Source organism: Bradyrhizobium commune, from assembly GCF_015624505.1.
Taxonomy (GTDB): Bacteria; Pseudomonadota; Alphaproteobacteria; order Rhizobiales; family Xanthobacteraceae; genus Bradyrhizobium; species Bradyrhizobium commune.
Map to the genome: position 1 here is coordinate 7,287,931 of NZ_CP061379.1, position 55,288 is coordinate 7,343,218.

Here is a 55,288-nt window from a genome sequence, read left to right on the forward strand (position 1 = left end):
GAAACCGAGCGGCCGGGCGCGGGCGCGCTCCAGCCGTCGCGTCAAGAGCATGCCGAGCGTCTGGTGCGCGAGGCGACCCTCGAAGGGATAGCAGATCAGGTAATGCTTGCTGCCGCGTGGAAAGGTCTCCACCAGCAGCTCGCGCACGCCGGGCACGCGCGAGACGTCCTTTTGCTGCGACAGCCAGTCGCGCACCTGCTCGGGCAGGCCATTCCAGGCGCGCTTGTCATCAAGGATGCGGCGCACGCGTTCGGCCAGATAAGTCGAGAGCGGAAACTTGCCGCCCATATAGGACGGCACCTTCGGGTCCTTGTCGTTGGCGCGGGAGACGTAGACTTGGTCCTCGGCCAAGGCTTCGTAGCGCACCACCTCGCCGCCGAACACAAAGGTGTCGCCGGCGGTCAGGCCCTCGATGAAATATTCCTCGATCTCGCCGAGGATGCGGCCGCCGCGCGCGATGGCGCCGGTCGAGCCTCCACCGATTCCTTGGCCGGTGGAACGTCCCCGCACCAGCCGCACCTTCAGCATCGGCTCCTCGACGATGGTGCCGACGTTGAGGCGATAGCTCTGGCGTACCTTTGGATTGGCGACGCGCCAGCGACCCTGCTTGTCCTGCTTGATGCGGGCGAAGCGCTCGTAGGTTTTCAATGCGTAACCGCCGGTGGCGACGAAATCGACGACGTCGTCGAAATCCTGCCGCGCGAGATCAGCGTATGGCGCCGCCGTGAGCACCTCGTCGTAGAGATCATCGCTCAGGAACGGCTCGCCGCAGGCGCGGCCGAGCACGTGCTGGGCCAGCACGTCGAGGGCGCCGGTGCGCAAGGGCGGCGTGTCCTGCGCATTCTCCGCAATCGCATCGATCGCGGCGCGGCACTCCAGCACCTCGAAACGATTGGCCGGCACCAGCACCGCGCGCGAGGCCTCGTCGAGGCGGTGGTTGGCGCGGCCGATGCGCTGCATCAGTCGCGACGACCCCTTGGGCGCGCCGATATTGACGACGAGATCGACATCGCCCCAGTCGATGCCGAGGTCGAGCGAGGAGGTGCAGACCACGCCGCGCAGCTTGCCGGCCGACATGGCCTCCTCGACCTTGCGGCGCTGGGCGACGTCGAGCGAGCCGTGATGCAGCGCGATCGCAAGATTGTCGTCGTTCATGCGCCAGAGATCCTGGAACAGCATCTCGGCCTGGCTGCGGGTGTTGACGAAGACGAGCGTGGTCTTGTTCTGCTTGATCAGGTCGTAGACTTCGGCGAGCGCGTGGCGCGCGCCGTGGCCGGCCCAGGGCAGACGCTCACGCGTATCCAGCATCTCGACCTGCGGCGCTGCGGCGCCGCCGGCGACGACGATCTCGGCGGCCGCTTCCTGGCCGCCGGGCTGCGGCACCAGGAAGCGGGCGAGCTGGTCGGGCTCGGCCACGGTCGCCGACAGGCCGATCGCGCGCATCTGCGGGGCGAGACGCCAGAGTCGCGCCAGGCCCAGCGAGAGCAGATCGCCGCGCTTGGACGTCACCAAAGCGTGGAGCTCGTCGAGCACGATGCGCTTGAGCGAGGAGAACAGGAACGGCGCGTCGTCGGAGGAGAGCAGGAGCGCAAGCTGCTCCGGCGTGGTCAACAAGATGTCCGGCGGATAGCGCCGCTGCCGCTGCCGCCGCGACACCGGCGTATCGCCGGTGCGGGTCTCGACCTTGATCGGCAGCGCCATCTCCGCGATGGGACGCTCGAGGTTGCGCGCGATGTCGACGGCGAGCGCCTTGAGCGGCGAGATATAGAGGGTGTGGAGGCCGGCGGAGCGTTGCACGCTGCGGCCGGTGGAGACCACCGATTTCGCCGGCGCCGCAGAGCTCAGCTCCACCAGCGTCGGCAAAAACCCCGCCAGCGTCTTGCCGGCGCCGGTCGGCGCGATCAGCAGTGCGCTGGCGTCCTCGCGCGCCTTCTCCAGCAGCGCGAGCTGATGCTCACGCGGCGACCAGCCGCGCGCCGCAAACCATTGCTGGAAGCGGTCGGGCAGCGGCGCGGCCGGCTCGGCCGATAGTTTGAGGATACGGGGCGGCACGGCATGACAGGTAAGCCGTGCGGACGGGTTCGTCGAGGGGGTGGCTTCTTCTTCGCCTCTCCCCGCCTGCGGGGAGTCTCGTAGGGTGGGCAAAGCGAAGCGTGCCCACCATTTCTACCGGGACACTCAGAGAGATGGTGGGCACGGCGCTACGCGCCTTTGCCCAGCCTACGGCACCTCGATCGCGGCCCCTTACTCCGACATCGGCGTGTCGGAGATGTCCCAGTCCTTGCCGCTGAAGATCGAGATGTAGAGTGTCTTCATCGGCGTGTAGTCGTCCGGCGTGTAGCTGTAGGTGACGCCGTCGAGGAAATAGGGCGAGTGGAAGCCGTTGAGGTTCGAGGCCTGCTTCAGCACGTTGGCGCGGGTGAGGTCGTCGCCGCAGCGGCGCAGGATCTCGCCCATGGTGACGGCCTGGCCGTAGCCGGCAAAGGCGATGGTGTTGTCAGGGTCAATGGTCGGGATGTATTTCTTGCGCAGCTCCTCGAACGCCATGACGTCCGGGTCCTTCTCCCATTTGGGCAGGCCGACCTCCTTGTTGTAGCGGATGGCGACGATGCCGGCGGCGTTCTCGAGCCCTGCAGCATTGAGGATCGAGCGGCCCGTTGAGCCCGCCGACAGCAATTGCAACGGCTTCCAGCCGAGCTCGGCGACCTTCCGGATCGACTGGGACGTCGCCTTGCCGGTGGTGATGTTGTAGAAGACGTCCGCGCCGGATTTCGAGAGATTGATGAGCTGGGAATCGACCGTGGGATCGCTGAGATCGTAGGTCTGCTCCATGATGACAGATGCGGTGCCGCCGGCATCGGCCAGCACCTTCTTGAACGGGCCGAGGAAGTCGCGGCCGAAATCGTCGTTCTGGTAGAGGATGCCGATCCTGGCGTTCGGTTTCACGGCAACGACGTGGCGCGCCAGGATGCGCGCCTCGGTCGGATAGAGCGGCAGGCCCGCCATCGTCCATTTGAACTCTTTCGGGTTATTCCACTTCGACGCGCCGGTGTTGAGGAGGAGTTGCGGCACACCCTTCGCGTTCAGATATTTGTGCACGGAGGTCTGCGGCGCGGTGCCGAGCGAGCCGTAGAGCGCCAGCACCTCCTCCTGCTCGACCAGACGCCGCGTCGCCTCGACGCATTTCGGCGCGCTGTAGGCGTCATCCATGGTGAGGAATTTGATCTTGCGTCCGTTGATGCCGCCCTTCTCGTTCAGCATCTGAAAATAGGCTTCGCCTATGCGCCCGAGCACGCCGTAGAGCGAGCCGGGGCCGGAATGCGGCACGGTCTGGCCGATCTTGATCTCGGTGTCGCTGGCGCCGGCATCGTATTTCTTCTCCGCAGCCCAGACGTAAGGCGCGGGCAGCACGGATGCGGCGATGGTGGCGAGCGCGGCGGCGCTGACATCGCGCCGCGATGGATTTGTCGTCATTGTTATTTCTCTCCCTGGTGCGCGCATTGTGCTGGGAACGCAGCGCCGCTCGCAAGTGGGAAGTCATCGCTTTGCGACGGAATGACGCTCAGATCGCAAGGAGCTAGCGCCTAGACTCAAGTTTTCTCGGCCACGACGACGAGGCCGCGCACCGGCTCGTTGTTCTCGTTGCGCGGCGAGCAGGGCTCCAGCGTGAGCAGCTTGAGCCCGGCCTTCGCGATCGCGCCGCGCGCATATTCCGCCGAATGGGCATAGCGCAGGCCTTCGCCGAGCACGATGCCATCGCCCGCATGCGTTTCCAGCGTGAAGGCGAGCACGCCGCCCGATGCGAGCACGCGCCTGGCTTCGCTCAGCACCGGCGCGAGATCGGAGAGATAGACGAAGGCGTCCGCGGCAACGACGAGGTTGGCGCTCGCGTCAGCCTTGCCGTGCAGGCCTTCGATCATGTCGGCGACCTCGAGCTCGGCATAGAGCCCGGTGGCGCGCGCCTCCTTGATCATGCCGGGCGACAGATCGATGCCGATGAAATGGTCGACCTGCTTTGCGAAGGCCGCCGCCGCAAGCCCGGTGCCGCAGCCGAGATCGATGGTGCGCTTGAAAAAGGCGGGCTTCTTCGCGGCGACGCGCGCGGCGAGCACCGCCTTGAAGATCAGCGACGGCGCGCGATAGCCGAGATCGTTGATCAGGGCGTGCTCGAAGCGCGGCGCGTATTGGTCGAACAGCGCCTGCACATAGGCCTTGGGCATTTCGGCGAGCTGCGCATCGCCGAGCCGGATCAGATGCAGGCCGGCACCGTGCTGGTCCTCGGGATCGGAGTCGCGGGCTTTGCGAAACGCCGCGATCGCCTTGTCGCGCTCGCCGAGCTGGAGGCGGATTTCGCCGAGCGTGAACCAGGCCGAGGTGAAGGTCGGCGCAAGCTCGATGGCCTGCTCCAGCAGGTCGGCGGCGGCGGACAGGTCGCCCTTGAGCTGGAGGTCGCGCGCGAACTCGAAACGGCGGTCGGCCATGAGATCGCCGGAGGTCAGGAACAGGCGGAGCGGCATTTTGAAACCAGGGAACGACTCGAAGAAGGCGCGGCGCAGCCTATATGACAAACATGCGTCCGCAAGACATCCTGCTGCCATCTGCTGCCGGCCTGTGCTGCAAGCCCGGCGGCTTCCACATCGATCCGGTCCGCACCGTGGAGCGGGCCGTGATCACGCATGGCCATTCCGACCATGCCCGCGCCGGCCATGGCGCCGTGCTGGCGACGCAGGAGACGCTCGACATGATGCGGCTGCGCTATGGCGAGAATTTCGCCGGCTCGACGCAAGCGATTCGCTATGGCGAGGAGATCCGGCTCGGCGACGTCAGTGTGAAATTCCATCCGGCCGGCCATGTGCTGGGATCGGCGCAGATCGCGGTGACAGCCAAGGACACCTGCATCGTCGCCTCCGGCGACTACAAGGACGCGCCTGACCCGACCTGCACGCCGTTCGAGCTCGTGCCCTGCGACGTCTTCATCACCGAGGCCACGTTTGGCCTGCCGGTGTTCCGGCATGGCGATGCGGCCGATGAGCTGAAGAAGCTGCTGGCCTCGGTCGCGCTGTTTCCGGAGCGCGCGCATCTGGTCGGCGCCTATTCGCTCGGCAAGGCGCAGCGCGTGATCGCGCTATTGCGCCAGGCCGGCTACGACGCGCCGATCTATCTGCATGGCGCGATGGAGAAGATCACACACTACTACCAGAGCCGCGGCATCGCACTCGGCGAGCTCAGGCCTGTGGCCGGCATGAAGAAGGCGGCGCTCGCCGGGACCATCACGCTGGCGCCGCCGTCTGCGACAGCCGACATCTGGACACGGCGCTTTCTGGACCCCGTCACCGCATTTGCGTCGGGATGGATGCGCGTGCGCGCGCGGGCGCGGCAGGGCGGCGTCGAATTGCCGCTGGTGATTTCCGACCACGCCGATTGGGATGGCCTCACCGCGACGATCGCGGCGACCGGCGCCGGCGAGATCTGGGTCACCCACGGTCAGGAAGACGCGCTGGTGCATTGGTGCAAATCACAAGGCTTGCGCGCCCAACCGCTCGATCTGGTTGGCTATGGCGACGAGGACGAGAACGAGACGCCGGTCGCGGCGAAGGGCGAGGCATGAACCGCTTCGCCGAACTCCTGGACCGCCTCGCCTACGAGCCCGGCCGCAACAACAAGCTGCGGCTGATCACCAGCTATTTCCGCGAGGTTGGCGATCCAGACCGCGGCTATGCGCTGGCGGCGCTCACCGGCGCGCTCAGCTTCAAGCATGCCAAGCCGGCCCTGATCCGCGATCTGATTGCGGCGCGCACGGATGAGGTGCTGTTCGGGCTGTCGTATGACTACGTCGGCGACCTCTCGGAGACGGTCGCGCTGATGTGGCCGAAGGCGGCGATGGCGGCCCACAACAACCCACCTCCTCCCACCCTGACCGACGTCGTCACCACGCTGCGCACGCTCGGCAAGACCGAGCTGCCAAAGCAGCTCGAGCGCTGGCTCGACGAGCTCGACGAGACCGGCCGCTGGGCGTTGTTGAAGCTCGTCACCGGGGCGCTGCGCATCGGCATCTCCGCACGCCTGGCGAAGACCGCGGCGGCCGCGCTCGGCGACAAGGACCCGCACGAGGTCGAGCTGATCTGGCCGGGTCTTTCGCCACCCTATCTCGATTTGTTTGCCTGGCTGGAAGGCCGCGCGGAAAAGCCCGTCAATCGCGATCCCGCACCGTTCCGCCCGGTGATGCTGGCGCATGCGATCGAGGATACCGATTTCGCCGCACTAGATCCCGCCGACTACGTCGCCGAATGGAAATGGGACGGCATCCGCGTGCAGGCGGTCGCAGGCGGCGACGATCGCGGCCACATCACGGCGCGGCTCTATTCACGCACCGGCGAGGACATCACCGGCAGCTTTCCGGACCTCGTGCCGTCACTGCGCCTGCCGGGCGCAATCGATGGCGAGCTTCTGATCCTGCGCGAGGGCCGCGTGCAAAGCTTCAACGTTCTCCAGCAGCGCCTCAATCGCAAGATCGTCTCGGCAAAGCTGATCAAGGAATTCCCGATCCACCTGCGCGCCTACGATCTGCTCGGCGATGACGAGAATGATCTGCGCGAGCTGCCGTTCGCGGAGCGGCGCGAACGGCTGGAAAAGTTCGTCAAGACGCTCGACGATCCCCGCATCGATCTCTCGCCGACCGTTCCCTTCGCCAGCTGGGGCGCGCTCACGGCCGCGCGCGCCGATCCGGCGAGCGCCGGCGCGGGCGAAGACGCCGACGCCGTCGAGGGCGTGATGCTGAAGCGGCGTGATGCGCCCTATTTGCCGGGGCGACCAAAAGGCCAATGGTGGAAGTGGAAGCGCGATCCGCACATCATCGACGCTGTGCTCATGTACGCGCAGCGCGGTCACGGCAAGCGGTCGTCCTATTATTCCGACTATACATTTGGCGTCTGGACCGAGAGTGAAAGCGGCGACGAGCTGGTACCTGTCGGCAAAGCCTATTTCGGCTTCACCGACGAGGAATTGCTCCAGATCGACCGCTTCGTCCGCCGCAACACCACGGAAAAATTCGGTCCCGTCCGCCACGTCGTGCACGAGGCGGACAAGGGGCTGGTGCTTGAGGTCGCCTTCGAAGGCCTGCAACGCTCGCCCCGGCACAAATCCGGCGTCGCGATGCGCTTCCCCCGCATCAGCCGGCTGCGCTGGGACAAGCCGCCGCGGGAGGCGGACCGGCTGGAAACGCTCGAAAAGATGTTGAAAGCTGAGGGGGCGGAGGTTGAAGCTTGAAGTGCTGCCGAAACGGCAGTGCGCGCTCCCTCTCCCGCTTGCGGGAGAGGGGTGGGGAGAGGGTGTCTCCGCATTGGGATGCCCCCAGAGGAGAGAGCCCTCACCCGGCGCTCCGCGCCGACCTCTCCCGCAAGCGGGAGAGGTCGCAGCCAGCCCGCGGCGCGTGCTTGCCCGAATTAAAACGCGGTAAGATGATTGACGGTCGGGCCGGGGTTCCCCATGTCCCCCGCCGTGACTTATAATCGGGGCGAATCCGCCCGAGGAGTTTGAGATGGTCCAAGACGTCAGAGATTTGCCGGCCGGCCACAGCGATGGCCTGCACCGCTTTCTCGGCGGCTCGCCGCTGGCGGTCGCGTTTCGCCTGGTCCTGCTCTCGATCCTGGTCGGCGTCGTGCTGGCCGCGATCGGCTTCGACCCCTGGAATATCCTCATCAGCATTCGCCTGCTGTTCCAGCGGCTGTGGGATCTCGGCTTCGATGCCGTCAACTGGCTGTGGCGCTACTTCCTGCTCGGTGCAGTCATCGTGATCCCGATCTGGCTGCTCTCGCGCGTCTTCGGCACGCCGCGCAGCCGCTAACGCCCTCTGAAACACGCGGCTGGCGCAAGCACGCCATGCCAGCCGCGATGGTGCATTCGGCGCAGGGGTCGGATACACGCAGCTGACATGCACGCCCCCGTTCATCCCAAAGTCGGCTCTAGCCAGGTGTTCGCCATCGCAGGTCCTGCGATGGTCGCGAACCTGACCACGCCGCTGATCGGCGTGGTCTCGACCACCGCGATCGGGCGGCTCGACGATGCCGCCCTGCTCGGCGGCGTCGCGATGGCGTCCGTCATCTTCGACTGCCTGTTCTGGCTGTTCGGCTTCCTGCGCATGAGCACGCTCGCCTTCACCGCCCAGGCGCTCGGCGCCGGCGAGACGCGCGAGCAGACCGTGATCCTGGTGCGCGGCTTCATCGTCGCAGGGCTGATCGGACTGGCGCTGATCGCGCTGCAACTGCCGCTCGCCGCCGTGCTGTTCGATTTGATGGGCGGCAGCGCGGGCGTGACGGACGCCGCCAAGACCTACTTCATGATCCGGATCTGGTCGTCGCCGTTCGCCTTTGCGAACTACGTCATTCTCGGCTGGCTGGTCGGACAGGCCCGCGCCAATCCGGCGCTGCTGCTCCAGGTCGTCATCAACCTCATCAACATGGCCGCGACGATTTTGCTGGTGCTGGTCTACGACACCGGCATCGCTGGCGCGGCGATCGCGGCGCTGCTGTCCGAGGGCATCGGCTTCGCCCTCGGCGTGATCGTCTGCCGGCGCTATGCTCACGGCGGCTTTGCCGTTCCCCGCGCAATGCTGTTCAACCGCGAAAAACTGATGCGGATGCTTGCGGTGAACACCGACATCCTGATCCGCACGGCTGCGCTGATCACCGTCTTCCTGTTCTTCACCGCCAAGGGCGCGCGCGCCGGCGACGTCACACTGGCCGCGAACTCCGTGCTCAACAACTTTCTTCTCGTCAGCGCCTTCTTCCTCGACGGGCTCGCCAACGCGGCCCAGCAGCTCTGCGGCCGCACTTTTGGCGCGCGCGATGCAAAAGGATTTGCCGACTCGACCCGCCTGGTGCTGCTGTGGGGTCTTGGCTTCGCAATGGTCGTCGCGGTGCTGTTCGCGCTGTTTGGGCCGAACCTGATCAACTTCATGACCACGAGCGACGATGTCCGCCGCGCCGCGCGCGACTTCCTGCCGTTCATCGTGCTGGCGCCGGTGCCCGGCGTGTTCGCCTTCGGCTTCGACGGCATCTATGTCGGCGCCACCTGGGCGCGCGAGATGCGCAATCTGATGCTGGCTTCCCTCGCGATCTTCTTGGGGGTCTGGTGGTCGCTGCAATCGTTCGGCAATACCGGCCTGTGGTGCGCGCTGATCGCGTTCTACGTCGCGCGTGGCGGATTGCAGGGGGCTAAGTATCCGGCGCTGTATCGGGCGACGTTTCCGAAACCGTAGCCCGGATGGAGCGCAGCGTAATCCGGGGTCTTCGTGTGCGCGGTTAGAATCCCGGATTGCGCTTCGCTCCATCCGGGCTACGGGACTCACATCCCCGGCCAGTCTTCCGCGGTGAGCGTCGCGGCATCGGCACCGACGATTTCGGACAGCGCATCCCGGCCCGTGCGCAGCAAAGTTGACGTCAGGTCGCGCTTGATCTCGTCGACGAGGCCGAGGCCCTTATAGACCAGCGACGAATAAAGCTGGATCAGGCTTGCGCCGGCGCGGATCTTGGTCAGCGCGGCACCGCCGGAATCGACGCCGCCGACGCCGATCAGCGGGAACGCGCCCTCAACGCGGACATAGGTCTCCGCGACCATGCGCGTCGACAGGCGGAACAGCGGCCGGCCGGACAGGCCGCCCTGCTCCTTGGCGCGCATCTCCTCGCGCAGCGTGCTCGGCCGCGCGATCGTCGTGTTCGACACGATCATGCCATCGACCCGGCGCGAGCGTGCGACCTGCACGACGTCGTCGAGCTGGGCGAGGCTCAGGTCCGGCGCGATCTTCAAGAGCACCGGCGTGTCGCCGGCGCTCTCACGCACCCGCTCGCGCGCGTCGATCACGCGTCCGAGCAGATCGTCGAGCAGCGCGCCTTCCTGAAGGTTGCGCAGGCCCGGCGTGTTCGGCGACGACACGTTGACGGTGAAATAGCTCGCGACCGGTGCAAAGGTCTCGATCAGCTTGACGTAATCGGCGACACGGTCGGGCGAATCCTTGTTGGCACCAACATTGACGCCGACGATGCCGCCATGCTCCGCGCGCGCGGCGAGCCGCCGAAGTGCGGCTTCCGCGCCATCATTGTTGAAGCCCATGCGGTTGATGACGGCCTCGTCGCGCTCGAGCCGAAACAACCGCGGCCGCGGATTGCCAGCTTGAGGCTTCGGCGTGACCGAGCCGATCTCGACGAAGCCGAAGCCGAGCCGCAGCAGCGCGTCAGGCACCTCGGCGTTCTTGTCAAAACCCGCGGCCATGCCGATCGGGTTCGGAAAGTTGAGCCCGAACGCGCGCACCGCGAGTTTTGGATCTTCGGGTCGCGGCTTGACCGGCGGCAGGAAGCGCAAGCCCTGGATCGCGAGGCGATGCGCGTCCTCCGGATCGAGCCAGCGCAGCACCGGCAGCGAAAAGGCGTCGAAGGCGCGGATCACGGGGCAAGCTCCGGAACGTCGTGGCCGCCGTCGGAACGCATGTTGAGGTTCATCACCGAGATGACCGCGCCCAGATCGAGCTCGCCATAAAGATGCGGAAACAGCTCCTCATTGCGCGAGCGCTCCCAGCGCAGCTCGGCTCCGAGCGCATCGCCATCGACCTCGACCAGGAACAGCGCGCGCTGGCCGAAATAATGCTTGCGCAGGGTCTCGGGAACCTGGGCGGCAGTGGAGAAATGGATGAAGCCGTCGCGCGAATCGTCCGCGCTGCCACGGTAGACGCCCTGCCGTTCCGCCTCGCGCCAGGCCGAGGCCGGACAGATTTTGTAGATCTTGACCACCGCTTGCCGGAGCCCTGTTTGCCCGTGGAGTCAGCTCTTTGACTCTCTTGGGATTTTTCGTTTCTCGCAGGCCCTTAGAACCCGGAGCGCGACCGTAAAGGCCACACCTCCCGAACTCAAGAGTTAGAGCCTATTCCGTCCCGATGAATCGGGACGGGGCTCTAAATTCTTGTTCTGACGCGTTTTCTTGAACGCGAACCGGTATCCACTTCGCTCGAAAACGCTTTGCCAACCGCCCCTTGCACCGAAAACGGAAAACCGGTTGATTTGAGGATAGTTTTCCTGAGTTGCGACGGGCTGGACCCTTCCATGGTCACGCAGGCCAAAGCGCAGAGGATGCTGACCCACGACCAGATCTGGGGCGCGCTGGATCGGCTGGCCGCGCGCGCCGGGCTGTCGCCATCCGGCCTCGCCAAGCGTGCCGGCCTCGATCCCACCACCTTCAACAAGTCCAAGCGCGTCACCTCTGACGGCCGCGAGCGCTGGCCCTCGACCGAATCGATCGCGAAGGCGCTGGCCGCGGCCGAGTCGTCGATCGACCTTTTTGCCAGGCTGATCGACGACGATTCCGGCGATGGCCGAACCGTGCCGCTGCTCGGCTTCGCGCACGCCAGCGCGACCGGCGCGTTCGACGAGTCCGGCTTTCCGGCTGGCAAAGGCTGGACCGAGATCGCGCTTCCGACCGCGGAGGATCAGCACACGTTTGCGCTGGAGATCTCAGGCGATACGCTGCGGCCAGCCTATCGCGACGGCGACGTCATCCTGGTCTCCCCCGAAACGCCGATCCGCAAAGGCGATCGCGTGCTGTTGAAGACGAAGGCGGGCGACGTGACGGTCGCGACATTGAAGCGCCGCACCGCCAAGGCGCTGGAGTTGCAGCCGCTCGATGCGGCGCAGGCAGAGCGGACGATCGCGGTGGGTGAGGTGGCGTGGATCGCCAGGATCGTCTGGGCGAGCCAGTGAGGAGCGCAAAGCGGCCGTCACACATTCAGTGCCGTCCCGGCGAAGGCCGGGACCCATAACCACAGGGAGATGTTTGGCGACGACTTGTAGTTACAAGTTCTTCGGTACGACCACCGTTACTCCTCGATAGATCACGCGGTATGGGTCCCGGCCTTCGCCGGGACGACGATGTGGAAACACCGCCCTCTCACGCGCTCCTCGCCAGCGCGCCGTCGATCATGTTGACCGCGTTCTGCACGCCATACACCGCGACGAACGAGCCGAAGCGCGGGCCCTTCTCCTGGCCAAGCAGCACCTGATAGAGCATGTTGAACCAGTCGAGCGTGACGCCGGGACGGCCGTCCTTCCCCTTCTTGACCTGGTCGAGGAAGGGATCGCGGCGGCCGATCTCGTAGACGACGTTCTGGATGTCCTCGGCCGAGGATTCCGGCGGCAGCTGCGACAGCGCATCACGCAGATCCTGGAGCGCGGCGCGCTCGGTCTCATTCGGTTCGCGGAACTGCTTCGTCGGCGCGACGAAGTCGCGGTAATAATTGATGGCGTAGCCGACCATCGCATCGAGCTTCGGATGCGTCTGCGGGCTCACGCCGGGACGGTAGCGGCCGATGAAGCCCCACAGCGTCTCGGCATTTTCCGCGTTCGACGACGATACCAGCGTCAGCAGAAGCTGAAACGTCACGGGCATGTCGCCCTGCGGCGGATGGCCGTTGTGGATGTGCCAGACGGGATTGCCAAGCTGCTGCTTGTCATCCTGCTTCGCAAAGCCGTCGATGAACTGCTGGTAGTCGTCGACCTGGCGCGGGATGACGTCGAAGAACAGCCGCTTCGCCGCCTTCGGCTCGCGATACATGAACAGCGACAGCGATTCCGGCGAGGCGTAGCGCAGCCATTCGTCGATGGTGAGACCATTGCCCTTCGACTTCGAGATCTTCTGGCCCTTCTCGTCGAGGAAGAGCTCGTAATTGAAGCCTTCGGGCGGCGTGGCGCCGAGCGCCCTGGCGATCGCGCCGGAGAGTTTTACCGAGTCGATCAGGTCCTTGCCGGCCATCTCGTAGTCGACGCCGAGCGCGACCCAGCGCATCGCCCAATCGGCCTTCCACTGGCATTTGACATTGCCGCCGGTGACTGATGTCTCGACTTCCTCGTTGGTATCAGGGTCGACATAGGTCACCGTGCCGGCCGCGACGTCGCGGCGGATCATCGGCACTTGCAGCACGATTCCGGTGGTCTTGCTGATCGGCAGGAACGGCGAATAGGTCGCGCGACGGTCGGGCCCGAGCGTCGGCAGGATGATCGCCATGATCTGATCGTAGGCGGCCAGCATCTTCAGCAGCGTCGCATCGAAGCGGCCCGACTTATAGTACTCGGTCGAGCTCGCGAATTCGTAATCGAAGCCGAAATGATCCAGAAACGCGCGCAGGCGCGCGTTGTTCGCGGCGCCGAACGAGGGATATTCGTTCGAGAACGGGTCCGGCACCGCGGTGAGCGGGCGTCCGAGATATTGCGCAAGCAGATCCTTGTTCGGCACGTTGTCCGGCACCTTGCGCAGGCCGTCCATGTCGTCGGAGAAGGCGAGCAGGCGCGTCTTGATCTTGTCCTCGGTGAGCACGCGGAAAGCATGCCGCACCATCGAGGTGCGCGCGACCTCGCCGAACGTTCCGATATGCGGCAGGCCCGACGGACCGTAGCCGGTCTCGAACAGCACCTCGTCCTTCGGGCTTTTCTTCAGCCGCGCGACAATGGCCTTCGCCTGCTCGAACGGCCAGGCGTTGGATTGTTCGGCGAGCGCGCGCAGATCGCTCGGGCTCATGTTGGGATCGATAACGGACATCAAGAAAGGCCTCCGGGCCGCGGAAAATAGCGATTTCCGGGCAGAATGCAAAAGTTGCGGAGCAACTATCGCAGAATCGTAGGGGGCAAAGCGAAGCGTGCCCACCACTCCTGAAGACGGTGGGCACGGCGCTGACGCGCCTTTGCCCACCCTACGGCAGCTGGATTGCTTCGTCGCAAGGGCTCCTCGCAATGACGGCCGAGGGAGCGGGGCCCCCGTCAAAACGGGCTCACCGAAAAATAGCGCAGCCACAGATCGGTGTAGCGGCCTTTTTCCCAGACGCGGAACAGCGCCCAATTCAGCGCCTGGCGCAGCACGTCGTTGCCCTTGCGCACGGCAATCCCAATGCCCTCGCCGAAGAAGCGGCTCTCGACGAAAGGGCCGCCGGAGAAGGCGCAGCAATCGCCGGAATCCGTGCCGTTGATCCAGAACGCGAGTGAGATGGCGTCGCCGAAGATAAAGTCGACCTCGCCCTTGCGAAGCGCCGCGCGCATGGCGTCGTCGTTGGGATAGCCATGCAGCTCGGCGTCGGTGAACATCGCCTTGAGATAGGCTTCGTGCGCCGAGCCCGCGATGACGCCGACCTTCTTGCCCTCGAGATATTCCGGGCGGATCTCCGGCATCACCGCATCCTTGCGCGAGGCGAAGCGCGCCGGCACGCGGTAATAGGGATCGGTGAAGTCGACGCGGGCGCGCAGCTGCGGGCTCACTGCCATCGAGGCGATGATGGCGTCGCCCCGGTTCGAGGTAAGCGCATCGACCAGCGTCTCGAAGCGGCGCATCTGCACCGTGCAGGTGACCTTGATCTCTTCACAAAGCGAACGGGCGAGGTCGACGTTGAAGCCGGCCGGATTGCCGTCGGCGCCGGTGTAGTTGAACGGCGGATAGTCGGTCTCGGTCAGGAAGCGGATCACGGTCAGGCGCGACAGGTCCGGCCGCTCCGGGCGACGGCGCGGGTCCCAGAAGCCGGGCACGGCCTGGGGGGCGGCTTGCGGCGAGGCCTGGGGCGCCGCCGGCGGCTGCTTGGCGGGGGTCTGCGCGCTCGCGCCGGGCTGGCCAGCAAGCAGGCAGGTGGCGACGGCCAGCAAGAGGCAGGCGGTTCTGAGCGATTTCGGCTGTCGCAACGGAGCCATCAGCGGAATTAACACGATCTGTGTTGGGGTCGGACGGCCTTATAGACCATCCGGCCGCGAAGGCGAGCAGGGAATGCAGCCACGGTGAAGGTGCGCTCCCTCCCCCGCTTGCGGGGAGGGTCGGGGAGAGGGTTTCGCCGCTCGCGAGGATCCCAGGGCGGAGAGAACCCTCACCCGCGCCTCCGGCGCGACCTCTCCCGCAAGCGGGAGAGGTGAACCTCAAAGATACCGCTTCAGGTCGGTGGCGGCCTCTTCGGGCGTGCGCTTCAGGTTGAACGGCGAGACGAAGCGGCCGTCGCGGTCCATCAGATAGATCAGCGCGGTGTGGTCCATGGTGTAGTCGCCGTCCTTGGTCGGGACCTTCTTGGCGTAGACCCGGTACGACGTAATCACCTTGGCGGTCTCGGCGGGGTCGCCGCTGAGGCCCTCAAGATGCGGGTCGAAGCTCGAGAGATAATCCTTCATCGTCGCGGGCGTATCGCGCTCGGGGTCGACCGAGATGAAGACGGCGTTGACCTTGTCGGCATCCTTGCCCATCGCGCGCAGGACTTCGGACATCTCGAACAGCGAGGTCGGGCAGACGTCGGGGCAATGGGTGTAGCCGAAGAAGATCAGGGTCGGCTTGCCCTTCAGGCTCTGTTCGGTCACGGCCTTGCCGTTCTGGTCGGTGAGTTGGAACGGGCCGCCGATCGCGGCGGCCTGCGTCACCTTGCTCACCCCGCCCATGGCCCAGAACAGCACCAGCAGACCGACGACGAGGCTTGCGGCGAAGGCGGTCGCGATCACCAGCGGACGGGCGGCGGAGCTCATGAGCGGAAAACTTCCTGTCGTGGATCAGAAGCAGGCGGCAAGGCCGGTCCTGATCATTTCGAAGAACACCTGGGTGCCGTAGTGGAACCAGAGCGCGAGCGCGCCGATCACGAGGAGCCCTGCAACGCCAGCGCCGGCCAACAGCAGCACGGACGGCATCCGGCCGGCAGTGGACGAATTGTCCTGTAACGGTTGAGCGGGATGCAGCGGTTGAGCCATGAGAAGTATTGGGGCGAGGGTTCCTGCCCTTGAAATAGGCTCTCGCGCGCGGCCGGGCAAGCGCGGTGGGGGCGGTCAGAGATCACGTGGTGATGAGGTGCTGCATCTTCTCCCTCTCCCCGCAAGCGGGGAGAGGCGAAGAACGCCGATCGAGTGAATGTGAGAGCTTACCTTGACGCCGGCTTGAGCGCCGAGGCCTGCGCGTCGAGGTAGCAGGGCTTGTACATGGCCTGGAGCTGCCTGCCCTTCAGGAACAGCATGTGCGGGGTGAGGCCGCCGCGCTGCGAGATCCAGCGCTTCACCTGCGAAGGATACATCGCATAGAGCATCTGGGTCGCTTCGGGATTGGTCACGGCGCGGCCGTTGGTGCCGAAATCCCAGGCGGCATGGAAGCCGAGCGTTGCATGCGAGGTGACGCAGATCCGGTCGCGCGGGATGGCACCGAGGACGATGGTGCAGGCCGAGGCGCAGAGGCCGTCGATGATGACGGTGTCGCCGGACTGGCGCAAATCCTGGTACTTGTCGACGTAGGTTCCGATCCGGCCGCCGCGGTCATCCGCGATCCGGACCACAGCGTGAGAAGTCCCCATTCCAGCGATCAGCAGCAGAACCGCTGCAAGCAACCCCGTCAGAAACTTCATTGTCCCCCGCCCCAGTCGAATTCGAATCTGCGTGTCAGGTGGTGATGCGCTGGCTAGCGTCTGTCGTAACCAAGGTTTTGTCTAGGCACGCCGGCTCGCTCAAAACAAATTCAAATCCAGTGTTGCGTCCGCGCTGCACTCGGGCCCGACTCCATCCCAAAGTGGAACAAGTTAACGATGTCTTACGCGACAAGCCCTTGATCTCAGTTGCAACCGCTGGCTTCAATCCGGGCAACTACAGGGGGGAACTTAATGGCGGAAGATTGGGCTGAGCAGGCGGACGTCATTGTCGTCGGCGGAGGACTATCTGGACTGGTCGCGGCGACCGAGATCGCAGACGCCGGCAAGCGCGTGATCGTGGTCGACCAGGAGGGCGAGCAGTCGCTCGGCGGCCAGGCGTTCTGGTCGTTCGGCGGATTGTTTCTGGTGAACTCGCCGGAGCAGCGCCGGCTCGGCATCAAGGACTCCTTCGAGCTCGCGATGCAGGACTGGCTTGGCACCGCCGGCTTCGACCGCGACGACGATTTCTGGCCGCGCCAATGGGCCGAGGCCTATGTCGCGTTCGCCGCCGGCGAAAAGCGCGACTGGCTGCGCGCGATGGGTCATCGCATCTTCCCCGTGGTCGGCTGGGCCGAGCGCGGCGGCTATGATGCGATGGGCCACGGCAATTCGGTACCACGCTTTCACGTCACCTGGGGCACCGGCCCCGGCATCGTCGAGCCGTTCGAGCGCCGCGCGCGCGAAGCCGCGAACAGCGGACGGCTGATCTTCAAGTTCCGCCATCGCGTCGACGCGCTCTCCATCACCAACGGCACGGTGGATGGCGTCAGCGGCACGATCCTCGAAGCGACCAGTGTCGAGCGCGGCCAGAGCTCCTCGCGCAATGTGGTCGGCGAGTTCGCGCTGAAGGCGCAGGCCGTGATCGTCGCCTCCGGCGGCATCGGCGGCAATCACGACCTGGTGCGGGCGAATTGGCCGAAGCGGCTCGGTGATCCGCCAAAATTCATGATCTCCGGCGTGCCCGAGCATGTCGACGGCCGCATGATCGGCATCACCGAGAAGGCGGGCGCGCGGCTGATCAACCGCGACCGCATGTGGCATTATGTCGAGGGCATCCAGAACTGGTCGCCGATCTGGCCGCGTCACGGCATCCGCATCCTGCCGGGCCCGTCCTCGATGTGGTTCGATGCCACCGGCACGCGGCTGCCGGCGCCGTTATTCCCCGGCTCCGACACGCTCGGCCAGCTCAACTATATCATGTCGACCGGTTATGATTATTCCTGGTTCATCCTGACGCAGGCCATCATCAAGAAGGAATTTGCGCTGTCGGGATCGGAACAGAACCCCGATCTCACCGGCAAGAGCTGGCGCATGACGCTGCGCCGCGCCACCAACAAGGGCGCGCCGGCGCCGGTGGAAGCGTTCAAGCGCCATGGCGTCGACTTCATCGTGCGCGACAAGATCGAGGATCTCGTTGCCGCAATGAACAAGCTCGCCGGCAACGATTTGCTCAAGCTCGATGAGATCAGGATGCAGATCGAGGCGCGCGACCGCGAGATCGCCAATCCTTACGTCAAGGATGCGCAGGTGATGAACATCCACAATGCACGGCGCTATCTCGGCGACAGACTGATCCGCACCGCCTCCCCACACCGGATCCTCGATCCCGCGCAGGGACCGCTGATCGCGGTCAAGCTCAACATCCTCACCCGCAAGACGCTCGGCGGTTTCGAGACCGATCTCGATTCACGGGTGTTCGGCGAGGAAGGCAGCATCATTCCGGGCCTGTACGCGGTCGGCGAGGCCGCGGGCTTCGGCGGCGGCGGCGTGCACGGCTATCGCTCGCTGGAAGGCACCTTCCTCGGCGGCTGCCTGTTCTCCGGCCGCAATGCCGGCCGCGCCGCGGCGAAGGCGGTGGGATAACGCCATGCTGCGATGGGTCGGCATCTCGATGTTAACGGCCATGCTGCTGGCTGCCCTGCCCGGCCGCGCCGACACGATCAACGTCAATGGCGCGGACCGCAGCTTCATCGTGATGCGATCGCCGAAGAAGCCCGCGCCGCTGGTCGTCGTGCTGCACGGCAAGACGCAGCGCGGCGCTGACATGGTGACGCGGACCGCATGGCCGCTGATCGCCAAGCGTGACGATTTTGCCGTGGTGTTTCCCGACGGCCTCAACCAGGCCTGGGCCGATGCCCGGCCGGACGAGCGGCGCGCCGGCGGCGGACCGCCCGAGGGCACCGACGATGTCGCCTTCATCGCCGCGCTGGTGGACAAGCTCGTCCAGGACGGCACGGCCGACGCAAAGCGCGTCTATGTCAGCGGCATCTCCAATGGCGGCGCCATGGCCATGACCCTGGTCTGCAATCGCGCCGATCTGTTCGCGGCCGGCGCGAGCGTGATCATGAACCTGACCGAGGAATCGGCCGCCGCCTGCCATCCGTCGCGTCCGCTGCCGATGCTGATGATGAACGGCACCGTCGATCCGCTGATCCCCTATGAGGGCGGCCGCGGCACCAGCTATTTCGCGGCCAACGGCTACTGGTCGACGGCGAAGACGCTCGCGTTCTGGCGCAACGTCAACGGCTGCGCGACCGCCGATGCCGGCGTCACCGAGCTCCCCGACAGGAACCCCGACGACCAGTCCACCGTCACGCTGATCTCGTCGCGCTGCCCCGCGGGGCATGATGTCGCGCTCTATCGCGTCAACAATGGCGGCCATCGCATGCCCGGCATGTTTCCGGATGCTCGTTTCCCAAAGATCGCGGCGGCGCTGCTGGGGCCGCAGAACGGCGACATCGACGGCGCCGAGACGATCTGGGCTTTCTTCAGCCGGTTTCCGTGAGCCGACGCATGAATTGGCGGCGACGCATGCGCCGCCGGGGTGGCACAGCGCAGGGCGCTGGGCTAGACAGGGCCGCCATTCCCTAAGGAGATCCCCTAATGAGCATTCAACGTTTTGAAACCGGCCCGCGCATGAGCCAGGTCGTCGTGCACGGCAACACCGTCTATCTCGCCGGTGTCGTCGCCAGCAACGCCGCCGGCGAAAGCGTGACCAAGCAGACCCAGGACATCCTGAAGACCATCGACGGCCATCTCGCCAAGGCCGGCACCGACAAGTCAAAACTGCTCTCGGCCACGATCTACATCACCGACATGAAGACGTTCCAGGAAATGAACGCGGTGTGGGACGGCTGGGTCTCGCCCGGCAACACCCCGGCCCGCGCCACCGTCGAGGCCAAGCTGGCGGCGCCGCAATACACCGTCGAGATCATGGTGACGGCGGCGAAATAATTTTCGCAAATTTGTGCGCGCCGATAACCCCAGAGGTAATCGATCGGCGCGCGCAATCCTTCGATAGTCACGCTCAGCCGAACCAACGGCGCCATCGAAGGAGAAGACCATGACCGATCCCGTCACCACCGCCCGCCGCTACATCGATCTCTGGAACGAGCGCGCAGCCGGTCGCCGGCGCGAGCTGCTCAGCGAGACCTGGACCGCGGATGCAAGCTATGTCGATCCCCTGATGAAGGGTGACGGCCGAGACGGCATCGACGCGCTGATCGCCGGCGTGCAGCAGCGCTTTCCCGATTTCAAGTTCAGGCTGATCGGCGAGCCCAACGGCTATGGCGACCATGTGCGCTTCTCGTGGGGGCTTGGCCCCGACGGTGTCGACAGCCCGATCAAGGGGACGGACTTTGCGGTGTTGAAAGACGGCCGCATCAAGAGCGTCACCGGGTTCCTGGATCAGGTGCCTGCGGGAGCGTGAGGCTTACCTCAGTTGTCGTCCCGGCGAAGCCCGGGACCCATACCGCGTGATCTCTCGGTTTGTGGAGGATAGGCGTACCGAACTCCCAATCTTCGCCAAACTCCTCCCTGTGGCTATGGGTCCCGGCCTTCGCCGGGACGACACCTTTGTTTGGGCACATGCGGGCTAAGCAATTGCCAACCGATACGCCCCCTTCGCATTCACCCCAAACGCCTTCTCGCGCACCTGCGGGCCGAGTTTCGCCAGGCACGCCTCCAGCGCGCCCTTGATCTCAGCATAGCTCCCCGCCAGCAGACATACCGGCCAATCCGAGCCGAAGATCAAACGATCTTCGCCAAAACATGTCGCGACGTGCTCGACGAACGGAAACAGCCGCTCCGCGTCCCAGTCCTTCCAGTTCGCTTCGGTCGCGAGGCCTGAGATCTTGCACCAGACATTGCCGCACGCCGCGAGGGCTGCGATGCGATCGGACCATTCGGCGGCACCGCCGTCGGCGATCGCCGGCTTGGCGGCGTGGTCGAGCACGAAGCGTGCCTGCGGAAAGGCCTGCGCTATTGCGATCGCCGCGGGCAGCTCGCGGGTACGGACCAGCAAGTCGTAAGCGAGATCGCGCGCGACCACGGCGGCGAGACCGCGCTGAACGTCCGCGCGCAGCAGCCAGTCCGGATCGGGCTCGTCGTGGACCTGGTGGCGGATGCCGACCAACTTGTTGCCATCAGGCAAAGCGCGCAGGCGATCGAGCGTGTCGCCGAGCGATGCATCGGTCAGGTCGGCCCAACCGACCACACCAACGACCGAAGGCGTCGCGTGCGCGATGCGCAAAAACTCTTGCGTCTCCTCCAGCGCGGAGCGGCATTGCACCACGATGCTGGCGTCGATGCCGTTCGCTTTCAAGAGCGGCGCGAGATCGGCCGGACCGAAGGCGCGGCGGATCGGCGCCAGCTCAGGCGCGCCCATCCAGGGATAGTCGGCGCGCGCGGGATCCCAAAAGTGCTGGTGAGCGTCGATGATCATGCTTCACGCTCCGCCCGGCAGCGGCGCCCGCGCATCGACGAGGTTTCGCGCGCGCAACTCCTGCCAGAAGGCTTGCGGCACCGCCCACTCCGACATCGCGATGTTGTCGGCAACCTCCGTGGCGTTGCGCGCGCCGAGCACCGCGACCGTCACTGCGGGATGAGCCATGGCGAACTGAAGCGCGGCCGCCTTGAGCTCCGTGTCATGCTTGCGGCAGAGCGCGTCGAGCTCGAGCGCGCGTGCAACCAGCGCCGCATCGGCGTCCTGATAGTTGAACTTGGCGCTGGTGTGCGGATTGGCCAAGATGCCGCTGTTGTAGATGCCGCCGAGCAGGATGCCGATATTCTTCGCCGCACAAATCGGAAACAGCGCATCCAGCGCACCCTGGTCCAGCAGCGTGTAGCGGCCGGCGAGCAGGAAGCAATCGACCGGCACGGTTTCCGCGAAACGCGCTGGCATTTCCGACTGGTTCATGCCGGCGCCGATCGCCTTGACCGTACCCTCGGCGCGCAGACGCTGGAGCGCCCGAAAGGCGCCGGCAACCGCGTCGTCGTAGTGATCGTCCGGATCATGCACGAGCAGGACATCGACACGGTCGAGCCCAAGGCGCGTCAGGCTCTCCTCGACCGAGCGCATCACGCCGTCATGGCTGAAGTCGAATACCGGCCGCTCGCGCAACGCGCCTTTGTAGTGGTCGTCCTCGGCAGCCGCGCCAGCAGGCGCGCGCAACAGGCGGCCAACCTTGGTCGAGATGGCATAGGAATCGCGCGGCACTTGCCGCAAGAACGCGCCGAGCCGACGTTCGGCGAGACCAAAGCCATAGAGCGGCGCGGTGTCGAAGAAGCGGATGCCGGCCGACCAGGCGGATTCCATCGTCGCTTGCGCATCGGCATCGCTGACCGGTGCAAACAACCCGCCGAGCGGGGCGGAGCCGAGACCGATCGAGGTGACGTCGAGGGAACCGAGCCGCGACCGCTTCATTCGAAATCCTTCCAACAGTCCAATTCATCTCTCCCGCTTGCGGAAGCCGCAAGCGGGAGAGGCACGCAGGAGCGCGGGGCTGGCGGCGCTCCTACTTCAACATCTGCGCGACGTTGTCCTTCGTGACGAGATCGAGGCCGGTATAGACGATCTCCGGCACCTTCTCGCCCTTCTTGATGGCGAGCAGCGTGTCCATCGCCTTCTCGCCCATCTCGAACGGACGCTGGCCGACCAGCGCGTTGGCATAGCCGTCGCGCAGCAGCTCGAGCTGCATCTTCAGCGTATCGGCGACGACGAGCGTGAACTTGCCGCTGTCGATGTCCTTCTTGGACCTGGAGGCAAAGGCCTTGAAGCCTTCGGGCGCGAACATCGGCCAGCCGCCGACGGGAACGATCGCGGCAAGATCGGGCGTCGCGGTGCGCACGTCGGTCATCTGCTGGACCGCGAGCGCGGGATCGTCGTTGCAGAAGGTCGGAGAGCCCGCGACCTCGGTCCATTTCGAGCCCTTCAGCGCCTCGCGCACGCCATCGACGCGCTCGGCGAGATTCTTCGCGCCGGGGCCGCCGGAGACCATGGCGTATTTTCCACCGTCGGGCCGCAGCTTGAGCAATTGCTTGCCGAGCGCGACGCCGAACTCCTTGTTGTTGGTGCCGATATAGGCGATGCGCTTGGAGCCCGGCGCGTCGGCGTCAAACGTGATGACGGGGATGCCGGCCGCGGTCGCGGCCTCGATCGACTTGGTCATGGCCGCGACGTCGGCAACCGAGATCGCGAGCCCGTCGACCTTCTGGGTGACGAAGTCCTGGATGATCTGCGCCTGTGTCGCCGGCTCGTGCTCGACCGGACCCTTGTAGATGCACTCGATATTGCCGAGCTCCTTGGCGCGCTTCTGGCAGCCGTCGCGCGCAAAGTCGAAGAACGGATTGTTCATCGCCTTGGGCACGATCACGAAGCGGTAGTTCGCCGCGAATGCCGGCGTTGCCATCATCGCCACCGCGATGCCGGCAAGAAGCATTTTCCTCATCGTCTCCTCCACCCTTCTCTGGCGCCTGTCCTCTCGAGATGCGCCCGGGAAGCGGACAGGCGGCGTTTTCGTTTACCTTCCCGAAACGACGTCACATCAACTCATCCGCGAGCGGATACGGTCGACCAGCACGGCCAGGATGATGATCACGCCCACCAGGGTCTGCTGCCAATAGGACGAGACCTGCGCCAGCACGAGGCCGTTGCGGATCACCTCGAGCAGGACGCAGCCGACGATCGCCCCGAGGGGACCACCGATGCCGCCGGCGAGATTGGCACCGCCGATCACGGCGGCCGCGATCACGTTGAGCTCGTAGGAGGTCGCCATGTTGGCCGGCGCCGAGCCAAGCCAGCCGGAGATGATGATGCCCTGAAGGCCTGCCGCAAGCGCGCAAATCACATAGACCTCGATCTTGACGCGCACGACTGGAATGCCGGTCAGCTCGGCCGCCTTCTCGTTGCCGCCGAGCGCGAAGACGTGGCGGCCGAACGAGGTGTGGTGCAGGATCACGGCCATCGCCAGCGCGAGGATCACCAGATAGATGAAGGGCACGGGCACACCGAGCACGTCACCCGACGTCAGCGCATAGAAATAATCGGCATCCGGTCCACCGGGGAAACTGCCACGGCCGTTGGAGACGACATAGCCGAGCCCGCGCACGATCGAGAGCATGCCGAGCGTCGTCACGAAGGGCGACAGGCCGAGCACGGCGATGCAGAAGCCGTTGATGAGTCCCCCGATCAGCGCGACGCCGAGACCCGCAACAACCGATACCAGCAGGATCAGGCCGGGAACATTGGCCAGCACGGTCTTGCCGTCGGCCGCCGTGTGGACGAACAGCGCAGCACCGAACCCGCCGGGCGTCGACAGCTCGGTCATGACCATCGAGGTGATCATGGCCGAGAAGCACATCATCGAACCGACCGAGAGGTCGATGCCGCCGGTGATGATGACGAAGGTGACGCCGAGCGTCGCAATGGCGATGAAGGAAAAATTCTTCGCCACGTTCTGCATGTTGCCTTCGGTGAAGAAATACGGGCTGGCGAAATGCATGATCACCAGCAGCACGGCGAGCGCGAGCAGGACATAGCCGGTCTGGGAGGCAAAGATGCCGCGTTGCCACCACTTGGTCTTGCCGACATTGGTAAAGCTGATCGAACTTTCCATGGGCATGGCCATCACGCCGCCTCCTTCGCACCGGTGATGAGGGCGGTGACTTCCTCTGGACTGGTCGCATGGATCGCCTTGTCGGCCCGCTTCTCGCCGCGGCGCATGACGACGACGCGATCGCAGACCGCGAACACATCGGGCATGCGGTGCGAGATCAGCATCACCGCGACGCCCTGCTCCTTCAACCGGTGAATCAGGCTCAGCACCTGCTCGACCTGGCGGACCGAGATCGCGGCCGTCGGCTCGTCCATCATCACCAGCCTTGCATTGGAGAGCCGTGTCCGCGCGATCGCGACCGCCTGACGTTGGCCGCCCGACATCTGCTTGACGAGATCGTCGGGCCGCGTCTCCGAGCGCAGCTCGCCGAACAGTTCGAGCGCGCGCGATGCCATCGCCTTGTGGTCGAGAAGCGCGATGGGTCCGAACTTGCGCTTGAGCTCGCGACCGAGAAACACGTTGGCGGCCGCGGTCAGATTGTCGGCGAGCGCGAGGTCCTGGTAGACGACCTCAATGCCGACCCCGCGGGCATCGACGGGGCGGCTGAAATGAACTGCATTGCCGGCAAAGCGGATCTCGCCATGGGTAGGGCGGAAATTGCCGGCGATGATCTTCACCAGCGTCGACTTGCCCGCGCCGTTATCACCCATCAGGCCGACCACCTCGCCGGGATTGACATGCATGTCGACGCCATGCAGCGCGCGGATCGCACCGAACTCCTTGCCGATGCCGGAGAGTTCGAGCACGGGTGTTGCGTCAGCACTTGCCATCGGCGACCTCGCTCAGACGTAGCGGTTGACGAGTGATTCCAGATATTCCTGCCGCCCCGAGCGCGGCTGCGGGTCGAAGCCGGGGCCAAGCGCGCGATCGGCGAGATCGGCAAGCGACCGCTGGCCACCGAGAATGGCGCGGCCCTCGGCGCCGGCCCATCCGCCGTAGCGATCGGCGAGCGGCGCGGTGAGCGCGCCGGCATCGAGCATGTCGGCAGCGGCGAGGAACGCACGCGCGCAGGCATCCATCGAGCCGACATGAGCGTGGATCAGATCGTCGGGATCGATCGACTGGCGGCGGATCTTGGCATCGAAATTGAGCCCGCCCGAGGTGAAGCCGCCGCGGTTCAGGATCTCGTGGAAGACCAGCGCCAGCTCGCCCACGTTCATCGCGAACTGATCGGTGTCCCAGCCGAGCAGATCGTCGCCGCGGTTGATGTCGAGCGAGCCAAACACGCCGAGTGCCTCGGCCAGCGCAACCTCGTGGTGGAAGGAGTGGCCGGCGAGGATGGCGTGGTTCTGCTCGATGTTGAGCTTGACGTCCTTCAAGAGATCATAGCGCGCGAGGAAGCCGTAGCAGGTGGCGACGTCGAAATCATATTGATGCTTGGTCGGTTCCTTCGGCTTCGGCTCGATCAGGATCGGGCCCTTGAAGCCGATTCTGTGCTTGTGCTCGACCACCAGCGAGACGAAGCGGCCGAGCTGGTCGAGCTCGCGCTTGAGATCGGTGTTGAGCAGCGTCTCGTAGCCCTCGCGGCCGCCCCACAGCACGTAGTTCTGGCCGCCGAGCCGGTGCGTCACTTCCAGCGCGGCGCGGACCTGGCCGGCGGCATAGGTGAAGATGTCGGGGTCCGGATTGGTCGCAGCGCCCGCCATGTAGCGACGATGCGTGAACAGATTTGCCGTGCCCCAGAGCAGGCGAACCTTTGCCGATTCCATCTTCGCCTCGAAGAGATCCGCGATCGCGTTGAGATTGGCGACGGACTCCGCGAGCGAACTGCCTTCCGGCGCGGCATCGACGTCGTGGAAGGTGAAGAACGGCACGTCGAGCAGGCGGAACAGCTCGAAGGCGACATCGGCCTTGGCGCGCGCCATCGCCATCGGATCGCTGCCGCGGTGCCAGGGCCGCAAAAACGTTTCGCCACCGAAGGGATCGCCACCCGGCCAGCAGAACGAATGCCAGTAGCAGACTGCAAAGCGCAGATGATCTTCGAGCCGCCGGCCATGCACAACACGGTCCTTGTCATACCAGCGGAAGGCGGGGGTGTTTCCAGCATCCTTGCCGGCAAAGGCAACGGGCGCGCTTGTATCAAAGAATTTGGCTGACGCATTCACTTAAGCGATCTCCTTCAACGCAGGATAAAGCTCGCGCCAGCGGCGATAGGCGTCGTCGTAGGCGGAGGTGACCGATGCACGGGGCACGAAACTCGCGAGCCGTCGGGGACGGGTGCAGACTTGCGCCGGATCTTCGCCGGTAGCGGCGAGCCGGCCGAGCCGCGCAGCGCCGAGCGCCGCACCTACCTCGCCTTCCTCGACGCGGTGAACGGGAATGCCGAGCACGTCGGCGCAAATCTGCGCCCAAAGCGACGAGCGCGAACCGCCGCCGACCAGATCGACTTCAGTGATCGGGCCGCTCGCGGCACTCAGCGCAGCCAGATTGTCACGGGCGGCGAAGGCGACGCCTTCGAGCACGGCCTGGACGATCTGGTTGCGCCCGGTCGCGCCACGCAAGCCCACGAAGGCGCCGCTCGCGGCAGCATCGTTATGCGGCGTGCGCTCGCCGTCGAGATAGGGCAAGAACTTGATCGGGCTCGGCCCATCGGCGCGCTCGCCGAGCGGCACCAGCAAGGCGGCGGCCGGCATCTCCATCACGCCCGCGAGCCAGGCGAGCGAGGCCGCAGCCGAGAGCATCACGCCCATCTGGTGCCAGAGGCCCGGCAGCGCGTGGCAGAAGGCATGCACGGCCGAAGCCGGCGCCGGCGCGAAGCGATCGGTGACGCGAAACACCACGCCGGAGGTGCCGAGGGACAGGAAGGCGTCACCGGGTGCGATGGCGCCGAGCCCGATCGCACTCGCCGCATTGTCGCCGGCACCGCCGGCAACGACGACATCCTTCGCCATGCCCCAGCGCTGCGCGTATACCCGTGCAAGCGTCGCGCTGACTTCGCTGCCTTCGACGAGGCGCGGCATGTGGCGGGGATCGAGCCCGGTGGCATTGAGCAGCTCCGCCGACCAGCGGCGCCGACCAACATCGAGCCACAACGTCCCGGCGGCGTCCGACATGTCCTCGACCATCTCGCCGGTGAGGCGATAGCGCACATAGGCTTTCGGCAGCAGCACTTTTGCGACACGCTCGAAGATGCCGGGCTCATGCCGCGCCACCCAAAGCAGCTTTGGCGCGGTGAAGCCGGGCATCGCCAGATTGCCGGCAATGGCGTGCAGCGAGGGGCAGCGCCGCTCCAGCTCGACACATTCGGCGTGCGAGCGGCCATCGTTCCAGAGGATCGCCGGCCGCAGCGGCCGTCCGTCTTCGCCAAGCAACGTCGCGCCATGCATCTGGCCGGACAGCCCGATGCCGCGCACCTGCGCCACCTCGCGTGGATGGCCGCTTGCGAGATCGTCGACCGCACCGGTCGCCGCATCGACCCAGGAATCGGGATCCTGCTCTGACCACAGCGGCGCGGGATGCGACAGCGCGAGCTCGCGCGCCGCCGTCGCAACGATCGCGCCGGCTTCGCTCACGAGCACCGCCTTCACACCGGAGGTGCCGATGTCCAGTCCGAGATACACGCCGTCCTCCCTTGCTGGCCCGGCCGGCGATCTCCGTCGCCTGTCCCGCGGGCCGTCCTCATCCACGCCGTCGCTAAGGCAGATTGTCCCGCATCACGATGTCGATCCTGATCTTCTCCTGTTCGTGCAGGATCGGCTCGCCACGGGCGAGCGCGAGCAGCACGCGCACGGCGGCGCGCGCCTCATGTCCCGGATTCTGCGAGATCGCGGCATCCATCACACCCTGCAACAACAGCCGGCGCGTCAGCACGGTGACGTCGTGCCCGACGAACACCATTTGCTTGTCGCGGCCGGCTTCGCTCAACGCGTTGGCCACGCCCTGTGTGCCGGCGCCGACGTTATAAAGGCCGACAATGTCAGCATGCCTGCCAAACAACCGCGCCAGCAGCTGCTGCGAGCGCGCGTCCTCGTCGCGCCCTTCCAGCACCGGCAGCACGCTGAGACCAGGAAATTCCGAGGCCATCACCTGATTGAAACCGAAAATGCGCTCGGCGTGATCGCGCAGGCCCTGCGATCCCGCGACGATCGCGACCTTGCCGGATTTTTGTCCGACCAGCCGCCCGACCAGCGCTCCGGCGGTACGGCCGGCTGCGATGTTGTCGATGCCGACATAATGGTGGCGCCGCGACGACGGCACGTCCGAGACCAGCGTCACTACCCTGGTGCCGGCATCGACGAGATCGTTGATCGCGGCACGAACGCCGGGATGATCCAGCGCGACGACCGCAACGCCGTCGTAATCGCCCGACAGCGCCTCCAACGAGGCTGCGAGCACCGATGGATCGAACACGTCGGTTGCGACCGTCTCGACATGGAGCCGGCGGGCCGAGAGCCAGGCCGACATCTCGCCAAGATAGGCCTCGATCTGCTGCATGAACGGATTGGGGCCGGACGGCATCACGAAGGCGAAGCGGCGGGCGCGGCCGCGGGCGAGCTCTGCGGCGGCCACATGCGGCTGGAAGGCGTTACGCGCGATCGTCTCCTGAACGCGCCGGACCGTGTCCGGCCGCACGCCCGGACGGTTGTGCAGGACGCGATCGACCGTCGCGAGGCTGACACCCGCCTCGCGGGCGATGTCCTTCAGCGTCAGCGCCGTGGTGAGCGCGTCGGAAAGCGTCTCTTGAACGGTCTCTTGAACGGTCTCTTGGGCCATGCCTGAAGGCTAGCAGAGGTGTTTTGAGGTACGCAACTCATTTTGAGGGGCATGGCGGCATTTTCGAGTCCCGGTTGAACTGCGGCCGCCCGGCCGACGGGCTCAACCACGGCTCAGATCCAGTGTCAGGAACAGGCTGTTGCGATCCTCGACATAGCCCTCGAACGGACTGCACGGCACGAAGCCATGCGCCTCGTAGAGCGCATGCGCCGGCTTGAAATAGTCCCATGAGCCGGTCTCGAGGCTGAGCCGCGTCATGCCGCGCGCACGCGCCTCGGCAATGATGTGGCGGAGCATCTCGCCACCAAAGCCGCGCCGGCGCGTGGTCTGGAGCGTGTGCATCGACTTGACCTCGCCATGATCGACCGAGAGCGTCTTCAGCGCACCGGTCGCGACCAGTGTCTCGCCGTCCCAGCCGGTCCAGAACGCGACGTCGCTGGCGCGAAGGCCTGCGAGATCGAGCGCATGCGCGCTGCCTGGCGCGGTCTGCGCCCGCGCCGCCGCGACGTGATGATCGAGCAGCGCGACCACGCGCGGATCGAAGGTATCGCCGATCCGGATCTGCATCGTCAGGGTCTCACACCACTTGCGATCTGCTTCTGCATGAGGACGAGATCGAGCCAGCGGCCAAACTTGCAGCCGACCTCCGGCATGCGCGCGACTTCGGTGAAACCAAGCGAAGCGTGGAGCCCGATCGAGCCGGTGTTGGAGGCCTCGATGCCCGCGACCATGACATGCTTGTTGAGCGCGGTGGCACGCTCGATCAGCGCGGCAACGAGACTGCGGCCGATCCCTGCCCTGCGATAGCGCTCATCGACATAGACCGAATTCTCCACGGTGTGGCGATAGCCGGGAAAGGAACGGAAATCGCCGAACGAGGCGAAGCCGACGACATCCCTGCCCTTCATCGCGACGAGCACGGGATAGCCCGCCTGCTGACGTGCCGAGAGCCAGTCGCGCCGCGAGGTGAGATCCGCCGGCCCGTCGGTCCACACCGCCGTGGTGTTGATCGCGGCGTGATTGTAGATGGCGAGGATGTCTTCCGCATCCTCCAGCGTGGCATCCCGTACGATCAGCGACATCACATTTTCCCGTATGACGTTCCGCGCCGCGTGATGATGACGTAATGCGCGTCCTGCTTGGTTTCGTTCTCAAAGGTCACCGAGCGCATCACATCGAAGTCGAGGCAGTCGCCTTCACGCAGCCGCACCGCCTTGGCATCGATATGGACGCAGACCGCGCCCTCCAGCATCAATAGCTGCTGGGTGAAGGCGTTGCGGCCCCAGGGGCTGTAGGACACGCGCGCGCCGGCCGGCAGATCGACGACGATGATCTCGATGCCGCTGGCCGCGTCGGCGGGTGAGGCATGACGCCGCCGATAGCCGCTGTCGGGATCGCGCCATTGCGGCTGGTCGGCGAGCCGCGTCAGCCGCTCCGGCGGCTTCTCCGACAGCGCGACCACGTCGCTCAGCGTGACGTCGAGCGCCGCGCAGAGCTTGTTGAGCAGCGCGGCAGTCCCGCTGCTCTGCGCCCGCTCCACCCGCCCGATCATGGCCCGGCTGACGCCGGAGCGGCTAGCGAGTTCGTTCAAGGTCATGCCGGCCTGCGTCCTCAGCGTCTTCAATCGGCGTCCGATCGCCCTGTCGAGTTTCTGCTGGTCCATGGTCTCTGATCCGAACATCGCCCGGCACATGGACCGCATCCGCCGGACGGGAAGAGCTTAGGGCGGACGAGGCGTGAGTGCCGGGATCGAGGGGCTAATATATTAGAAATTTTGCCGAGCCCGTAGCGTCGATTAGAATGCGCGCAACAACGATGACCGGGAGGCGATGACATGAGCGGGCCGACGCAACGGACGATCAAAGCCAACGGAATTACCCTCAACGTCGCGGAGCAGGGCAAGGGGCCGATGGTGCTGCTCTGCCATGGCTTTCCGGAAGGCTGGTACTCCTGGCGCCACCAGCTCGAGGCGCTGGCGGCGGCCGGCTACCACGCGGTTGCGCCCGACATGCGCGGCTATGGCAAGAGCGACCGGCCCGAGGCGATCGACCAGTACACGATCCTGCACATGGTCGGCGATCTCGTCGGCGTGCTCGACGCCTTCGAGGTGAAGGACGCCGTCATCGTCGGCCATGACTGGGGCGCGACGATCGCCTGGCACACGGCACGACTGCGGCCCGACCGTTTCCGCGCCGCCGCCATCCTCAGCGTCCCCTATCGCCCGCGCAGTCCGGTGCCGCCGACCAGCGTCATGCCGCAGACGGCGGATGCGCAATTCTACCAGCTGTATTTCCAGGAGCCGGGCGTAGCCGAGGCGGAGTTCGAGCGCGATCCGCGCGCAACGCTCGGCGCCATGCTGTTTGGCGCTTCCGGCGAAGGGGCAATGGCGATCCGCGCCAATGCCGAGAGCGCCGGCAGGACCGCCGGCGTCGGCATGGTCTCACGCAAGGACGGCATGTTGCCGAAGGTCCCAGTGCCGCTGCCATCCTGGCTGAGCGCGGCCGACCTCGACTATTACGGCGCCGAATTTGCCCGCAGCGGTTTCCGCGGGCCGCTCAACTACTACCGCAACATCGACCGCAGCTGGGAGCTGATGGGGGCCTTCGAGGGCGTCAAGGTTGTCGTGCCCGCGCTCTTCATCGCCGGCGACCACGACCTGGTCATCGCCTTCCCCGGCGCCGCCGAGCACCTCGCCAACATGAAGCAGTTTGTGCCGCAGCTGCGCGAGATCAAGATGCTGCCAGGCTGCGGACACTGGACGCAGCAGGAGCGGCCGGCCGAGGTGAATGAGGCGATCGTGGAGTTTTTGCGGAGCCTGCCTGGCTAGGGACGGCCGGCGGGTTGGAGCGGGCGAAGGGAATCGAACCCTCGTATGCAGCTTGGGAAGCTGCCGTTCTACCATTGAACTACGCCCGCAAATCGCAGCTATTTCAACAACTTAGTTCGATTCGCGATTCTTGATCATGTGGCCATCGTGTGGCCGTCGATCTGCCAACCACCATACCTGCCCGGCCAGCCGGATCAAGCCTACGCAATGAATCGAAGGCTTTTTGCACGACCACTGCTCGATTATTGTCATCTCCGCCTTGGTGCCTATTGCACGGGACGTGGAACTGGGTGGGAAGAGTGATCGATTTCAAAAGTCTTGCCAGATGGCTTCGGCTCCGGCGAGTCTGGCGTACCGCTTTAGGAACAACAGCAGCAGCCACCGCATTCGTCGCAGCGATCGCGGCACTCACCCATCAACTGGACGACATAGCGGGCTTTTGGAAACACACCTTCTCTTCGAAACCCACGAAGATCACGATCAAGGAGGTGACGGCTTCCGAGCCTTACTTCTACGAAGCAGTCCGATACGTTACGTATATTCGATTTATCTACTCGCGAACGGGCAGCGAGAAAACCACTTGTGTCGGCGAACTAGAGCCGGATGGCGTGAGACACACGTCTGATTATGCACTTGAGGAGGACGGGACTCAAAAGGCCGACAAAAGGACCATCGTGCTTGTGAGCGAGGAGGATCGCGACGTTAGAGCGGGCTTCCGCTTTGTAATTTCGACAGCGTATTTTTCTAATGATCCCGTGTTCCGATTGAACTGCAACGGCACCATCACACCCGGTGTTCGGGTGCCAATGAAAAACATTTCGGACGACACAAGGCTCAGATGGGTCAAAATTCCGGATTGAGCGCGCGCATCGCGACTTCTCTCACAGACCGGCAACGTCGATAGAAGGGCTCCCGAGGCATGTCCAGTACGAAACTACTTGGACGCCGGCAGAGCTTCCTTCCCACATCGGCGGCAACCAATATTGCTGTATTTTTCCCGACCGCCAGTCTAGATTGTGGCAAAATGGGGAAGCGGGGCAGGACCTTGGGCGTCGATATCGAGCACCTACGGCGGATCGCGTCCGAACGCGACCGTTACGAAAGCCAACTCGATCGCTTGAAACGAGCGGGGAAGCAGACCACCAGCATTGAAGCTGCCGTTTCGAGCGCGACGGATACCCTAGCGTCAGGCACACGCTCGTTTGTCGTGTACGGTGAACCGCAAAGCGGAAAAACAGAGATGATGATCTGTTTGACCGCAAAACTCCTCGACGACGGGCACCACGTCATAATTCATCTGCTCAATGACAGCGTTCAGCTTCTTCAACAAAACCTAGAACGCTTCCAGCGATCGAACCTTTCACCCTCCGCGAAAAACTTCTCCGATGTAATCGATCCGGACTACTCGCTGAAGACCGGGTTCCATGTGATCTTCTGCAAAAAGAACGCAAGCGACCTAGCTAAACTCAATCAGAAGATGGAAAGGATCGCGAAAAAGGTAATCATCGATGATGAGGCCGATTTTGCGACTCCGAATGCGTTGATCAATAAAGGCGACGTCACCCGCATCAACGCTCTTATACAAAAGCTCATTTCCGACGACGGCATCTACATTGGCGTGACAGCAACGCCGGCCCGCCTCGACCTAAACAACACGTTCGATAACGACAACGAAAAGTGGGTCAATTTTCCGCCGCATGGCGCCTACACCGGGCAAGATGCTTTCTTCCCGCTGGACGGGAACGTAGACTATTCGCTGCGCCTGCTTCCCGACACGGACGACAGTCCAAAATACTTACGCGAAGCGATCTTCCGCTTCCTCGTAAGAGTTGCCGCGCTTAATTTGGGTTCCAGTGCGGACGAAAACTATTCGATGCTTATCCACACCTCGGGAAAAAAGCTCGATCATAAGTCCGATAAGAAGCCCGTTGACGACGTCATGAATGCGCTATCGGACGTCCATTCGAAGAAATTTGAGGATTACGCGCACCAAATTGGCCGGATAGCCTCGTCCCTCTACGGCGATCAACAGGCAGAGCGTATCCTCGGATACATCGTTCGCAACAGCGATCAGACCACGACTATAATAATGAACAGCGAACGCGACAAAAACGTCGACTTCAAGTCAGCAACGTCGCCTGCCGCCATGTTTACGTTCGTGATTGGCGGCAACATCGTCTCTCGCGGAGTGACGTTTGATAGCTTGCTTTCGATGTTTTTCACTCGCGATTCCAAGCACAAGATTCAACAAGACACCTACATTCAACGCGCACGGATGTTCGGCTCACGAAAGAAACATCTTCCCCATTTCGAGCTGACCATTCCGAAGCAGTTATATCTCGATTGGCATCGCTGTTTCGTTTTCCACAAGCTCGCGCTGGAAGCAATTAAGACAAAGAAGGGATCGCCGGTTTGGCTCGCAGACCAGCGCATCGCCGCTGTTGCATCTAGCAGCATCGACAAAGCCAACGTGATGCTTGATCGCGGCGAGATGTCATTTCCCATTTTTGACTATTCCCCTGACATCGAGCTGATTATGCAAGCAAATGACCCGCTCGAAGGGCTCCAGCGGTTGCAGGATAAGATTGGCTCCGACTCTCTGCCGAGCTACCTGATCGAATATGTCCGACGATTCCTCCCGAATGGAGCCGCATCGATTGGCCTGCACGCGTCGAGCACAATCGAAAACATGAAGGATGCGGACAAGGAAAAAATCGAGCGTCGCAAAGGCGTCTTCGGACAGGTTACGCGTGAACATCCCAACGCGATCCACCATTTCAAGATTTTCTTCAACAATCGTGGAAAAGCTCGACTGATCTACAAATTTAGCGGCAACATCACTTTCATGAAGAACGTAAAAAATGCTTGATGAGTATGAATTCTACCAAGGCGCTGTCCTTCGCCAGCTCATTGTAAACGCCAACTACTCCCCGTCCTTCCGACCGTTTTTGCGGGAAGGCAGGACGACGGCGTTCGTGATGAACGGACGCTTTGGGATTTATGTGAAGCACTCCACCAAGCGCATGTCGCCATGGCGGTTCACATTCACGATCGAGCAGGCCGCCGATTTGTTAGACTTGGAAGTGAAGTATCCGGATTCTTTTATGATGTTCGTCTGCGGCGATGATGGCATTGTGACGCTCTCGTTTGCCGAGTTGCACGATATTGTCGACTTTCAGCAGAGCGACAACGCTTGGGTCAGCATCACTAGGCCTCCTCGATCACAGTATGCCGTTGCCGGCAACAAGGGAGAGTTGGATCGAAAGGTCGCACGCGGCGTCGGCTTGATGATCGAAGCCATGCAGACACGCGCGAAAGAAAAATATGCCGCGTCCCGCTAGCCAAACCCTATTCGACGTGCTCGGACGGCATCCCGTCCATCCATTTCCCGCAAGAATGGCACCTGAGATTGTTTGCTCAATTATTCAGCCCGCAGGACGCCGGCCACTAAGAATTCTTGACCCAATGATGGGATCTGGAACTGTGGTTGCCTTAGCCCAATCGCGGCGTCACCATGCCGTGGGGATCGACATAGACCCTCTTGCAACACTGATCAGCCGGGTTTGGACTACTCCGGTGCACAAGAAGGCGGTGAAGTCCAAGGCAATCCGCATCCTCGACCTCGCCGAGCGAATCGCGTTGCAAACGCCGGCTCGCGCTGCCTTTCCGGCGAACGCGGAGGAGGATACGAAAAAGTTCATCCGCTATTGGTTCGATTGCCGGGCGCGTAGACAGCTATTTGCACTTGCCCAGATGATCGGGCGCGTCAGAAATGCGACGACGCGCGACGCTCTGTGGTGCGCATTTTCGCGGCTCATCATCGCGAAGAGCGGTGCATCTCGCGCACTCGATCTCGTTCACAGCAGGCCGCATCGGCATTTCAAACGGGCCCCCGTTCTGCCATTCGACCGCTTTTTGTCCGTTGTTGATCTAGTGCTTTCGAATGCGCCGTCCAAGTACAGTCGCAATGCAGGACCTCGTGCGACGGTCAAGCTCGGTGATGCGCGGAGAACAAGGATCCGCAGCGGCTCTATCGACCTAGTACTCACGTCACCGCCATACCTCAATGCCATTGACTATATGCGGTGCTCTAAGTTCTCCCTAGTTTGGATGGGAATGTCAGTTACCGACGTGCGGGACCTGAGAGCGGCGAGTGTTGGCAGCGAAGTCGGCTCGTCTATTGAGCAGGATCCTGAGATACGTGCTCACTTCAATCGACTGCGATTGCGCCGATTGCCCGAGCGCCAGCGTGGCCTCGTCGCGACCTACATGATAGACATGAGAAAGTCGCTCGCTGAGGTCGCGCGTGTGCTCGCGCCGGGTGGACGAGCGGTCTACGTCATTGGCGAAAACACGGTTCGCGGCGTTTACATCCGCAACGCCAAGATCGTGGAACTATTGGCAGCTCAGGTCGGTTTGCGCGCCGAAAGCTCCTTCAAACGACCTCTTCCGGCCAATCGCAGGTACATGCCTCCGCCATCAGGAGGTGAGATGAGCTTGGACGGACGAATGCGATCCGAGATCATTGTACAGCTGAGGAAACCTCTCACAACTCAGGTGTAGTGTTTCACAAGCTCCGCGAGGATCGTGGGACTGTAAAATCTTTGCTTTGAGCTTTTGTTGTTCCGCGGATCGAGTAGCCGCACGCGACAGAACCGCGGGTCGTCCTCCAGCGGCTTACGCAATCTATGAAACTCCGCGTTCTCCTTAAACTTCGGTGTCTCCTTTAGCGCTTTGCAGAGAGTGCGATAGTCCCAAGGATATCGCTTCAGTATATCCTCCTCGGTGAGCATAATCCGAATGGCATTCGGGTCATTTGGCGAAACCATTACAGGGATGGCTTGCGCATTCGCATTACGGACGAACTTAAGCTCGACCTCGACACCTACATTGAAGGGTTTGGCCGCTTCGAAGGGAAATTTTCGCTCCTGGTCCGCCAACAGCTTTGCGACTTTGCCGGCCGCCCCCTTCGTGTCATCACCGAACACGGTTTGGATGACGCCAGCCGGAGTTTCGAACGCGACAGGCATCAGCGCGAATTGGTACTGCGACAACTCACAATTGAACCATTTCTTCGCAGCGAAGGCGAAGTTTCGCAGAGCGGCTGCGCCGACCTCCTGCACGCGCTTATGCAAGTCGCGGCCGACGTTGTGGAAGTGTATCGCGTTGTCCCTGACCTCCATGAGCAGCGATATATTTTCGATCGCGTAATCGTCGATCGAGTCCTGAGTGTAGCCGCGAACGATGTTGGCTGCCGGGAGTACACCGATAGTCATAGTGTTGCCGGCGCGGTTCTTCTTCGGAGCGAGCCGTTTGCTCTTGCCCGACTTCGTTGCCTTCGGCTCCCAGACTTCAATGGAGCGGAGCTTATTACGATTGGCCTTTAAGACACGAGCCTTTAGCAGAAGCTCCCATGCATTGAGCATCAGGATCGCGAACGTCTCTTCGCGATAAGCAAAGCCGGGTTTGTTGTAGACCTCGATCGCGGCCACCGCGGCTTGAGTGGCCTTATCGACGAGGTATCCATAGCGAGGGCGGCGCATGGTGAGGCGAATCGGTTAGGTTGCACTGGCCCATGGTATCGATTCAGGCGAGCGAAGCCATCACTCTGGGAGTAAAACGATCCGCGTCGATTTGCGCAGCGCCGCAACCTCTAAGGCCCGTTCACACGCCTCTTTAAAAGCCATCTCCTCCGGCATACGCAGCTCGTGATCTCTGGCCGTCGCCAGCGGAGACACGATGCGGAAAACCCAGTAGCCGCGGCCGGATGGCTTGCGGCCGTGCTTCTCGAAATATCGTCCGATGTCGATCCGGGGCTCGTCTGCCATGGCTAGCCCGTGAAGACGATCGGTCCGAGCACCGGGAAAAGCCGTACAGGTTCTGCCTTGACTGCGTCGAGGGCGCGCCGCAGCGCCTCCGGCGTGAAGCTGTCCGTCACGGGATCGTTCACCGGCACATGTTCGGCTGCTGGTGTCAGCGATAGCTCGGCGTTTGCCAATGCGGCTTGGTACGCTCCGCGCCAAAGCCAACTGATGGCTTGCGCGAGGTGCAGGCGCTGCCATCCGTCCGGATTGTTGCCGGCGGAGGCGAGGGCAGCCTCGATCGCAGCCACGGCCTCCGCATTCTCAGCGGCGCGGGCGTCAAGGTGGTCCACGTCATCAATCGACATCGCCGCTCCCGATTTCATCGAGACTCACTGGGGCAGTTTTGGACTTTCTCGGCTCTTCTTTTTTTTTAGAAACGGACTTCAGAACCTAATCGCGAGCACGTCCAAGGGCACATCACCCGCTGGCGCAATCGAGCATTTCTAGGCCCTACCCCGTTGCTGCGGATAATCCGAATACTTACGCATGCCCACCCCAGTCTACCCGCGTCGCGATCCCGCGCGACGCGAGATCGCTGTTCGTTCGTCTCAACGCTTCGTTCACCACGTTACTGCACAAGGCGAGGGCAGCAACGCGTATTTGGTTCCAGTTACGCGCATAAGGACAAATTATGGAATCTATCTGAGGTCGCGCAAGCCGCGTGCCAGCCTGTTTTCTGTGCAAAGGCATGGCCCCGCCAATCCGGCTCAAGCCATGTGCCCAGCGCATTAGGGATTCGTTAACGCTCGCGGCGGTTGCGGTCGTGTGTATACGAACGATCTTGCGTGACTTCGACTAGCCCGAAGTCCGGCGAGTCGTTCGGGTGATCCGAAGCAGTGCTTTTAATTCAAATTGTTCGGAGACCGAGCGGGGCCGTTAACGAAACGACTCAACGTTAACGCGGCCGAGGTGCTATATGTGGCGTCGCGTGGGGGTTAGGCCCCATATATGGTGTCTGAGCGTCGTTAAGACTAATAAAAATGGTTAACGGCCCCGATTTGCGCTCGAAACAGGGTTCGATCACGGATTAAACCCAAACTCAGTCGTCCATTTCATCCGAAAGCCATAGTGCGGCGAGCCCTTGTGACTCCTGTGACACCTGTGACCCCCATTTCCCAGACCCCATACGTATACTCCTACTATATTACCTAATTTCGTTTGAGCCTCTATAGAGATAGGTGTCACAGGCGTCACGGCGTCACGGGCCGGATTAAATCAAAACTCGGTCCCCATGGTGATCCGCTCGACCACGTCGACGACCCCGACTACCTTCGCAGGATGACACGGCGACCCCCTCCACTCCTGTCCGGCGGCGACCGCAAGGCATACGCCAAAGAGCTGGCGAAGGCGGAAGCGATGACTGTGATTTTCGAGATGCGGTCGGCCGAGCTGCGGCAGCAGGGCGAGCGATTGATCCGGGAGGCCGACGATCTCCTCTGCCAGTCTTGGAACGAGCGGCGGTGGTCGAAGCCGGCCGCTCCTATCGATCCTAGCCCGTACATCACGCAGGCGCTCAATGGCGGCTATCCCATGCTGGAGATCGAGTGCTCCAGATGCCACACGGCCCGCACCGTCGATCTTGCCGAGCTGAAGCGGCCCGCCACGACGTTCGTCCACGACTTGGCCGGACGGCTCGTCTGCACAAAGTGCCAGAAGGCCGGTAAGCGCCCGGCGGCCGCGCTTAAGCAACTCGCCCACCGCCGACGAACAATCGACCCAACATAGGCGTCAGCTCTGCAACTTTTTCAACACCATCTCGGCATCTCCGCGCACCCTCGCAGCGCGGATGTCGAACGGAGTACCGAACACATGCTGATGGATCAATGAGACGAAGGCACCTAGGTCTCTCCAAAACTGGTCCCATTCAGGCTACGTCGCTGCCCCAAGCGGCTTACCCGCGTTGATGGTTTCGCGATCCGCGTGTGCGGTCAATTTATGTCGAGCCGGCTCAAGACGCGTCCGGTGCTTTGCCATGCTGTCTTGGAGATCGGACAGTTGCTTATTAAGCGGCTCAATTCTAGCAAACGCCTTTGCGAAGAGCTCGACCACAAAATTTTCGTTTCGGCCATCAATCCACGGGTCAGTCACGCGGCAAACTGCCAAGACGGCGAACTCCGCGAAAACGGAAGCCAAGTCTTCGAAGAAGTGCGGAGCCACAGTAGTCATCGCCTCACGTTCCGCATCGGTGCTTTCTGCGAACAATCGGCGCGCGTATTCGTAGACTGACCGGATGTAGACGCAGTGGTCCGCAAAATTTCCGACTTCGTCTGCTGACACGAATGCGGCCCGAACTCGCTCTGTGTTCTTCCCCACAATCTCCGCCCTCAAATAGCCGACGAACAAAATTGCAACGTTGTGATTGGCGAAGACGAAGAGGTGCCATTCATCCGGCCCCGGCTTCCACCAGAACATCGAGCGGTGTCGCGACGCCAGCTCAGAAGCCTTAAGCCTTACTCTCTCGAATTTGTCGCCCAGCGATCGAACAGTGATCGGATAATCCGTGCTCATGTTCAAAGACCCCAGCGGCGGCTGCTCGTTTTAATTATCCTCTGAAACGCGCTGATTATCTAGGGCGACCGACGCACAAACCGCTGTCAAACCGCGTGCGGCAAATGCTAGTTTTCGGATACTCCGGAATCTGTTATGATCGTTGTCATCATGATTGAAAACGCAATCAAGCCAATCGCCGTTTCGCAAGAGATGGCAGCCAAGCTTCTCGACATCGATCGCCGCAAGATTTCCCGAGCGGTGAGAAATGGGGAGCTTACGCCACATCAGAACGGCGCGAGCGTTAGGCTGCTCGTCTCCGACATCGAGGCGTGGATACGCACTTGGCCGCAACCGGCGCCACGGAAGCCGCGCGCACGAAAGGATTTCTGAGATGGTCCGTCCCTTCATTTACAAGAATGCAGAACTCGAAATGGACAGGCTGGGCAAACAGCACGGCTGGGTGCCGACCGCCAAGACGGAAGCCGTCGACCACCACGCGAAGTTCTTCCAGCTCATCGGCAACGAACTGCTGCACACCGAGACGGGCGATACGATCGAAGAATGGGCGGCAAAGCAAAAGACCGAACGACCACATTGGTATCTTCCTGATGAGGTCGTCGACAACGTCGACGTATGCTTCGGCGGCGGACCGAAATCGCGCGTGAATATCGACGCTCGGATGAAGCTCTTCAAGGAAGTCGGCGACGTCAACTACAACAACATGATGGCCCAATGGGGTGCGACCCCGACACGGAACGGCGAGCGACCGTTGCCTGAATCCCGTGAAACCGTCGAGAGAGCCAAACAGGACAAAACCGCGGCAGACAATCCGTGGAGTGCGTCCGGATGGAATATCACTTCCCAAGGCCGCCTCGTAAAAGCGCTCGGTCTTGAAACCGCACAGGGCATTGCGAAGGCGGCCGGCAGTTTTGTCGGCGCAACGCGCCCGGCGCGGTGAAGAGCCGACGCGTTGAGAGATTTGGCTTCGTTCGGGCGAAAGCGGGGGCTTCCCGCCCACTAGCGACAGCCGAATGGCCGTCCCGGTGTCTTCAAGCAGCATCGGGCCGTGCCTCTGGAGCTTTAGTCTCATGCTCGGCACCGTCGTGAAATGGTTCGACGAAAACAGGTTTGGCTTCGCGAAGCCGGACACTTTGCCGTTCGACGTCTTCGTGCACGCGGACTCGATCATTGATCAAGGTCGCCTGCACGTTGGTCAGCGCATCGCGTTCGATTTGGCACCAACGGCCCGAATGGGGTTGAAGCCAAGAGCCGCGCGAGTCTCGATCGTTGGAGCTGCGAGCTTTGACGAACCACCGTCGCGTTCGCGGCAAAAGAATTGATCCGCGCCGAACGGCGGCACGGCTCATCGGACGATCACAACGCAAACTTCCCGGTATGCGGCGCGGTCGATCACGTCACCGGATTGAAGCGATGAGGAGCGCGTCGACCCGGTGCGTCATTCGAATCGATCTCGCCGAACGGCGGCGCGGTCGTGTCTTCAACTCGCGTCGGATGTTCCCGCGAGGTGAGGTTCAGGCCGGCCGCTCATGACCCCGGCCGGTCTCGAAATTAGGAGTGCTCGACATGAGCCATCGTCAGAATCCGCCGCGGCAGGATCGCCGTGGCATCGGCCGCGCGCCCGTTCGCAAATATGCCCCGGCGAGCGTCGGGACGGAAGCGCCGGGGTGCTTCAACCCGACGATGCCGAGGTCGAAGCGTCAACGCGCTGCGCTTCAGGCAGCGGTCTACAACGCCAACAAGAGGACGCCAAATGGCTAAGGTATCGCTCTCCAACTACGGCGGAAACCAATCCGCTGCCCCATCGTCGCTCCCGCCGGATCAGGATGTCGAGCATTCGCCCTATGCTCCGAACCTCTCAGATGCGCACGAACGCGTTTGCAGGAATGGTGTGGCGAGCAACCCGCAGCTTCGCAAGATCGATACGCGCCCCGAAGTGCCACCGGCTTACGGCATGCGCAACCGCAGCGCCGATGCGGCCGTGAAGGTCCCGCCGACAACCGTGCGTCGATAGAATCCAGCTTCAGCGGTCGCTTCTGTAGAGCAACCCGCTGTCGGAAGGGCGCTCGTCCAGTCTGAAGCCGAGCGCCCGACTTGGCCCCAACGAGGAATACCACATGATCAATATCTTCGACCAATCGGGATCGCGAGTGCGGCGGGACGATCAGCTCTCGGAAGAGCTGTTGGCGCTTCCCGAGGAACAGCGAGATCTCGCGACGAAATTTTTGTCGGGAGCCCTCGACTGCGAAGAAATCAGCGACGAGTTGCACCAAGCCGAGCGCGAGCTGCGGCGACTTCAGTCCGTGGAAGATGCGGCGATCGTCGCCGCCGCGAAGGCTGGCCCCGCACAAGAGTTTTACGATGCGCACCGCGCGGTGATCGCGGCGAACTCGTAAGGAAGTCTCCCCATCGTGCCGGCGCCTACATCGCCGACACAACTGGGCGGTCGAGTTTAGTTAGGGACTTCGCTCGGCCGCCCAATCTCTTTCCCAAGGAATGAAACCATGGCTCTCACCGATCTCAATCCCGCAAACGACGGTCATTGGACCGAAGATGGACTCCCCCGTCTCGACGTTGCGCGCGAGCTGAGTGGAAATCCGAAGCTCACGCGCGCCGAGCTGAAGGGGATCACGCGCTCAAACCCGCCGGCGACCAAGCCAAACATTGATCATGCTCGCGCGATCTCCGCCGCGGCGCTGGCAGTGCAGAACCAGTTGCAGAAGGTCGCAGAGTTGAAAGCGAAATACCGGGCAGCAAATGGTTTGCTGGCAGATATCCATGCCGAGATCGCCCGACGTTCGACTCCGCGCTCGATCGACCAAAATATCAGGGACCACTTAGAAGCCACGGCCGCTCACGCCGCAGCCGGCAATGTCGTCGAGCCGGGGGCTCCGGTCTATAGTTCAAAATTGGACGAGGTCTTAAGTCGTGGTGCGCAGCGCGGCAATCGCGACGTTACCGGCAATGTGCGTCGCGTGAGGGGCGTTCGCTGAGATGACGAAGCGAAGTCCCGAGTTTTTCTCTGAGCTTGTCGCTGCAATCGCGGAGACAGGATCAATCGCCGCTGCGGCGAAGGTCTGCCGATGCTCGACATCTGCGGTGTGGAGTTGGCTCGCTTCGTCCGCCAAGGGCGAGGCTGGCTTCGAGGTTGAGTGGATGGGCGAGACCGTGCCCCTGCACGTTGCGGCGAAGCAGGCGACGCGTCTTGTGAGCGCGAACATCCTTGACCGCTTCCGGCATCGTCTTTTGGGAACTGAAGAGGTCTGCCGTTTTCAAGGCAAAACGGTCTACAAGCGCGACCCTGCTCTCGATTTGTATTCAGACCAAGACCTCGAAGACCTCGGCATCACGACGCGCTATCTAAAAGACGCTGACGGAAATTTCGTTGAGGAGCGCCAATTCGTACAGCCTCCGGTCGCGGCCGTCCTCGCCTATCTGGCTGCCGAGTGGCCGAAGACGTGGTCCGCGAGAAGCACAAGCACGGTCGAGATCAAATCGACGGGCGTGCAGGTCATAAAGCACGAGTACGGGCAGGCGAAGCCAAAGGCCTCCGTGCCGGTCGAGATTGTGCAAGAGGCACCCACGCTTGCGCCGCCGTCACCAGTCGAGGTTGTCGCGGATGACGATCTGGCGGATTTGCTCGGCGAGGAGTCCGAACCTGTCGAGCTAGAGCCGATCATGCAGGAAGAGCCGACGCCCGTTGTGGCGGCGGAGCCAGAGCCCGTGCCGTCGACGCCGACGCAAGGATTGACCGAGCTGCAACGTGAGTTGCTGTCGCGTCTCAAGGCCGGACCCGGCGCAACGCGCTCCGCACCTGTGCGACCGACAGGCGGTGCCGCGGACCACCGAGAAGATGGCATCGGTGCCGGGCAGCCGCTCCCGGGCGCGGTGCTGTAATGGATTTTCTCGACGACCTCATGAGCCCCGGCGGTGACGGCCTCGGTGAGGAAGCCAACGCGGCGACCGCGGGTGGTTCGCTAGTCGTCCCGGAGAAAGCGCCGGACGGAAGCTTCTTGATGGTCGAGGAGCAAGCGTTTCTTGCGACTGGCGCGCTCGGCTATCTCGTCATGTTCGCGCAACCCGACGAAGTCACGGGCGAGGACACACTCAGCAACGGGCGCGAGTTCGCCGACGCCGCGGGATGGCTTTCGCTCCCCGACGAACAGGAAGCTCTCGACTGGCTCAACCAGCGCTTGGGCGCGTCCTTCGAGACGTGGCGCCCGCGGCTTGCGGAGGCGTGGGCGTTGGCATTGTCCAACTTGGAATTCACGGCAAAACCAGACCCGGCAACCGTGCCGCGTTGGGCGCGGGCACCTCATTCCACCGGAAAGCTGGGGCGGGGGCATAAATGACCGCCTCGCCAAGACTCAGCGGAGTCCGTCCAGCGGCCGTCAGCCCGACCTTCACCAGAGAGCCGGTACCCCTGAAAATGCACCACGGGCCGCGGCTGCCAGCGTGAAGAGTCCGTTAGCCAAGATTCGATCAACCATGCCCGCGCCAGTTGGCCGAGTGTCCTGTTTTGGCACAGCTAACGGATGCAGCTTGTTACAGCCGATGTATCACTCTGACGCACTTACAGAATCCTGCTTGGCGAGCGCTAAGAAAAGTGACGGCGAACCGAAATTAGGCTATAAGGGGGGCAGCGGTCGCACCATGCGCCGGGCGATATAGGCCCGGGGCGCCAGCTCCAAGAGCGGCAGGTCGAGCAGCATCTCATTCCGAAAACGGAATTCTGGACCCAAACGAAAAACCGCACCCGGCCTGATCTCCGGAATGCGGTTCTCGTGAAGTCTGGAATTTGTGCCACAGCGGCTTTTCGCGAAGCCCGTTGGCGGTGACGCTCAAGACTGGATTGAACGTGCTGCTCTCATACACGAAAAACAGATTCGATTCAACCGAAATGTCATCGTCGCGGATCCAGCGAGGCGATGTTTTCGCGCGTCTTGATGCGTCCCCGTTGTTGCATCCTTCAACCGCTACAGGGGACACTGCTCATGCGTAAAATCCTCCTCAACTCTCACCTCTATGATTGGGGCATCCCGCCGCGTCGCTACGATGTGCCGGCGCCGCTTAAGGCATCGCAGATTGCGAAGCTGGGCGACATGCTCGACAAATGTGCGCGCCTGCCTGACTGGAATCTTGAGCGCCAAGATGCCGAAGTGATGTACCACGCCGCGCTGCGCGATCGGATGTGGCATGCCCTGCGCAAATTCGAAGTCAGCAAGCAGACGCCGCGGCGCAAAGATGACCGGCTCCTGCGAGACGAAATCCGCGATGCGCAATTCGAACTCGATCTAGCCATAACAGCTCGCGAACTCCTCGACGCTCGCGCCGCGCTGGAGCTCGCGCACGGTCGACAAAAAATCGCGACGCGGAAATACTTCGCGGCGCGTCGGCAAGCCGAGGCTGATGAACGCGTCGGCAAGAACCTCGTGACGTTTCGCGGTGTGACGTATCACCGCCCGCGCGATTGAGGAGCTGCACAATGACCCGTCGCAAGAAACTGACCGAGGATGAAGTGGCTAAGGCCGATGCCGCAGCCAACGCCATCGTTGGCTCACCCCTTAATCCGATTGAACCGACGCCGATTAATTGGCCAGTTACAGTTGGCAAAGGCAAGCCGGACAAGAATTCCCAGCTCAACGCTGGCGCAGTCATCCGAGCGTTGGGCCTCGATTGCCATCTCGACGTTTTCCATCAGGAGTACCTCGTCAGCGGTCACGCGCTTTCGCAATTCGGTGGCAAGCTTCAAGACCATGTCGTGCGGAAGCTGGTCGAAGTCGGGTGGCAGAAATTTGGACATGAACTCAGCGAAAAGGCGTATCGCAGCGGCCTTCTCCGGGAGTGCGAAGAAAACCAACTCCATCCGGTGAAGAACTATCTGAAGAACCTGCGTTGGGATGGCACACCGCGGCTCGATATGTGGATAACACGCTATCTTGGCGTGACAGACACGCCGCTTGTGCGAGCGCAAGGCGCGATCGTCCTGATTGCCGCGGTTGCTCGCATCATGAAGCCCGGCACAAAATATGATCACGTGCTCGTGCTCGAAGGTCCGGAAGGCGCGCGCAAGTCGAGCGCGGTGCGAATTCTCGCCAACGGTACCTTTGATGGTGACGAAAACTTTTCGGAATCCAAAATTCTCGGAGAGGACGAGCGCAAGCAACAGGAGCTGACAACAGGGAAATGGTTCTATGAGCTAGCGGAGCTGGCCGGCCTGCGTAAGGCGGATCAGTATGCGTTGAAAAATTTCGTCACCAAGCAGACTGAGCGCGCTCGCCCTGCCTATGCTCACTTTGTCACAGAGCAGCCGCGCACGTGCGTCTTCATCGGCACGTTCAACACCGATGCGACCACCGGCGCGTTGGTCGAATACCTCAATCCCGGGGATCAGCGTAGGTGGTGGCCTGTTCGCGTCGGCGCCGTCGATATCGCGGCGCTTCAGCGCGACCGCGATCAATTGATGGCCGAAGCCGTGGTCGCCTACGATCTCGACATGCCGCTTTATCTCAGCAAGGAACTTGAGGATGAAGCGCGAGGTGAAGCGGCGCGACGTGAGATGGTCGACCCACTCGCCGATACCCTCTCAGGCATGGATGCTGCCGCGCTGAAGATGCTGCATGACAAGGTCGCACCGAATGGGGCGGGGGTCTCGATCGCGGATCACAACGGCGGCAAGCTTCTGACGATCGGCGACGACGCCAAGCCCTCCGCATTCATAACCCAGTCAGAGATTTGGGTATCGGCAAAGTATGTCACTGCGCTCGCGCCTTCCAGCCGCCAGAGCGACGGCAAAGGCATTACAGCGGCTATGCGTAAGCAGGGCTGGGTTCAAGTCAGAGATCGACGGACAGGCTCCGCTGAACGCGGCTACGCGCGCAACCGTGATGATTTGTCAGACTTAGGAGTATGAGATGCGAAGCTGCCCCCTCCCTCGCTTTTCGTACGACGTGCCCGAGTGGCTTTGCAGTCTGTTGGATGACGCCATCTATCAAGCTTACAAGGCTACTGACGGCGCTGATCCAAACTCCGCCGAATTCGAAGATGCCTTTCACGCGTCACTAATCGAGCAAGCGCCGCTGGAGTCCGTGATCGACCATCTCGACGGCGACACGGCTGCCGCGCTCGCTCGGGCGCTCAACCATCGCGTTGCCCGGAGCGCTCGTATGAGTGGCCGCGCGAAGGTCGCCGAAGTCGCGCTGGAGCGCAAGCCATGGGTTCGGTTGCAACGGCCGGAGGATGATCCGGAGTTAGACGCCATCCTGTTCGGCAACGCGTCGCTTTCCAACGCGGTCTGAAGATCATGACATCGAGATCTGCTCACCGGGGACGCGCAGTCCCCGTCAAGTTTTGCGGGCCACCATCCCACACAGGGTCACTCGCGTTAACGTTGACTGTTGGCGTTAACGGTCATCCTCGGCCTCCGCATTAGGCAACAGCGTACGGTGGCTTCTTACGTGGTCCAAGCACCTTCCCGCGGCGCTTGCGCGCCGAGATTTGCTGTGCCCGGGCAAACGCCTTCTCCGCCTTCTTTGTTCGCATCTGCGCGGCTTCAGCCGATCGTGCCAGCGCCGCAGCAATCTCGGACTTCAGTATCCCCGCGTTGATCCCCAACAGCTCCACAAAACGTCGCGACATGCGCCGCTGTGCATCCCGCAGCGCCGGACCGTTACTCAAGATCAACGTGGCGATATAACGCTGGCTGATACCCTCGGGAGCGTGGCCAAGCAGAAAATGCCGATGCAGATCATCAATGCCGAGATCCGCCGCAACGGTGGAGTAGGTGTGCCGCAACACATGGCCCCGAGCCGGCAATTCGTCACGCCAAGCCGCTTGCTTACAACCCGGGAAAATGAGCGAGTCTTGTCCTATATCATGGCCAAGCCCCTCGGCGGCAGCACGAGCCATCTTCAGCGCTGCGGCTATTTCGTCCGTGATCGGAATTGTGATTCGGTTGCCGGCCTTGGCATCAGCGATAACGAGTAATCTTTCGTTGTCGCTGTAATCCTCCCAGCGCAACCGCGCCAGCTCTCCCGGCCGCGCTCCTGTTAGAAGTCCTGTCAAGTGATACGCTTGTCGAATCGCATTATCGATTTTCCGCCATGCCCGGAGCCAAGCGGGGAAACCTTTGAATTCCAGCGCCGCTTGTTTGGGTTTCTCCGTGTTGAACTCCACGGCGGAGGTTGGCAAATACGCGGGTAAAGATCGGTCGAGCCGGGCAGCCCGTTTGTAAGTCGCGCGAACTATTCGAGCTGCGTGGTTCGCTGACACTGGACCGTGGTCTTTCGTCACTTGCTTGTGCCAACTCGCGAGAGATGCCGGTGACATAGCCATCTCATAAAGCGACCACTTCGCCCACTTGGTCAGTATAATTTTGTCGCCCAGCTTGGTGACGTTGTAGTGCCAGCGCGGTGGCTTACCGTTCTTTTCAGCCTTCTCTTTCAGGTACTCAAGATATTGACCGAAGGCGACCTCGAATTTGACGGAGCTACGCTTGTTCGGCGCTGCGTCACCGGTATGCACATTGCCAACCGTGATCTCCGCGGCCTTGCGCGCATCCTCCGTGTTCATCATCGGCCATTCGCCGAGCGTCCGAAAAATGGTTGTCCTAACTCCCTTTTCGCGGCGGCGACGTCTGAATCGCCAGATAGTTCGGTTGGCACCAACAAATAGGAGGAGGCCCTTTACTATGCTGTCCGGGTACTCAACACCCTCCGACCGCTCGCCCTCGCTACCAAGGCTCCTGCGGTCGGCCACGTCACTGTCAGCGAATTCCCGCAGCGCTTCGATGTGGTCGTCTGTGAGCTTCCGCGGCGCTCTGTCAGGAGCCTTGCGCGCCTTCCGAACCGCTAGTTTTCGTGTGGCCATCATGTGGACAGTTTCCGGCTTTCGGACCGGCTCCCGCGCTGTGCGACAACATGATGGGTAGCACGAAACGCCTTAAAAATAAGGGTTTTTGAGGGATTTCAGTGAGTTTGGAGGAATGAGGTAAACGCCAATTTTATGCTTGGGAAGCTGCCGTTCTACCATTGAACTACGCCCGCGGATGCGCGTGTCTTGCGCCCGTTCTGATTAGCCGAGACGGCGCCGCGCGCCAAGCGGTTTGGCGCCGCTAGCCGGACGGTTCTTAACGTTTCGGCAAGATTTTGGGTGCGCCGGATTGTGGCAGTGTTATGATCCTCGTGCCGGGGGAGAAACGTGCACTGAGTGGGGCGTGTGCATGGTGGGGCGCAGTTACGCGATATTCAACACAGCCATAGGCCGTTGCGGCATCGTCTGGAGCAATTCCGGCGTGGTGGCCGTGCACTTGCCGGAGGCGCGGGAGATCGACACCCGCCGCCGGATTTTCCAGGTTCATCCCGAGGCGCGCGAGCAGCAGGCTCCGCTCAACACCGAGCTGGCGATCGAGGGCGTTGTGGGCCTGCTGCAAGGCAGCGACCCCGACTTCTCCGACGTCAGCCTCGATTGCAGCGGCGTACCCACCTTCGACAGGCGGGTCTACGAATACACCTGTTCCATTCCGCGCGGAGAGACGCGCACCTATCACGAGATCGCCAGGACACTGCGGGTCTCCGGCGCCGCGCATTCGGTGGCACAGGCGATCGCCAGAAATCCCTACATGATCATCGTGCCCTGCCACCGGGTGCTGGAGGCCGGCAGCTATGCCGACCGGATCTCGCCCTACGGCGGAGTGATCTCCAAGCGGCGGCTGCTGGCGCTGGAGGGCGCCCATCCGATCGCCAGCAAGACGCTGTTCGAGGTGCTGCTGCCCGTTGCCCCGCCCCGTTCACCCACCTAGATAGGTGAGATGGACGCGACCAGGCTGCTGACGTCACGATCGATGACGGTCTCCGAGTTTCGCTGCGATGCGGGACCGGATGACAAGCCGTTCGCCGAGTGCCGCAGCGGCCACTCCATCGCCTATGTCCGCTCGGGCAGCTTTGGCTGCCATTGCCGCGCCGGCTTCTTCGAGCTGGTGGCGGGCTCGGTTCTGGTCGGCGCGCCCGGCGACGAATACACCTGCACCCATGAGCATGTCTCAGGCGACGTCTGCCTGTCGTTCTTCTTCAGCGAGGACCTCGTCGATGCGCTCGCCGGGCGGCGCGAGGTGTGGGGAATAGGCGCAACGCCGCCGCTGCCCGAGCTGATGGTGCTCGGCGAACTCGCCCAGACGGCAGCAGACGGCAACAGCGACCTCGGTCTCGACGAGATAGGCCAGATTTTTGCGGGCCGTTTCGTCGATGTCGTCTCGGGCAAGCCGCGCAAGCAGGCGGCGCCGACCGCACGCGACCGCCGCCGAGCGGTCGAAGCGGCGCTCTGGATCGACGAGAATTCGCACACCGAGGTCGATCTCGAACGGGCCGCGCGCCAGGCGGGTCTCAGCCCGTTCCATTTCCTGCGGCTATTCTCGAACGTGCTCGGCGTCACGCCGCATCAATATCTGGTGCGCTCGCGGCTGCGGCATGCGGCGCGCATGCTGGTTGACGACGACATCGCGGTCACTGACATCGCCTATGACGTCGGCTTCGGCGACCTCTCCAACTTCGTCCGCACCTTCCACCGCGCCGCCGGCATGTCGCCGACGAAATTCCGGCAGGCTTCTCGAGGTGAGCGCAAGATTCTCCAAGAGCGGCGCGCGCTGAACTGAGTAGGTTCGTCTCCGGCGCGCGCCAAATGGCGTGCTTTGCGGACGGAGACGACCATGTATGACCATATCGGACTTCGCGTTGCCGATCTCGATGCCGCCACGCGCTTCTACACCGCGGCGCTGGCGCCGCTCGGTTATGTCCTGTGCTCGAGCGGCGACGGCTATGCCGGCTTCGGCCCGAAGGGCGAGCCGGCGCTCTGGCTGCATCTGAACAAGGGCCGCAAGGCCGACGGCGCGCATATCGCGTTTCGCGCCAAAGACCATGACGCGGTGAAGGCATTTCACAGCGAAGGCCTGAAGAGCGGCGGCCATGACAATGGCGGCGCTGGCCCGCGCAAGGATTACAGCCCGACCTATTACGCGGCGTTCTTGATCGATCCTGATGGCAACAATATCGAGGCGGTTTGTACGTAAGCCTTCGCCGCGGACTCCGTCATTGCGAGGAGCTCTTGCGACGAAGCAATCCAGGCTGTCGCCGCGGAAAGATTTCTGGATTGCTTCGCTGCGCTCGCAATGACGGTGGTTGCGACCACCTTACATAGTCAGGGACACCTTCATGGCCTCCATTCACAACGACATTCCGCTCCCCGCCTCCGCCCCAGACGTCTGGGACGCGGTGCGCGATTTCGGCGCGCTGCACCGGCGGCTGGTGCCGGGCTTCGTCACCGCGTGCACGCTCGACGGCGATGCGCGCATCGTCACTTTTGCAAATGGTTCAGTGGCACGCGAGGTGCTGGTCGATTGTGACGAGGCACGGCAGCGGCTGGTCTACGCCATCAACAACGAGCGGCTGAAGCACTACAGCGCCTCGGTGCAGGTGATCGCCGAGGGCGACGCGAAATGCCGCGTGGTCTGGATCATCGACATGCTGCCAAACGAGCTTGCCCCCTATGTGCAGGGCCAGACGAGGGAGGCCGTGGCTGCCATGCACAAGGCGTTCCCGGGCGCAGCTGCGTGACCTGCATCACAGAGGTATCCCCTCCTCGGCCGTAACCATGCGGCGTGCGTCTGGTGGGCTCCGCTCTCCCGGCTGAGCCACGCACGCGAGGAGCATGCCATGAGAGGTGCGAATAAGATGATGTGCGCGGCAGCCGCCGTGTTGTTGCTGTTTTCGGTCGCGAGCTCGCCGGCGAAGGCGCAGTTCGCAGGATTTGGTGGCGGAGGCGGCGCCGGCGGCGCTGATATGATGACCCAGATGGCCCCGATGCTCGAGATGATGAAGGCCAAAATGGGCAAGCGCCGCTTCGCCGCGCTGATGCAGACCATGGGTCCGATGATGGATGGCAGTGGCGGTGGTGGTTTCGGCGGCATGATGGGTGGCATGGGCGGTATGGGCAACATGATGGGCGGAGGCGGCATGATGCCGACCGGCTTCGGCGGCATGGGCGGCGGCGATATGATGAGCATGATGGGTGGCGCCGGCGGCGCCAACATGATGGCGATGATGCCGCAGCTGATGCAGCTCGCCAATTTCGGCGGCGGCGGTGGCGGCCATCGCCGCCACAAGCACTAGTCAGCGGCGCCAGACAGGGCGGGCCTGATCGTAGCCTTGCTTTCGCGCGGGCCCCAGCGTGTCAGCACCACGCTGGAGCATGAGAGCAGGCCAAGCACGACCATCGAGCTCGCGGCGAGCCAGAAGTAGTTTTGCGCGGTGGCGTCGTGCGTCGACAGCCACCAGCCGATCGCCGCGATGTAGACGAGCCGTGCGGTCTGCGCCAGCACCGGGCCGATCACCTTGGCTGCGCCCTGCGACGAGAAGTACATCGCCGAGGCGAGGCCGATGAAGGCATAGAACGGCGCCACCGTCGACAGATATTGATGGCTGGTCGCGCGAACCGTCGTACTGTCGGTGAAGATGTTGACCCAGAGATCGGGGAAGGTCGCGACGAGGCATCCCGGCATGCCGACGGCCACGAAGGCGCTCGCCCCTGCGATCCATGCGATACGGCGTGCGCGCGCGATGCGGCCGGCGCCGACCGCCATGCCGATCATCGGCACCGAGGCGATGCCGAACGAGAATGCGATCGAGGTCAGCAGGAATTCGAGCCGCGCGCCGATGCCGTAGCCGGCGAGGATCGCGGTGCCGAACTTCGCCAGCATGTGGGTGAAGATCGAGATCGTCAGCACCGATTGCAACGGCGAGAAGCAGGCGATGGCGCCGACCTTGAGGATGTCGAAGAACATCGCCCATTGGATGCGCAGGCCCCGCAGCTTCGGCACGACACGGGCGCGGCCGGAGAACAGGTACCAGCTCATCACGCAGATGTTCATGGAATAGGCGATCAGCGCGCCGGCGGCAACGCCGCGCATGCCGAGCTGCGGCACCGGCCCAAGCCCGAGGCCGAGCGTGCCGCCGAGCACGACCTGCCAGACCGCAGAGTTGAGGATCAACAGCGACGGCAGCTTCATGTTGCCGGTGCCGCGCAGCACGCCCGCCATGGTGTTGAGCAGCCAGGGCAATACGGCGCCGCCGAAAAACACCTGGGTGTAGGCGATCGCATGGGTCAGCACATTGCCGCGGCCGCCGAGCATTTCGAGCACTTTTGGCCCGAAGATCAGCATGCCCAGCATGAAGACGAGCCCGAAGGTGATGCCGATCAGCAGCGCATGCATGGCAAGGGTGCCAGCGCGTTCGCGATCCCCCGCGCCGAGCGCACGTGCGATGGCCGAGGCCACCGCGCCGCCCATGGCGCCGCCCGACATCGTCATGGTCAGGATCACTGTCGGAAACACCAGCGCCATCGCGGCCAGCGCTTCGACACCAAGGCGTCCGATATAGGAGGTCTCCGCGATCACCACGCAGGTACCGGCCGAGAGCGCAATCACGTTGGGCCAGGCGAGGGAAAGCAGCGTGCGCAGGATCGGTCCGTCGGTCAACGCGCTCTTCACGGGGCGCGGGAGCTCCGGCAACGGGCGTTCTTGCTCATCGACCGGGATTTCGGCGATGTCAGACATTTCCTCTCCCGGGCACAAGCGCCAAATGCGGCGCGGCAATCACTTGGTGTGCCAATAATTTTGTTCGCGCCAAGGGCGCGGCGAGAGGCTTGTTAGCACGGCAATTGCCGATTCCTCCTGCGCCTGATGCAGGCGTGCCCTGCGACAGCGCATTTCAACAGATGGAATTAGGCGATGGTCCAGAGCAGCGGCGGGCGGCCGCCGGCGAATGGATGCAAATGCACGGCGATGTGCCGCCCGCAGCCCGCGGCCAGCCCCTCGAACAGCCCCTCCAGCACCTTGGCGCAGGCGCGGTGATAGTCGGCGACGTCATCCATCAGCTTCCAATTCTGCTGGCGGATTTCGAATGTGCCTTCTGACGTCGTCGTCTCGGCCGCATCGTCCTGCGCGGCGAACAGCGCGTTGAGGAACGATGCGAATTCGCTCGCACCGCCACGGTTCATCGACAGCGCCGCCGCGACCTCGTCAAAATACTGCATCCCGATCAGCTTGCCGGTGAGGTGCAGGAGATAGCCGGCATCCTCCGGACCAAACAAGTGCACCATCACGGGTGCGGCGGTGCGAACATATTCCATCGCATAGTTGCGATAGGCCTTTTCCAGCCGCGGCTTCGGCCAGCTCGACACCGGCAGAGCCGGCGCCGTCTTCGCGTCGAACAACGGCGCTTCCAGATGCCGCGCGAAGACGAGACGCTGGTCGAGCTCCAGCGGATGATCGTATTGATGGTAATAGCCTTCGAGCCCGTCCTGGCCGTCGACGCTCTGCTTGGTGCAGACGAAGCCGAGGCGGAGATCGCCGAGGGGTACGCCATTGTTGGCGTGCCAGCCGCGCAGCATCGCGCGCGAGACTTCGCCCGGCACGCCGCAGATCGCGGTGCCCTTCCAGATCCAGCGCGGCGGCGGATAGCGGATCCAGGCTTTGCAATCGCTCTCATACATGTATTCGACATGCACGCCGCCGATCCAGTTGGAGAGATAGTGATATTGCGCAGCCGCCACCGCCGGCGGCAGATAGCTGAGCCCGAGCTTCTCAAGCCCCGGCAGGAAGCGCTCCTGCTGCTGGCGGCGGAATACACGGAAGACGAATTCGGCCGCATCGGCCGTGCCGCGACGCGTGACCACGGTGAGGATGAGACCGGTGAAGTAGGCGTGATAGAGATCGGCGACCGCGCGCCAGCGCTTCCATTGGGCTTCTTGTGCGGAGTCTGATGCGGCGGTCATGTTCGCTCCCGGCTCTTGTTTTACGGGAGTGTGTCATCGCGGATGGAGCGGCGCAACCTGACGCGACCTTGGCAGTACCGGATGGAGCGCAGCGCAATCCGGGATTGGTGCCACAAGCGACAGAGTCCCGGATTTCGTTTCGCTCCGTCCGGGCTACGGAATTACACCCGAAAATGCTTGCTCAGCTTCAGGCCCTGCGCCTGGTAGTTCGAGCCGATGC

General features: G+C 63.2%; 60 protein-coding genes and 1 tRNA gene (2 of these 61 running past the window's edge). 31 read left to right on the plus strand and 30 right to left on the minus strand.

The features are described from left to right. The 3 genes from IC761_RS34195 to IC761_RS34205 all read right to left on the minus strand — a co-directional run. Window positions 1-2,052, minus strand: partial view of a ligase-associated DNA damage response DEXH box helicase gene (locus tag IC761_RS34195; protein ID WP_195801005.1) — the 5' portion only. The gene continues 519 nt to the left of window position 1, outside the view; 2,052 of the gene's 2,571 nt are visible here — the first part of the coding sequence; it begins with the start codon at window positions 2,050-2,052; its stop codon lies beyond the left edge, outside the window. A 192-nt stretch (window positions 2,053-2,244) separates the two neighbouring features. Beyond that, the gene (locus IC761_RS34200) at window positions 2,245-3,474 is read right to left on the minus strand and encodes an ABC transporter substrate-binding protein (RefSeq protein ID WP_195801006.1); all 1,230 of its coding nucleotides are present in this window, start codon (window positions 3,472-3,474) and stop codon (window positions 2,245-2,247) included. 116 nt (window positions 3,475-3,590) lie between these two features. Further along, on the minus strand, window positions 3,591-4,517 hold the full coding sequence (locus IC761_RS34205) for a class I SAM-dependent DNA methyltransferase (RefSeq protein ID WP_195801007.1): 927 nt from the start codon (window positions 4,515-4,517) through the stop codon (window positions 3,591-3,593). A gap of 53 nt (window positions 4,518-4,570) precedes the next feature. Between IC761_RS34205 and IC761_RS34210 the strand changes: the two genes are divergently transcribed. The 4 genes from IC761_RS34210 to IC761_RS34225 all read left to right on the plus strand — a co-directional run bounded on the left by IC761_RS34210 (window position 4,571) and on the right by IC761_RS34225 (window position 9,256). After that, the gene (locus IC761_RS34210) at window positions 4,571-5,608 is read left to right on the plus strand and encodes a ligase-associated DNA damage response exonuclease (RefSeq protein WP_195804868.1); all 1,038 of its coding nucleotides are present in this window, start codon (window positions 4,571-4,573) and stop codon (window positions 5,606-5,608) included. After that, complete coding sequence (locus IC761_RS34215) at window positions 5,605-7,266, plus strand: ATP-dependent DNA ligase (RefSeq protein WP_195801008.1); 1,662 nt, start codon at window positions 5,605-5,607, stop codon at window positions 7,264-7,266. The genes IC761_RS34210 and IC761_RS34215 overlap by 4 nt, the downstream gene beginning before the upstream one ends. Before the next feature lie 271 nt (window positions 7,267-7,537). Beyond that, window positions 7,538-7,843 carry a DUF6460 domain-containing protein gene (locus IC761_RS34220; protein WP_195801009.1) on the plus strand — a complete coding sequence of 102 codons (306 nt, stop codon included), beginning with the start codon at window positions 7,538-7,540 and terminating at the stop codon, window positions 7,841-7,843. Window positions 7,844-7,930: 87 nt separating this feature from the next. Then, window positions 7,931-9,256 (plus strand): MATE family efflux transporter, encoded by a 1,326-nt coding sequence (locus tag IC761_RS34225; RefSeq protein WP_195801010.1) that lies wholly within the window; start codon window positions 7,931-7,933, stop codon window positions 9,254-9,256. Window positions 9,257-9,342: 86 nt separating this feature from the next. On the opposite strand, the gene IC761_RS34230 is transcribed toward IC761_RS34225, so the two are convergent. Further along, the gene (locus tag IC761_RS34230) at window positions 9,343-10,440 is read right to left on the minus strand and encodes a quinone-dependent dihydroorotate dehydrogenase (protein ID WP_195801011.1); all 1,098 of its coding nucleotides are present in this window, start codon (window positions 10,438-10,440) and stop codon (window positions 9,343-9,345) included. Continuing rightward, the gene (locus tag IC761_RS34235) at window positions 10,437-10,781 is read right to left on the minus strand and encodes a DUF952 domain-containing protein (protein WP_195801012.1); all 345 of its coding nucleotides are present in this window, start codon (window positions 10,779-10,781) and stop codon (window positions 10,437-10,439) included. The genes IC761_RS34230 and IC761_RS34235 overlap by 4 nt, the downstream gene beginning before the upstream one ends. Before the next feature lie 309 nt (window positions 10,782-11,090). Between IC761_RS34235 and IC761_RS34240 the strand changes: the two genes are divergently transcribed. Then, window positions 11,091-11,744 carry a S24 family peptidase gene (locus IC761_RS34240; protein ID WP_195801013.1) on the plus strand — a complete coding sequence of 218 codons (654 nt, stop codon included), beginning with the start codon at window positions 11,091-11,093 and terminating at the stop codon, window positions 11,742-11,744. Window positions 11,745-11,931: 187 nt separating this feature from the next. Here IC761_RS34240 and IC761_RS34245 read toward each other — a convergent pair whose 3' ends face one another. The 5 genes from IC761_RS34245 to IC761_RS34265 all read right to left on the minus strand — a co-directional run bounded on the left by IC761_RS34245 (window position 11,932) and on the right by IC761_RS34265 (window position 16,378). Then, window positions 11,932-13,575 (minus strand): lysine--tRNA ligase, encoded by a 1,644-nt coding sequence (locus tag IC761_RS34245; protein ID WP_195804869.1) that lies wholly within the window; start codon window positions 13,573-13,575, stop codon window positions 11,932-11,934. Window positions 13,576-13,793: 218 nt separating this feature from the next. Further along, on the minus strand, window positions 13,794-14,708 hold the full coding sequence (locus IC761_RS34250) for an ABC transporter substrate-binding protein (protein WP_195801014.1): 915 nt from the start codon (window positions 14,706-14,708) through the stop codon (window positions 13,794-13,796). Between the two features lie 219 nt (window positions 14,709-14,927). Beyond that, the gene (locus IC761_RS34255; RefSeq protein WP_195801015.1) at window positions 14,928-15,518 is read right to left on the minus strand and encodes an SCO family protein; all 591 of its coding nucleotides are present in this window, start codon (window positions 15,516-15,518) and stop codon (window positions 14,928-14,930) included. A gap of 24 nt (window positions 15,519-15,542) precedes the next feature. Continuing rightward, window positions 15,543-15,737, minus strand: a complete 195-nt coding sequence (locus tag IC761_RS34260) for a hypothetical protein (RefSeq protein ID WP_195801016.1) — start codon at window positions 15,735-15,737, stop codon at window positions 15,543-15,545. A 167-nt stretch (window positions 15,738-15,904) separates the two neighbouring features. After that, window positions 15,905-16,378 carry a Clp protease/crotonase-like domain-containing protein gene (locus IC761_RS34265; protein ID WP_195801017.1) on the minus strand — a complete coding sequence of 158 codons (474 nt, stop codon included), beginning with the start codon at window positions 16,376-16,378 and terminating at the stop codon, window positions 15,905-15,907. Window positions 16,379-16,630: 252 nt separating this feature from the next. Here IC761_RS34265 and IC761_RS34270 point away from each other — a divergent pair, with 252 nt between their 5' ends. From IC761_RS34270 to IC761_RS34285, 4 genes are all read left to right on the plus strand, one after another. Further along, window positions 16,631-18,301: an FAD-binding dehydrogenase gene (locus IC761_RS34270; RefSeq protein ID WP_195801018.1), complete on the plus strand. Its 1,671-nt coding sequence runs from the start codon at window positions 16,631-16,633 to the stop codon at window positions 18,299-18,301. A 4-nt stretch (window positions 18,302-18,305) separates the two neighbouring features. Continuing rightward, entirely contained in the window at window positions 18,306-19,223 is a 918-nt protein-coding gene (locus IC761_RS34275; RefSeq protein ID WP_195801019.1) for a CE1 family esterase, read from the plus strand. 98 nt (window positions 19,224-19,321) lie between these two features. Continuing rightward, window positions 19,322-19,672 (plus strand): RidA family protein, encoded by a 351-nt coding sequence (locus tag IC761_RS34280; protein WP_092289080.1) that lies wholly within the window; start codon window positions 19,322-19,324, stop codon window positions 19,670-19,672. Window positions 19,673-19,781: 109 nt separating this feature from the next. After that, entirely contained in the window at window positions 19,782-20,147 is a 366-nt protein-coding gene (locus IC761_RS34285) for a nuclear transport factor 2 family protein (RefSeq protein WP_195801020.1), read from the plus strand. 165 nt (window positions 20,148-20,312) lie between these two features. Here IC761_RS34285 and IC761_RS34290 read toward each other — a convergent pair whose 3' ends face one another. The 11 genes from IC761_RS34290 to IC761_RS34340 form a co-directional block, all read right to left on the minus strand. Continuing rightward, a complete protein-coding gene (locus tag IC761_RS34290) occupies window positions 20,313-21,161 on the minus strand; it encodes an amidohydrolase family protein (RefSeq protein ID WP_195801021.1) in 849 nt (282 codons plus the stop codon). Between the two features lie 3 nt (window positions 21,162-21,164). Beyond that, window positions 21,165-22,142 (minus strand): aldo/keto reductase, encoded by a 978-nt coding sequence (locus IC761_RS34295; protein ID WP_195801022.1) that lies wholly within the window; start codon window positions 22,140-22,142, stop codon window positions 21,165-21,167. Window positions 22,143-22,233: 91 nt separating this feature from the next. Continuing rightward, window positions 22,234-23,166: a sugar-binding protein gene (locus IC761_RS34300; RefSeq protein WP_195801023.1), complete on the minus strand. Its 933-nt coding sequence runs from the start codon at window positions 23,164-23,166 to the stop codon at window positions 22,234-22,236. Window positions 23,167-23,262: 96 nt separating this feature from the next. Beyond that, the gene (locus IC761_RS34305) at window positions 23,263-24,345 is read right to left on the minus strand and encodes an ABC transporter permease (protein WP_195801024.1); all 1,083 of its coding nucleotides are present in this window, start codon (window positions 24,343-24,345) and stop codon (window positions 23,263-23,265) included. Beyond that, window positions 24,345-25,103 (minus strand): ATP-binding cassette domain-containing protein, encoded by a 759-nt coding sequence (locus IC761_RS34310; RefSeq protein ID WP_195801025.1) that lies wholly within the window; start codon window positions 25,101-25,103, stop codon window positions 24,345-24,347. Before IC761_RS34310 ends, IC761_RS34305 begins: the two co-directional genes overlap by 1 nt. Before the next feature lie 12 nt (window positions 25,104-25,115). Beyond that, on the minus strand, window positions 25,116-26,438 hold the full coding sequence (gene xylA / locus IC761_RS34315; protein WP_195801026.1) for a xylose isomerase: 1,323 nt from the start codon (window positions 26,436-26,438) through the stop codon (window positions 25,116-25,118). After that, entirely contained in the window at window positions 26,439-27,893 is a 1,455-nt protein-coding gene (gene xylB / locus IC761_RS34320) for a xylulokinase (protein WP_195801027.1), read from the minus strand. 73 nt (window positions 27,894-27,966) lie between these two features. After that, window positions 27,967-29,046 carry a LacI family DNA-binding transcriptional regulator gene (locus IC761_RS34325; RefSeq protein ID WP_195801028.1) on the minus strand — a complete coding sequence of 360 codons (1,080 nt, stop codon included), beginning with the start codon at window positions 29,044-29,046 and terminating at the stop codon, window positions 27,967-27,969. A 102-nt stretch (window positions 29,047-29,148) separates the two neighbouring features. Further along, window positions 29,149-29,613 (minus strand): GNAT family N-acetyltransferase, encoded by a 465-nt coding sequence (locus tag IC761_RS34330; protein WP_195801029.1) that lies wholly within the window; start codon window positions 29,611-29,613, stop codon window positions 29,149-29,151. Window positions 29,614-29,615: 2 nt separating this feature from the next. Beyond that, a complete protein-coding gene (locus IC761_RS34335) occupies window positions 29,616-30,128 on the minus strand; it encodes a GNAT family N-acetyltransferase (protein ID WP_195801030.1) in 513 nt (170 codons plus the stop codon). Next, window positions 30,128-30,709 carry a helix-turn-helix domain-containing protein gene (locus IC761_RS34340; RefSeq protein WP_195801031.1) on the minus strand — a complete coding sequence of 194 codons (582 nt, stop codon included), beginning with the start codon at window positions 30,707-30,709 and terminating at the stop codon, window positions 30,128-30,130. The genes IC761_RS34335 and IC761_RS34340 overlap by 1 nt, the downstream gene beginning before the upstream one ends. A 171-nt stretch (window positions 30,710-30,880) precedes the next feature. Between IC761_RS34340 and IC761_RS34345 the strand changes: the two genes are divergently transcribed. Next, entirely contained in the window at window positions 30,881-31,873 is a 993-nt protein-coding gene (locus tag IC761_RS34345; RefSeq protein ID WP_195801032.1) for an alpha/beta fold hydrolase, read from the plus strand. A 15-nt stretch (window positions 31,874-31,888) separates the two neighbouring features. On the opposite strand, the gene IC761_RS34350 is transcribed toward IC761_RS34345, so the two are convergent. Continuing rightward, window positions 31,889-31,962, minus strand: a tRNA-Gly gene (locus IC761_RS34350). A 210-nt stretch (window positions 31,963-32,172) separates the two neighbouring features. Here IC761_RS34350 and IC761_RS34355 point away from each other — a divergent pair. From IC761_RS34355 to IC761_RS34370, 4 genes are all read left to right on the plus strand, one after another. Continuing rightward, window positions 32,173-32,733, plus strand: a complete 561-nt coding sequence (locus tag IC761_RS34355) for a hypothetical protein (RefSeq protein ID WP_195801033.1) — start codon at window positions 32,173-32,175, stop codon at window positions 32,731-32,733. A gap of 59 nt (window positions 32,734-32,792) precedes the next feature. After that, window positions 32,793-34,742, plus strand: a complete 1,950-nt coding sequence (locus IC761_RS34360) for a Z1 domain-containing protein (protein ID WP_246791410.1) — start codon at window positions 32,793-32,795, stop codon at window positions 34,740-34,742. Next, window positions 34,735-35,214: a hypothetical protein gene (locus IC761_RS34365; protein ID WP_195801034.1), complete on the plus strand. Its 480-nt coding sequence runs from the start codon at window positions 34,735-34,737 to the stop codon at window positions 35,212-35,214. Before IC761_RS34360 ends, IC761_RS34365 begins: the two co-directional genes overlap by 8 nt. 235 nt (window positions 35,215-35,449) lie before the next feature. Then, window positions 35,450-36,436: a methyltransferase domain-containing protein gene (locus IC761_RS34370; RefSeq protein WP_195801035.1), complete on the plus strand. Its 987-nt coding sequence runs from the start codon at window positions 35,450-35,452 to the stop codon at window positions 36,434-36,436. On the opposite strand, the gene IC761_RS34375 is transcribed toward IC761_RS34370, so the two are convergent. The 3 genes from IC761_RS34375 to IC761_RS34385 are packed head-to-tail and all read right to left on the minus strand — an operon-like array spanning window position 36,427 to window position 38,042. Beyond that, window positions 36,427-37,416 (minus strand): DUF3644 domain-containing protein, encoded by a 990-nt coding sequence (locus IC761_RS34375; RefSeq protein ID WP_195801036.1) that lies wholly within the window; start codon window positions 37,414-37,416, stop codon window positions 36,427-36,429. The genes IC761_RS34370 and IC761_RS34375 overlap by 10 nt on opposite strands. A gap of 60 nt (window positions 37,417-37,476) precedes the next feature. Further along, window positions 37,477-37,701: a hypothetical protein gene (locus IC761_RS34380; RefSeq protein ID WP_195801037.1), complete on the minus strand. Its 225-nt coding sequence runs from the start codon at window positions 37,699-37,701 to the stop codon at window positions 37,477-37,479. 2 nt (window positions 37,702-37,703) lie between these two features. Next, window positions 37,704-38,042: a hypothetical protein gene (locus IC761_RS34385; RefSeq protein WP_195801038.1), complete on the minus strand. Its 339-nt coding sequence runs from the start codon at window positions 38,040-38,042 to the stop codon at window positions 37,704-37,706. Between the two features lie 973 nt (window positions 38,043-39,015). On the opposite strand from IC761_RS34385, the gene IC761_RS34390 reads away from it, so the two are divergent. Continuing rightward, window positions 39,016-39,462 (plus strand): hypothetical protein, encoded by a 447-nt coding sequence (locus tag IC761_RS34390; RefSeq protein ID WP_195804871.1) that lies wholly within the window; start codon window positions 39,016-39,018, stop codon window positions 39,460-39,462. 144 nt (window positions 39,463-39,606) lie between these two features. Here IC761_RS34390 and IC761_RS34395 read toward each other — a convergent pair whose 3' ends face one another. Then, window positions 39,607-40,245, minus strand: a complete 639-nt coding sequence (locus IC761_RS34395; RefSeq protein WP_195801039.1) for an AbiU2 domain-containing protein — start codon at window positions 40,243-40,245, stop codon at window positions 39,607-39,609. A 135-nt stretch (window positions 40,246-40,380) separates the two neighbouring features. Between IC761_RS34395 and IC761_RS34400 the strand changes: the two genes are divergently transcribed. From IC761_RS34400 to IC761_RS34450, 11 genes are all read left to right on the plus strand, one after another. Then, window positions 40,381-40,617: a helix-turn-helix domain-containing protein gene (locus IC761_RS34400; protein WP_195801040.1), complete on the plus strand. Its 237-nt coding sequence runs from the start codon at window positions 40,381-40,383 to the stop codon at window positions 40,615-40,617. A gap of 1 nt (window position 40,618) precedes the next feature. Beyond that, window positions 40,619-41,185, plus strand: coding sequence for a hypothetical protein (locus tag IC761_RS34405; RefSeq protein WP_195801041.1), 567 nt, complete (start codon window positions 40,619-40,621; stop codon window positions 41,183-41,185). A 130-nt stretch (window positions 41,186-41,315) separates the two neighbouring features. Continuing rightward, a complete protein-coding gene (locus IC761_RS34410; RefSeq protein WP_195801042.1) occupies window positions 41,316-41,567 on the plus strand; it encodes a cold shock domain-containing protein in 252 nt (83 codons plus the stop codon). 244 nt (window positions 41,568-41,811) lie between these two features. Continuing rightward, the gene (locus IC761_RS34415; RefSeq protein ID WP_195801043.1) at window positions 41,812-42,006 is read left to right on the plus strand and encodes a hypothetical protein; all 195 of its coding nucleotides are present in this window, start codon (window positions 41,812-41,814) and stop codon (window positions 42,004-42,006) included. A gap of 356 nt (window positions 42,007-42,362) precedes the next feature. Then, window positions 42,363-42,641, plus strand: coding sequence for a hypothetical protein (locus tag IC761_RS34420; protein WP_195801044.1), 279 nt, complete (start codon window positions 42,363-42,365; stop codon window positions 42,639-42,641). Window positions 42,642-42,749: 108 nt separating this feature from the next. Continuing rightward, entirely contained in the window at window positions 42,750-43,238 is a 489-nt protein-coding gene (locus IC761_RS34425) for a hypothetical protein (protein WP_195801045.1), read from the plus strand. A gap of 1 nt (window position 43,239) precedes the next feature. Continuing rightward, window positions 43,240-44,142, plus strand: coding sequence for a hypothetical protein (locus IC761_RS34430; RefSeq protein WP_195801046.1), 903 nt, complete (start codon window positions 43,240-43,242; stop codon window positions 44,140-44,142). Beyond that, entirely contained in the window at window positions 44,142-44,597 is a 456-nt protein-coding gene (locus IC761_RS34435) for a hypothetical protein (RefSeq protein ID WP_195801047.1), read from the plus strand. Before IC761_RS34430 ends, IC761_RS34435 begins: the two co-directional genes overlap by 1 nt. 642 nt (window positions 44,598-45,239) lie before the next feature. Next, complete coding sequence (locus IC761_RS34440; protein WP_195801048.1) at window positions 45,240-45,719, plus strand: hypothetical protein; 480 nt, start codon at window positions 45,240-45,242, stop codon at window positions 45,717-45,719. Between the two features lie 11 nt (window positions 45,720-45,730). Further along, window positions 45,731-47,158, plus strand: a complete 1,428-nt coding sequence (locus IC761_RS34445; protein ID WP_195801049.1) for a VapE domain-containing protein — start codon at window positions 45,731-45,733, stop codon at window positions 47,156-47,158. 61 nt (window positions 47,159-47,219) lie between these two features. Further along, window positions 47,220-47,543, plus strand: a complete 324-nt coding sequence (locus tag IC761_RS34450; protein ID WP_195801050.1) for a hypothetical protein — start codon at window positions 47,220-47,222, stop codon at window positions 47,541-47,543. 130 nt (window positions 47,544-47,673) lie between these two features. Here the strand turns inward: IC761_RS34450 and IC761_RS34455 are convergent, their stop codons facing one another. Further along, window positions 47,674-49,116 carry a tyrosine-type recombinase/integrase gene (locus IC761_RS34455; RefSeq protein ID WP_195801051.1) on the minus strand — a complete coding sequence of 481 codons (1,443 nt, stop codon included), beginning with the start codon at window positions 49,114-49,116 and terminating at the stop codon, window positions 47,674-47,676. Between the two features lie 349 nt (window positions 49,117-49,465). Here IC761_RS34455 and IC761_RS34460 point away from each other — a divergent pair, with 349 nt between their 5' ends. The 5 genes from IC761_RS34460 (at window position 49,466) to IC761_RS34480 (ending at window position 52,406) form a co-directional block, all read left to right on the plus strand. Beyond that, window positions 49,466-50,044 carry a methylated-DNA--[protein]-cysteine S-methyltransferase gene (locus IC761_RS34460; protein ID WP_195801052.1) on the plus strand — a complete coding sequence of 193 codons (579 nt, stop codon included), beginning with the start codon at window positions 49,466-49,468 and terminating at the stop codon, window positions 50,042-50,044. A 9-nt stretch (window positions 50,045-50,053) separates the two neighbouring features. Next, the gene (locus IC761_RS34465) at window positions 50,054-50,893 is read left to right on the plus strand and encodes a helix-turn-helix transcriptional regulator (protein WP_195801053.1); all 840 of its coding nucleotides are present in this window, start codon (window positions 50,054-50,056) and stop codon (window positions 50,891-50,893) included. A gap of 54 nt (window positions 50,894-50,947) precedes the next feature. Continuing rightward, complete coding sequence (locus tag IC761_RS34470) at window positions 50,948-51,307, plus strand: VOC family protein (RefSeq protein WP_195801054.1); 360 nt, start codon at window positions 50,948-50,950, stop codon at window positions 51,305-51,307. Between the two features lie 142 nt (window positions 51,308-51,449). Then, complete coding sequence (locus IC761_RS34475) at window positions 51,450-51,851, plus strand: SRPBCC family protein (protein ID WP_195801055.1); 402 nt, start codon at window positions 51,450-51,452, stop codon at window positions 51,849-51,851. 99 nt (window positions 51,852-51,950) lie between these two features. Then, window positions 51,951-52,406, plus strand: a complete 456-nt coding sequence (locus IC761_RS34480) for a hypothetical protein (protein WP_195801056.1) — start codon at window positions 51,951-51,953, stop codon at window positions 52,404-52,406. On the opposite strand, the gene IC761_RS34485 is transcribed toward IC761_RS34480, so the two are convergent. The 3 genes from IC761_RS34485 to IC761_RS34495 form a co-directional block, all read right to left on the minus strand. Then, window positions 52,403-53,848 carry an MATE family efflux transporter gene (locus tag IC761_RS34485; protein ID WP_195801057.1) on the minus strand — a complete coding sequence of 482 codons (1,446 nt, stop codon included), beginning with the start codon at window positions 53,846-53,848 and terminating at the stop codon, window positions 52,403-52,405. The two genes, IC761_RS34480 and IC761_RS34485, sit on opposite strands and share 4 nt — an antisense overlap. Before the next feature lie 167 nt (window positions 53,849-54,015). Beyond that, entirely contained in the window at window positions 54,016-55,068 is a 1,053-nt protein-coding gene (locus IC761_RS34490) for a hypothetical protein (RefSeq protein ID WP_195801058.1), read from the minus strand. Between the two features lie 161 nt (window positions 55,069-55,229). Then, window positions 55,230-55,288 carry the 3' portion of a 2'-deoxycytidine 5'-triphosphate deaminase gene (locus tag IC761_RS34495; RefSeq protein WP_438265070.1) on the minus strand. Its footprint extends 1,078 nt past the window's final position, so 59 of the gene's 1,137 nt are visible here — the last part of the coding sequence; the start codon falls outside the window, past its right edge; it ends in the stop codon at window positions 55,230-55,232.

Coding starts and splice junctions, on each gene's coding strand:
- IC761_RS34200 (WP_195801006.1), bottom strand. CDS start 3,474: ATGACGACAAATCCATCGCGGCGCGATGTCAGCGCCGCCGCGCTCGCC.
- IC761_RS34205 (WP_195801007.1), bottom strand. CDS start 4,517: ATGCCGCTCCGCCTGTTCCTGACCTCCGGCGATCTCATGGCCGACCGC.
- IC761_RS34210 (WP_195804868.1), top strand. CDS start 4,571: ATGCGTCCGCAAGACATCCTGCTGCCATCTGCTGCCGGCCTGTGCTGC.
- IC761_RS34215 (WP_195801008.1), top strand. CDS start 5,605: ATGAACCGCTTCGCCGAACTCCTGGACCGCCTCGCCTACGAGCCCGGC.
- IC761_RS34220 (WP_195801009.1), top strand. CDS start 7,538: ATGGTCCAAGACGTCAGAGATTTGCCGGCCGGCCACAGCGATGGCCTG.
- IC761_RS34225 (WP_195801010.1), top strand. CDS start 7,931: ATGCACGCCCCCGTTCATCCCAAAGTCGGCTCTAGCCAGGTGTTCGCC.
- IC761_RS34240 (WP_195801013.1), top strand. CDS start 11,091: ATGGTCACGCAGGCCAAAGCGCAGAGGATGCTGACCCACGACCAGATC.
- IC761_RS34245 (WP_195804869.1), bottom strand. CDS start 13,575: ATGTCCGTTATCGATCCCAACATGAGCCCGAGCGATCTGCGCGCGCTC.
- IC761_RS34250 (WP_195801014.1), bottom strand. CDS start 14,708: ATGGCTCCGTTGCGACAGCCGAAATCGCTCAGAACCGCCTGCCTCTTG.
- IC761_RS34255 (WP_195801015.1), bottom strand. CDS start 15,518: ATGAGCTCCGCCGCCCGTCCGCTGGTGATCGCGACCGCCTTCGCCGCA.
- IC761_RS34260 (WP_195801016.1), bottom strand. CDS start 15,737: ATGGCTCAACCGCTGCATCCCGCTCAACCGTTACAGGACAATTCGTCC.
- IC761_RS34265 (WP_195801017.1), bottom strand. CDS start 16,378: ATGAAGTTTCTGACGGGGTTGCTTGCAGCGGTTCTGCTGCTGATCGCT.
- IC761_RS34270 (WP_195801018.1), top strand. CDS start 16,631: ATGGCGGAAGATTGGGCTGAGCAGGCGGACGTCATTGTCGTCGGCGGA.
- IC761_RS34275 (WP_195801019.1), top strand. CDS start 18,306: ATGCTGCGATGGGTCGGCATCTCGATGTTAACGGCCATGCTGCTGGCT.
- IC761_RS34280 (WP_092289080.1), top strand. CDS start 19,322: ATGAGCATTCAACGTTTTGAAACCGGCCCGCGCATGAGCCAGGTCGTC.
- IC761_RS34285 (WP_195801020.1), top strand. CDS start 19,782: ATGACCGATCCCGTCACCACCGCCCGCCGCTACATCGATCTCTGGAAC.
- IC761_RS34290 (WP_195801021.1), bottom strand. CDS start 21,161: ATGATCATCGACGCTCACCAGCACTTTTGGGATCCCGCGCGCGCCGAC.
- IC761_RS34295 (WP_195801022.1), bottom strand. CDS start 22,142: ATGAAGCGGTCGCGGCTCGGTTCCCTCGACGTCACCTCGATCGGTCTC.
- IC761_RS34300 (WP_195801023.1), bottom strand. CDS start 23,166: ATGAGGAAAATGCTTCTTGCCGGCATCGCGGTGGCGATGATGGCAACG.
- IC761_RS34305 (WP_195801024.1), bottom strand. CDS start 24,345: ATGGCCATGCCCATGGAAAGTTCGATCAGCTTTACCAATGTCGGCAAG.
- IC761_RS34310 (WP_195801025.1), bottom strand. CDS start 25,103: ATGGCAAGTGCTGACGCAACACCCGTGCTCGAACTCTCCGGCATCGGC.
- IC761_RS34325 (WP_195801028.1), bottom strand. CDS start 29,046: ATGGCCCAAGAGACCGTTCAAGAGACCGTTCAAGAGACGCTTTCCGAC.
- IC761_RS34330 (WP_195801029.1), bottom strand. CDS start 29,613: ATGCAGATCCGGATCGGCGATACCTTCGATCCGCGCGTGGTCGCGCTG.
- IC761_RS34335 (WP_195801030.1), bottom strand. CDS start 30,128: ATGTCGCTGATCGTACGGGATGCCACGCTGGAGGATGCGGAAGACATC.
- IC761_RS34340 (WP_195801031.1), bottom strand. CDS start 30,709: ATGGACCAGCAGAAACTCGACAGGGCGATCGGACGCCGATTGAAGACG.
- IC761_RS34345 (WP_195801032.1), top strand. CDS start 30,881: ATGAGCGGGCCGACGCAACGGACGATCAAAGCCAACGGAATTACCCTC.
- IC761_RS34360 (WP_246791410.1), top strand. CDS start 32,793: ATGTCCAGTACGAAACTACTTGGACGCCGGCAGAGCTTCCTTCCCACA.
- IC761_RS34365 (WP_195801034.1), top strand. CDS start 34,735: ATGCTTGATGAGTATGAATTCTACCAAGGCGCTGTCCTTCGCCAGCTC.
- IC761_RS34375 (WP_195801036.1), bottom strand. CDS start 37,416: ATGCGCCGCCCTCGCTATGGATACCTCGTCGATAAGGCCACTCAAGCC.
- IC761_RS34380 (WP_195801037.1), bottom strand. CDS start 37,701: ATGGCAGACGAGCCCCGGATCGACATCGGACGATATTTCGAGAAGCAC.
- IC761_RS34385 (WP_195801038.1), bottom strand. CDS start 38,042: ATGTCGATTGATGACGTGGACCACCTTGACGCCCGCGCCGCTGAGAAT.
- IC761_RS34390 (WP_195804871.1), top strand. CDS start 39,016: ATGACACGGCGACCCCCTCCACTCCTGTCCGGCGGCGACCGCAAGGCA.
- IC761_RS34395 (WP_195801039.1), bottom strand. CDS start 40,245: ATGAGCACGGATTATCCGATCACTGTTCGATCGCTGGGCGACAAATTC.
- IC761_RS34400 (WP_195801040.1), top strand. CDS start 40,381: ATGATCGTTGTCATCATGATTGAAAACGCAATCAAGCCAATCGCCGTT.
- IC761_RS34405 (WP_195801041.1), top strand. CDS start 40,619: ATGGTCCGTCCCTTCATTTACAAGAATGCAGAACTCGAAATGGACAGG.
- IC761_RS34410 (WP_195801042.1), top strand. CDS start 41,316: ATGCTCGGCACCGTCGTGAAATGGTTCGACGAAAACAGGTTTGGCTTC.
- IC761_RS34415 (WP_195801043.1), top strand. CDS start 41,812: ATGAGCCATCGTCAGAATCCGCCGCGGCAGGATCGCCGTGGCATCGGC.
- IC761_RS34420 (WP_195801044.1), top strand. CDS start 42,363: ATGATCAATATCTTCGACCAATCGGGATCGCGAGTGCGGCGGGACGAT.
- IC761_RS34425 (WP_195801045.1), top strand. CDS start 42,750: ATGGCTCTCACCGATCTCAATCCCGCAAACGACGGTCATTGGACCGAA.
- IC761_RS34430 (WP_195801046.1), top strand. CDS start 43,240: ATGACGAAGCGAAGTCCCGAGTTTTTCTCTGAGCTTGTCGCTGCAATC.
- IC761_RS34435 (WP_195801047.1), top strand. CDS start 44,142: ATGGATTTTCTCGACGACCTCATGAGCCCCGGCGGTGACGGCCTCGGT.
- IC761_RS34440 (WP_195801048.1), top strand. CDS start 45,240: ATGCGTAAAATCCTCCTCAACTCTCACCTCTATGATTGGGGCATCCCG.
- IC761_RS34445 (WP_195801049.1), top strand. CDS start 45,731: ATGACCCGTCGCAAGAAACTGACCGAGGATGAAGTGGCTAAGGCCGAT.
- IC761_RS34455 (WP_195801051.1), bottom strand. CDS start 49,116: ATGATGGCCACACGAAAACTAGCGGTTCGGAAGGCGCGCAAGGCTCCT.
- IC761_RS34460 (WP_195801052.1), top strand. CDS start 49,466: ATGGTGGGGCGCAGTTACGCGATATTCAACACAGCCATAGGCCGTTGC.
- IC761_RS34465 (WP_195801053.1), top strand. CDS start 50,054: ATGGACGCGACCAGGCTGCTGACGTCACGATCGATGACGGTCTCCGAG.
- IC761_RS34470 (WP_195801054.1), top strand. CDS start 50,948: ATGTATGACCATATCGGACTTCGCGTTGCCGATCTCGATGCCGCCACG.
- IC761_RS34475 (WP_195801055.1), top strand. CDS start 51,450: ATGGCCTCCATTCACAACGACATTCCGCTCCCCGCCTCCGCCCCAGAC.
- IC761_RS34480 (WP_195801056.1), top strand. CDS start 51,951: ATGAGAGGTGCGAATAAGATGATGTGCGCGGCAGCCGCCGTGTTGTTG.
- IC761_RS34485 (WP_195801057.1), bottom strand. CDS start 53,848: ATGTCTGACATCGCCGAAATCCCGGTCGATGAGCAAGAACGCCCGTTG.
- IC761_RS34490 (WP_195801058.1), bottom strand. CDS start 55,068: ATGACCGCCGCATCAGACTCCGCACAAGAAGCCCAATGGAAGCGCTGG.